We start from the raw sequence: 50,365 nt of genomic DNA on the forward strand, positions 1-50,365 counted from the left end.
GAAAGAACATTGTCGGGCCTCGTTTCCGTATTGGCGACCCCCGGCACGGTCAGGCGCGCCTATACGCGCGATCTCATCCAGTCTTTTGCCTCCCGGTGCCATGTTCGTCTCGTCGGCGCCGATCAGCTTGCGGCGGTTGCGGAAGCCCATATTCGCGGCGAGATGATCGATGAGGCGCTGGTGGTCGAACAGATTGCGCCCTGTTTCATCGAGCAGGATGGCAGCCGTACCGACATTGTGGTTCTGGCTTGCACACATTATCCATTTCTCGCCAATGTGTTTCGCCGTCTGGCGCCCTGGCCGGTCGACTGGCTCGACCCGGCGGAGGCGATTGCCCGGCGCACCGTTTCCCTTTTGAAACCGCGTCGAACCGATGAAGAACTGCATCACCATGACGATCTGGCGGTCGTGACATCCCGGAAGCCGGACTATGCCATTCGTCGGCTCATGCAGGGTTTTGGCCTGCATTTTGCCTGAGCCTTCGGGCCAGGCTGTTCTTATTTTCGAGAGATATGCTTCGATTTCCGAGCGCTGTTGCGGGAAGGCTGGCTTTTCATTCCGGTTTTTCGGGCGGGGTGGTTGCGTCTTGCGCTTCGAGATGCTTCAAAATCACCTTCAGCTTGTCGAGGGGCAGGTGTTCCGCGCCGATGGTTTCGCTCTTGCTCGTCGAGACGATGCTCAGAATTTCATCGAGCTTTGCCTGCGTGGCGCTGGCTTCGCGGTTCTGTGCGTTCTGGATCAGAAACACCATCAGAAAGGTGATGATGGTGGTCGATGTATTGATGACCAGTTGCCATGTGTCCGAAAAGTCGAAGACCGGCCCGCTGATGCCCCACAGGATGATGAACAAGGCCGCCAGTACGAATGCCAGATAATGGCCGGCAAGTTCGGCAGCTTTTTCGCTGAGCTTTGTAAAGAACGATGACATCGCAACCTCCAAACGACAGGCTTGAAACGTCCGATGGCGGCGCGGGGTTCCCTCATTGCATTTAAATGCGGAACTTTCAGGCGTCCGCGGCCGTTTGTCTGGCATGGAAACCGCGGAGGTGAAGCGATGGAGATTGTCGAGACCCGCATCAGTTCGGTGGGGGGCTTCAAACTATATATGGTGGAGTTCGTCACCGAGGGCGAGGAGAAGGTCACTGTCAAGGTGGAGAACGAGACGGAAGCGGAGCTGGCGCGCGATGAAGTCATACGCCGCGCCGCGATCAAGCTTGGCGATGCGCTGGGCGTGGCTTGCGCGGAATGCGGCATCGAGCCCAAAAGCCTGCTGACGCGCCCAAGTGCGCGCCGGGCGGGCGACCGGGCAGAGCTGGAGCGTCAATTGGAAGAAGGGCTGGAAGATACGTTTCCGGCGAGCGACCCTGTTTCCGTCACCAGTTCCACAATTGCCGGTTTTGCCGGGCCGAAAAACTGAACGATGGTTGCAAACAGGAAGCCGGGCAGTTCGCCCGGCTTCTGAACCTGTTCATAAAGTGAATCCTGAACCCAATATATCTATTTGATATTGTTCAAAGATTGCGGCGTTTGCCTTCCATCAGGTCGAGCACGGCGCGGGCGCAATCGAGCACATTCGTGCCGGGGCCGAACACTGCCGCGATGCCGTGGTCATACAGGTACTGGTAATCCTGACGCGGCACCACGCCGCCGCAGACCACGATGATGTTTTCCGCGCCCTTCCTGCGCAGCGTTTCCACAAGCTGGGGCAGGAGCGTCTTGTGACCGGCCGCAAGCGATGACACGCCGAGAACATGCACCTTGGCCTTGATGGCCATATCGGCGGCTTCGTCCGGCGTCTGGAACAAGGGCCCTGCCAGCACTTCGAAGCCGATATCGCCGAAAGCCGAAGCGATGATCTTCGCGCCCCGGTCATGCCCATCCTGGCCAAGCTTCGCGACCATCACTTTCGGCTTTTCACCGGCCTGTTTCGCAAAGTCACCGAGGCGGTCAACAAGGGTCTGGTATTCCGGCTCGTCCTTATAGGCCGCGCCGTAGACCTTGTTTACGACCTTCGGCACAGCGGCATGATCGCCGAAGGCGCGGCGCATGGCATCGGAAATTTCGCCCACCGTGGCGCGTGCGCGCGAGGCTTCCACCGCTGCGGCCAGAAGATTGCCTTCGCCGGTACGGGCGACCTTTTCCAGTTCGGCGAGCGCGGCTTCGACCTTTTGTTTGTTGCGGATTTCCTTGATGCGGTTGAGACGCGCAATCTGCGACTGGCGGACAGCCGAATTATCGATTTCGAGAATGTCGATTTCGTCTTCCTGTTCGAGCCGGAACTTGTTGACGCCGACGATCACTTCCTCGCCCTTGTCGATTGCCGCCTGCCGCTTGGTGGCGGCTTCTTCGATCAGGCGCTTCGGCAGGCCGCTTTCGACGGCCTTGGTCATGCCGCCGAGCTTTTCGACTTCCTCGATCAGCGCCCATGCCTTTTGGGCCAGTTCGTTGGTCAGGCTTTCGATGTAATAGGAGCCCGCCAGCGGATCGACCACTTTGGTCACGCCGGTTTCGTTTTGCAGGATGAGCTGCGTGTTGCGGGCAATGCGTGCGGAAAATTCCGTAGGCAGGGCAATGGCTTCGTCGAAAGAGTTGGTGTGAAGCGATTGCGTGCCGCCCAGCGCCGCCGACATGGCCTCGAAGGCCGTGCGGACGATATTGTTGTACGGGTCCTGTTCCTGCAGGGAGACGCCGGATGTCTGGCAATGGGTGCGCAGCATCAGCGAGCCCGGCTTCTTCGGATCGAATTCCTGCATGATGCGCGACCAGAGCAGGCGCGCCGCGCGCAGCTTGGCGATTTCCATGAAGAAATTCATGCCGATGGCGAAGAAGAACGACAGGCGCCCCGCAAATTCATCGACATTGAGGCCCTTGTTGAGCGCGGCGCGCACATATTCGCGCCCGTCCGCGAGCGTGAAGGCCAGTTCCTGCACCAGCGTCGCGCCCGCCTCCTGCATGTGATAGCCGGAGATGGAAATGGAGTTGAACTTCGGCATTTCCTGCGCCGTATAGGCGATGATGTCCGCAATGATCCGCATGGAGGGTTCCGGCGGGTAGATATAGGTGTTGCGGACCATGAACTCCTTGAGAATGTCGTTCTGGATGGTGCCGGAAAGCTGCGCGCGGGGCACGCCCTGTTCCTCGCCCGCCACGATGAAATTGGCAAGGATCGGGATAACCGCGCCGTTCATGGTCATGGAGACGGAGATCTTTTCCAGCGGAATGCCGTCGAAAAGGATTTTCATGTCCTCGACGGAATCGATCGCCACGCCCGCCTTGCCGACATCGCCTTCCACGCGCGGATGATCGCTGTCATAGCCGCGATGGGTGGCAAGGTCGAAGGCGACCGAAACGCCCTGCTGGCCGGCGGCGAGCGCCTTGCGGTAGAAGGCGTTCGATTCTTCCGCCGTGGAAAAGCCCGCATATTGCCGGATGGTCCATGGACGGCCCGCATACATGGTGGCGCGCGGCCCGCGCAGGAACGGCTCGAAGCCGGGCAGGGTGCCCAGATGGCCGATGCCTTCCAGATCGTCTTCAGTATAAAGCGGCTTGACGTCGATGCCTTCCGGCGTGTGCCAGACCAGGCTGTCGGCAGGCCGCTTCAGTTCCTTTTCGGCCAACGTTTCCCAATCAACGCGGGTTTTCTTCGTCATTGGCTCATCTCCATCCCATAAACGCGCAGCTTGAACCGGCGCAATGCACCGCCTTCAGGGGTTACTCAAATTCCATTATCAGTTCGTCAACGGCCAGGCTGGAGCCCGCTTCGGCGGCGATGCGCCTGACGGTAGCACGGCGCTCGGCGCGCAGCACGTTTTCCATCTTCATGGCTTCCACGGTAGCGAGCGGCTGGCCTGCTTCCACCGTCTCGCCATCCTTCACGAGAATGGAGGTGATGACGCCGGGCATCGGGCAGAGCAGCATCTTCGACGTGTCCGGCAGCAGCTTCACCGGCATGAGCTTGGCAAGTTCCGCCACGCGCGGTTTGCGCACGTGGGCCACCACGTCCATGCCGCGCCAGCGCAGACGCCAGCCGGTGCCGGACCGCGAAACCTTGACCGCAATCGGCTTGCCCGCGACGGTGAACGAGCCGAGCTGGCTGCCCGGATGCCAGTCGCTGGCGATGGGCAGGCTGCCGCCGTCGGTGAAGTTGATCGTCGTGCCGCCTTCGCCCTCAGCGATGCGCACCGGCAGGGAATAGCCGTCGAGCGTCACCACCCAGTCATTGGCGATGGAATGTTCCTGCGGCGAAAGCCTGCCGGAAATCTGCGTGTCGCGGCGCTGCGCCACGAGATTGATCTCAGCCGCCACGGCTGTCAGCGTGCGCGCGTCATCTTCCGAGCATTTCACACCCGAAAAGCCGTCCGGATATTCCTCGGCGATGAAGGCCGTGGTGAGCGCGCCTTCGCGGAAGCGGGGATGGTCCATCACGGCGGAGAGGAAGGGCAGGTTGTGGCCGATGCCTTCCACCTCGAACGCGTCGAGCGCGTGGCCCATGGCGTCGATGGCGCTGATGCGGTCCGGCCCCCATGTGCAAAGCTTTGCGATCATCGGGTCGTAATACATTGAAATCTCGCCGCCCTCGAACACGCCGGTATCGTTGCGGATCACGGTGCCGTCCGGGTTGCGGCCTTCGACCGGCGGGCGATAGCGCGTCAGCCTGCCGATGGAGGGCAGGAAGTTGCGATAAGGGTCCTCCGCATAGAGGCGGCTTTCGATGGCCCAGCCGTTCAGTTTCACATCGGCCTGAGCGAAACGCAGCTTTTCGCCGGATGCGACGCGGATCATTTCTTCCACGAGATCAATGCCGGTGATGAGCTCCGTCACCGGATGCTCCACCTGTAAACGCGTATTCATTTCAAGGAAATAGAAGTTGCGATTACCATCGACGATGAATTCCACCGTACCGGCGGAATAGTAGCCGACCGCCTTGGCAAGAGCCACGGCCTGCTCGCCCATGGCCTTGCGCGTCGCTTCATCGAGGAAGGGTGACGGCGCTTCCTCGATGACCTTCTGGTTGCGGCGCTGGATGGAGCATTCGCGCTCGCCCAGATAGACGACATTGCCATGGCTGTCGCCCAGAACCTGAATTTCGATATGGCGCGGCTGGGTGACGAATTTTTCGATGAAGATGCGGTCGTCGCCGAAGGAGGACTTTGCCTCATTGCGCGAGAGCTGGAAGCCCTCGCGGGCCTCGTCGTCGTTCCACGCGATGCGCATGCCCTTGCCGCCGCCGCCGGCGGAAGCCTTGATCATCACCGGATAGCCGATGCTGCCCGCGATCCTGACCGCCTCGTCGGCATCCTCGATCAAGCCCATATGGCCGGGCACGGTGGAAACACCGGCTTCGGCTGCAAGCTTCTTGGAGGTAATCTTGTCGCCCATCGCGTCGATGGCGTTCACCGGCGGACCGATGAAGGTGACATTGGCGGCCTTCAGGGCTTCGGCAAAGCGCGGATTTTCCGACAGGAAGCCATAGCCCGGATGAACGGCATCCGCGCCGGTCTGGCTGATGGCGGCCAGAATCTTGTCGATGACGATATAGGACTGGTTGGACGGGGCAGGGCCGATATGCACGGCCTCGTCGGCCATCTTGACATGCAGCGCATTGCGGTCGGCGTCGGAATAGACCGCCACCGTGGCAATGCCCATTTTCCGGGCCGACTTGATGACCCGGCACGCGATTTCGCCGCGATTGGCAATCAGGATTTTCTTGATCATGTGCGTTTACTCAGATGAACCGGATCATTGCCATGGCATGATCCCGAAAAGGGGCCGGTTTCGGATAAGACCATGCGAGATTAAAGCGGGATGGTGTCGTGCTTCTTCCATGGCGCGCTCTGCTGCTTGTTGCGCAGGCTTGCAAAAGCCCGGGCAATGCGGCGGCGCGAGGAATGCGGCATGATGACCTCATCGATGAATCCGCGCTCGGCGGCGACGAACGGATTGGCGAAGCGCTCCTCATATTCCTTCGTGCGGGCGGCGATCTTTTCCGGGTCGCCAAGTTCCGAACGATAGAGAATTTCCGTTGCGCCCTTGGCGCCCATCACCGCGATTTCCGCTGTCGGCCAGGCATAATTGATGTCGGCGCCGATATGTTTCGAGGCCATCACGTCATAGGCGCCGCCATAAGCCTTGCGCGTGATGAGCGTGACCATGGGAACCGTTGCCTGGGCATAGGCGAAGAGAAGCTTGGCGCCGTGCTTGATGACGCCGCCATATTCCTGCGCCGTGCCGGGCAGGAAGCCCGGAACGTCCACGAGGGTCAGGATCGGTATATTGAAGGCATCGCAGAAGCGCACGAAGCGCGCCGCCTTGCGCGAGGCATCGATGTCGAGGCAGCCTGCCAGAACCATCGGCTGGTTGGCGACCACGCCGATTGTCTGGCCATCCATGCGGATGAAGCCGGTGATGATGTTTTTCGCGAAGGCTTCCTGAATCTCGAAGAAATCGCCTTCGTCGGCGAGCGCGAGAATCAGTTCCTTCATGTCGTAGGGCTTGGTGGCGCTGTCCGGCACGAGTGTGTCGAGGCGCATTTCAAGACGCGCCGGATCATCGAAGACCGGGCGAACAGGCGGCTTCTCGCGATTGTTGAGCGGCAGGAAGTCGAACAGGATGCGCACCTGTTCCAGTGCTTCGATGTCGTTCTCATAGGCGCCGTCGGCCACCGAGGATTTTTTGGTGTGGGTGGATGCGCCGCCCAGTTCCTCGGCCGTCACGATTTCATTGGTGACGGTTTTGACCACGTCGGGGCCTGTCACGAACATGTAGGATGAATCGCGTACCATGAAGATGAAGTCGGTCATGGCCGGGGAATAGACCGCGCCGCCGGCGCAAGGCCCCATGATGACGGAAATCTGCGGCACGACACCCGAAGCATCCACATTGCGTTTGAAAACATCGGCATAGCCCGCAAGCGAGGCAACACCTTCCTGAATGCGCGCGCCGCCGGAATCGTTGAGGCCGATGACCGGCGCGCCGTTCTTCACGGCCATGTCCATGATCTTGCAGATTTTCTGCGCATGGGTTTCCGAAAGCGAGCCGCCCAGAACCGTGAAGTCCTGGCTGAACACATAGACCTGACGGCCATTGATCGTGCCCCAGCCCGTCACCACGCCGTCGCCCGCGACCTTCTGCTGCGCCATGCCGAAATCGGTGCAGCGATGCGTGACATACATGTCGAACTCCTCGAACGATCCTTCGTCGAGAAGCACTTCGATCCTTTCGCGCGCGGTGAGCTTGCCCTTGCCGTGCTGGGCATCGATACGGCGCTGTCCGCCGCCAAGGCGAGCCTCGGCGCGACGTGCTTCGAGTTGTTCAAGAAGTTCCTGCATTCTGTGACCTTCGGAAACCAGGGTAGGAAATGGAAAAACATAGTCTTTTCCCGTCCCTTACTTAAAATCGCGAAGGGCTGCGGAAAAGCTTGAAAAGGTGCTATTGTGTAAGATATAAATTTGCAAATAGCGAAATGCGAATTTGCAAATGGCACCTCGAAAACTCTATATCGGCCGGAAAATCCGCGAAATCCGCGAACAGCACCGCGCCACACAATCCGGTTTTGCCGAGCGGCTGGGGATTTCCACCAGCTATCTCAACCAGATCGAGAACAATCAGCGGCCTGTTTCCGCCGCCGTCCTGCTTGCGCTGGCGGAAAACTACCAGATCGATATCGGCGCGATTTCTCTTGGCGACGATGACCGGCTGCTTTCGGCGGTTTCGGAAGCCCTGGCCGATCCGGTGTTCGACAATTACAAGCCGAGCCTGCAGGAAATGAAACTGATTACGCAGAATGCGCCGGGGCTCGCCCATGCCCTGATCGCCTGCCATCAGGCCTACCGGCGCAACAGCGAGCAGCTTGCAAGCCTCGATAACCAGTTGGGCCGCGCCCCATCCACGGCGGAGCCCGCGCCTTACGAGGAAGTGCGCGATTTTTTCCATTTTATCGACAATTATGTCCACGAGCTTGATATTGCAGCCGAAAAACTGGCCGCTGATCTGGATATTCCGGGCCGGGACATCGGTGTGGCGCTGCCGCAATATATGGAGGACCGCCATCGCGTGCGCATCGCCCGCGCAGGCGCGGATGAAGCCGTTTTGCGCCGTTTCGATGCGCAGGCGCGTGTCCTTTATCTCAATCCCTATTCGCCTGCCTCCACGCGCAATTTCCAGATCGCCTTCCAGATCGCCGAACTGGAAATGGAAGAGCTTGTGGCCGCGATTGCCACGCGCGCGGATTTCCGCTCCGCCGAGGCGGTGGAGATTTGCAAGATCGGCCTGCGAAACTATTTCGCTGGTGCGCTGGTGCTTCCCTACCAGACTTTCCTCGCGGCCGCGAAGGAGCTGCGCCATGATTTGGAACTGCTCGCCTCGCGTTTCGGCGCAAGCCTGGAGCAGGTGGCGCATCGCCTCAGCACCTTGCAGCGTTCCGGCCTGCGCGGCATTCCGGTCTTCTTCGCACGGGTGGACAGGGCCGGGAACATCACCAAACGCCACAGCGCGGCCAAGCTGCAATTTGCCCGTTACGGTGCGGCCTGTCCCTTGTGGAACGTGCATCAGGCCTTCGAGACGCCGGGGCGGATCATCCGTCAGCTGGCCGAAACGCCCGATGGGGCGCGCTATCTCTGTATCGCGACGGAACTCACGAAAAGCGAGGGCGGCTTCAATGCGCCGCAGCGGCGCTATGCGATCGCGCTTGGTTGTGAAATCGCCTATGCTCAGGATTTCGTTTATGCGGACGGGCTGGATATCACCATGCGGTCCGCCTTCGATCCAATCGGCGTTTCCTGCCGCATCTGCGAGCGCGCCGAATGCGTGCAGCGCGCCGTTCCGCCGCTAAAAAGCAGGCTGGCGGTCGATCACGACCGCCGGGGCATTCTGCCTTATCGGCTGCTCTGAAGATCAGAAGCCTGCATGTTCCTTGAGGAATTCGGCTTCCTCATGGGTCGTGTCGCGTCCCAGCACCTTGTTGCGATGGGGAAAACGCCCAAAACGCTCGATAATGTCATGGTGCTGGCGCGCGAAACCGAGCGAAAATTCATCGCCGAGCTTCTCATAAAGGTCAACGCAACGCTTCTGGTCGCTCAATTGCTCGCTGTGCATGAAGGGCAGATAGAAGAACTGCCGCTGATCCGGGGATAATTGCCGGTCGAAATCATGGTCGAGCGCTTGCGCTGCCACATCGCGCGCCAGCCCGTCGCTCTCAAAAGAACGGGGAGAGCCGCGGAACATATTGCGCGGAAACTGGTCGAACAGGATGGTGAGCGCAAGCGCGCTTTCCGGCTGCTGTTTCCACTGCTCCAGCTTGTCGGCGCGGGCATCCTCATAGGCCGCCATGAAGTTTTGACGAATTTCAGCGTCGATCTCGTCGCTTTTGCTGAACCAGTTTTCCCGCATTTTCGGCGAAAACCAGAAATCGAGGACGTCCTTCGGTTCGATAGCCATGGGTGGCCTCCTTTCCGGTTTTACTGTGCCTGCTTGTTCGTGTCTTCCGGCGGGCAGGGCGGTTCCCCCTTGAAATTGCGCGACATGCAGGCGAACCGATCAAAGCTTTTGCCTGTGTCCATGGCGGCCTTGCCGGCTCCCCCGCATCCGGCAAGAACAGCCAGAAAAATGAGAATAGCGACGTTTTTCATGGGGGTCCTTTCAGGCGCCATGTCGTATCATTTTATAATAGGTGCCGCGATCTCCGGCGGCAACCGCCACCCCTCGGCGGATTAGCCCCGTCCACGATAGTTTGGCACAGCCTGTTCGGGTATCCAGACATTTTGCGGGGGCGTTCCCGTCTGGAAGAAAACATCGATCGGAATGCCGCCGCGCGGATACCAGTAGCCGCCGATCCTGAGCCATTCAGGCTCAAGCAGCTCCACCAGCCGCTTGCCGATGGTCACTGTGCAATCTTCATGGAACGCGCCATGATTGCGGAAGGAAAACAGGAACAGTTTCAAGGATTTGCTTTCCACGAGCCATTGGCCGGGAACATAGTCGATCACCAGATGCGCGAAATCGGGCTGGCCGGTCATCGGGCAGAGCGAGGTAAATTCCGGCGCGGTGAAGCGAATGCAGTAAGGCGTTCCGGCCTGCGGATTTGCGACCCTTTCGAGGACGGCGTCTTCCGGATTTTGCGGTATGGAAGCGTTTGAGCCGAGCTGTTTCAGATCGGAATATATCGTCTTTCCAGACATTTGCGTGCCTTTGTTTCAAGCCACGTCGCAGGCGTGCCGCGCAGAGCGCATGTCCTTGTTTTGACCGGGTAGGCTGCGACCGGTGGCGGATTGCCAATATTGGTGGAGCTAGCAGACCACGGCTTGCGCGTAAAGAGCGCAGACAAAAGCCCGCGCATCGAGCGCGGGCTTGAACATCAATCTGTTCCTGCTGTTCAGCGACGGTCGGAAATGGCGCATCCGATGGCAACGCCAATGAGAATGCCGATAATCCCGGCCGTTCCGAAAAGCGTCGTGGCCGTGCCCGGATTTTCGCGAACCGTTTCGGCAACCACCTGACCACGCTCACGCACGGTTTGCGCGGCATGGCGCAGACGGCCGGAAGCGTCATCCATGGCGTCTTCCGCGCGTTCCCGCAGCTCACCGGAATGTGACGCAAGCGATCTTGAAAGACGTTTCAGTTCGCTGCGCATATCGGCGATCTGCTTTTCGAGCGCCTGCTGGATGTCGTTCGTGATCTTTTCGTCGGCCATTTGAAGTCTCCGTTGAATTGATGACGATAAAACGAGCGAAATCGCGTTCGGTTCCATGCTGCGACAATGCGGTTAACAAATATGGTAAACCGCTCGTAAACCATTTCAATTTACTCTTTTCGAATACAAGAACGATCTGGAGCGGGGCCAGAATGTATATCGAAAAAGATGCACCTGTTGGTGGTTGCGAGCCGGTGGCCGCGCGCATTGTCCGTGCCGCCCGGCTGGCTCGTCGCTGTATCGACCAGCTTCAGCCGGATCAGGTCCGCACCCAGGCGGAAGCCGCCTTGACGCTTCTGCTTGACGATCCTTCCCCGAAAGTCCGCATGGCAATGGCCGATGTGCTTTCGACCAGCGTGCATTCGCCCGTCCATATTGTGACGGCGCTGGCCGCCGACCAGCCGGAAGTGGCAGGCTATATCCTTGCGCGCTCGACGCTTCTCAGCGATGCGGAACTGATCGATCGTGTGGCCTATAGCGTGCCGTCGATGCAGGTCCTGATTGCAGCGCGCCCCCATGTTTCGTTCGCGCTTGCCGCTGCAATCGCGGAGGTTGGAAGTAACGACGCGGTTGCTGAAATGCTCTTCAACAGTTGCGCGCGCATCGCGCGGGTCTCCTTCCGGCGGATCAGCGAACGTTGCGGGCATGATGCGCGTGTGCGGGAAGCCCTGTTGTCCCACCCGCATCTTCCGGCGGAATGCCGTCATCTTCTGGCAGTGAAGGTCGGGGAGGTTCTGCAATCTCATCCGCTGGTGAAGCTGCTTCTCGGCGAGCGCCGTGCCTGCAAGGTCGTGGGCGATGCGACGGCCCGCGCATCCATGAAGCTGGCGGAAAACTGTTCACAGGAAGAATTGCCGGCGCTGGTCGAGCATTTGCGTCTTCGCGGGGAAATAACGACCGGTTTTGTCATTCGCGCCATTGCCGGTGGCCGTGTGGATTTCTTTGCCGGTCTTTTGGCCGCGCTTTCCGATCTCGACGATGGGCGCATCTGCGCCATCATTTCCGGCGGACGCCCGGTAGCGCTTGCGGCATTGCTGCGCTCAGCCGGATTGAGCGATGCCACGCATGCGCCCCTGATTGTCGCCATCGAAGCCTGGCGGGCGGTGGCGACCGGCCGCAAGCGGATGAGTGCTGCAGAAATATCGGCCCTGATGTGCGATGCTGCCGGAAGCAGCCGATTTGCCGCCGCCAATGACGATCTGGCCGCATTGCTGCGCTCGATCCATCTGGAGTTCATGCGCGAAACGGCGCGCGACAGGTTGCAGGCTATTCCTGCTGCCTGAACGGGCGGATGAGGCTGAGACCATAGCCGACCGCGATGCCGGCTGCGGCTCCGGCCGCCTTGAAAACAAAGTCGATGAACTCGCCATGCCTTCCGGGCGCAAGACGCTGCATCAGCTCGAAAAGTGCCGCACAGCCCACCGTCAGCAGAAGCACGCCCATCCAGTGGCGGGGATAGGCGAGGGCGAAGAGGGCTCCGACCAGAAAGAAAGCAACAAAGCGTTCCAGATCAGCCGGTTCACCCGTTATGGGGCGGAATTTTATCGGGCTGACCGTAACCGCCAGGATGGCCAGCAATATCGTCCAGGCGCCAATGCGCAAAAATCGCTTCATGAAGAGCGCCTTTATTCGTCCGTGTTGTCGCCCGGTGGCGCGTCTTGCTTGGGATCGCCGCAGCGCTGGTACATCCGGTCGGTTATCGATGTTTTCAGTTCATTGCCGAATGGCAACTCATAATGGGAAATGACATCGACGCCCATACACCATTTCACATCGTGCGGCGACAGGCCATAATTGGTTTCCAGAAAGCCAAGCGCATAATTCATGCCTTCGTCGCATTGGTCCGTCTGGCAGAAATTGCCGTCCCGGGCGAGCTGGCGAATCGAAGCTTCACCGATCTTGACCACGACAGGCTCGATGGCGAAAGGCGCAGCACCGATAACTGCGATAATTCCCAGTCCGATCAAAGTAAATTTTATGGAGCGCCGCATGAATCGCCGTCTGTCACTGATTTTCGGAAGTTCATAACGCATGAGCGGCAACAGAATGGCAAGTTGAAATCCACTGGAAACAAAAGCGCCTTCTGTTGGGATGAAGCCGTTAAAACCGCTCTATCCATTTGTTTTCATGTATATCTTTATGCCGAAACCGGTTCCCGCCTGCGAGACATATGTTCTACAGGAAGCACAGGCTTTCCCGATGTGGCGGCCCGGCTGGCCACTTTCATCCGTCAGACTGCAAAAAGCCGCGATTTGCGTTGATTTTAGCCCTTATTATAGCCCGGTATATTTTAGTTTGTATCGGTTTAATGTTGACTTTTACGTAAAGGCAGTAGCACAACATTCATCCGCTTGACAGACGGCAGGAATATTGCGGTGCGTGAATATTATACGATTACAGAACTGACGCGGGAATTTGGCATCTCGACCAGAACCTTGCGTTTCTACGAAGATGAGGGGCTGATTGCTCCCGTCAGACGAGGCCGCACGCGGCTTTTTCGTCCCTCCGACCGTCATCTTCTGAAACAGATCCTGCGCGGCAAGCGGCTCGGTTTTTCCATCGCGGAAATCCACGAGATCATCCAGATGTATCGCGAGCCGCCCGGCGAAACCGGGCAGCTGAAGCTGCTCATGAAGCGGGTCGAAGAAAAACGCGCCGATCTGCGTCAGAAGCGGCGCGATATTGATGAAACGCTGGGCGAACTCGACCAGATCGAGGAATCCTGCATCGAGCGTCTTGCCGAGCTTGGCGTCAACACCTGATGCTATTCGGCATCGGGCACGGGCGAGCACATTTGTGCGATATCCTGCACCGTGCTGTTGTTTTCCTGATTGATCTTGCCGCTGAAAACATCATCGAACAGTTTGGCCTTGTCCAGTTCGGTGACGACGCAGCCGCAGAACCGTTGACATAGTTCTTCACTGCCATTTTGCATGCATGCAGCCACACAGGATTGTGTGAAAGCTTCTCGCGGCGCTGGCTGCGCGGGCGGCACGATCTGCGAAAAGACGTAGACCAGAGCGATCAGGACCGGTTGGTGGATGAGGTAGAAGGCGAGGCTGTGCCTGCCGATGAATGTCAGCGGCTTTTCTAGGAACTTTGGTCTTATGCCGCCTGCCAGGAGCGGAAGCCAGCCAAGGCGCTCGAAGATGCGCGCAGCCGCAATGCCGACAAGAACCGCCCCGAACCATGGAAACAGCGGCACATAATCATTCGAACGCGGCGTCACGGTGGAAAGACCGACCCAGCTCAATGCGGGATGGTTGAAAATATCGGCGCGTGCATAGAATGGGGCGCTGATGACGAAAATTGCAACGGCCAATGTTGCGATTGCCGGCAGACGCAGAAAAAGAAGGCCGAGCACGCTTGCCAGCGCAATCTGGTGCAGAATGCCGAAAAAGATGAAGCTGTCCGGCGATATATACCATGTGACGGCTGAAATCGCCCCCGCAGCGACCACGATCTGCGCCAGCCGCTTGGCCATCGGCTTCCAGCGAATGCCGTTGCCATGCGCCAGAACAAGGCTGAAACCGACCAGAAACAGGAAGCTCGACGCGATACAGCGGGCGAATAGTTTCCAGCCCCCATGCGCGGTCGTGGCCGGCGCCATATAGCCGAAAAATTCGAGATCCCATCCGAAATGGTAGATCGCCATGGCGATCAGCGCGATCCCGCGCGCAATATCGATGCGCCCGAGGCGAAGGCGAGAGGAAGGCGCGGTATCCTGGGTCGTGATGTTAGACATGGTTCCTTCCGGCTGGCTATGACGCCCGGCTTTTTCGATTCCCGGCAAATCTCTAACACAGGCTTTTGCAACACTATAGTATGCGATCGCGCACGGATTCGTGCAGGCAAGATGCGTCAGGTTGGAGAGCGTGGTTGTTCTATAGTCTTTCAAAGATTTTCTGGCTGTTTTTTCAACCTGTTACGATCATCTTCGTTCTCATCGTCATCGCTTTTCCGGCGCTGTGGCGCGGCATGCGCCGTTTTAGCCTGAGCATGCTTGGCTTATCGATCGCCATTGTGTTTCTTGCGGCCTTCACGACACTCGGCGCCGTTCTGCTCGCCCCGTTGGAAGATCGTTTCGCAAAGCCGGATGAACTGCCGCCGCATGTGGACGGTATCGTTGTTCTCGGCGGCTATATGAACGGTGAGATCAATGCAGGACGCAAAGGTTTTGAATTGAACAGTGCCGCTGACCGTATTTTTGAGGCAATGCGGCTGGCGAAGCTATATCCGAACGCCAGGGTTATTGTTTCGGGAGGCGAAGGCGCCTTTTTCGAGAAATCCGCCAGGGAGGCGGACAGCACACGGCAGATGCTGGACGATCTCGGCTTTTCCGGCGAGCGCTACATTTATGAGAACAAATCCCGCAACACCGTGGAAAATGCGGTTTTCTCCCGCCAACTGGCCCGGCCGAAGCCCGGCGAAACCTGGCTTCTGGTCACATCCGCCTATCATATGCCGCGGTCCATCGGCTGTTTTCGCAAGGCGGATTTCGATGTCGTTGCATGGCCCGTGGATTATAAAACACGCGCCAGCGAGCGTTTTGCCCTCTATCTCGAATCTCCGAATGAAGCGCTGTCGCGGTTCAGTGTGGCCATGCGTGAATGGGTCGGGCTTGCCGCTTATTGGCTGGCGGGCAAGACAGATATGCTGCTGCCGCAACCCTGATGCCGCATTTTCGCCGTCACTTTAAAGCTTTTATTAACGCTATCTATTGTTAACATTTTGATAAATAATGCTTTTATAAAGCGCGTCTTCGGGGGCGAAAGTCGCTCGCCGCAATTCGGCCGCTTTTCGCCGTTGCGTTCCGATAATCACGAAGCTATAAGATCGGTAACAGCGTTGTGAAGGATGCTGTGTAAAAGAGTTGCACAACAAGGTTGCCAAAATCTCCATGGACGAAACCGTTCAAAAATCTTGCTGGGGCGTTACGCTCTGGGCAGTCGTTGGTCTCGCTACTGTCATCCTCATGGCTTATCTGTTCTCTGTCTAGAAGCCGGGCAGAGTTACGTATTCCGGAAATTTGATGCCGCATTTCGGCATTCCGTTTGCGTTGAACCTTTCCTACACTATCTGATAAGGATGCGCGGTCTTCGCGCGTTCGCGACTGTTTGCCGAATTTTGTCTGGAGCTGTTCCGGTTAAAACGGAATTGCCGGAACCGCTCTAACCGTTTGTTTCATCGCATTTGCCTCAAGCAAAACCGCTTCGCACTTTTGCTGGAAATGCTTTAAAATCGACGATCAGGCAAATCGCGGGCGACGCTGCGATCAGGATCAATCAGTCCCATGACGGGCTGTAGAAGGTGTGGAATGTTTCTGTCGGTTTTCGATCTTTACAAGATTGGCATTGGGCCTTCCAGTTCGCATACAATGGGGCCGATGACGGCTGCGCACATGTTTCTCGACGAAATCATCGGGGGAAACTGGCCGCGTCCCGCGCATTCGAAAATCCATCGTCTGAAAGCGAGCCTGCATGGTTCGCTGGCTTATACCGGTGTCGGACATGCGACGGATCGGGCCGTTATTCTGGGGCTCTGCGGTTATCTGCCCGATACGATCGATCCCGACATCATGGATGCCGAAGTCGAGAAGGTGTTCGCCGACAAGAAGGTGAAACCGGAAGGACATCCGGCCTATCGTTTCGATCCGAAGGTCGATCTCGTGCTGGATCGCAAGACCCCCTTGCCGGGACATGCCAATGGCATGGCTTTTTCCGCATTCGACGTCGATGACAATCTCCTGCTCCGTCGCGCCTATTTTTCCATCGGTGGCGGCTTCGTCGTGACCGAAGAGGAACTGAGCCGTGTTCAGCGCAGCGGTGCGAAGCAGGACGACAAGGCTGACGTGCCGTTTCCATTCCGCAGCGCCGCCGAAATGCTTGAGATGGCCCATGACAGCGGCTTGTCGATTGCCGAAATGAAGCGCGCCAATGAAGAAAAACACATGGCCCGCGATGATCTCGACAGTGGGCTCGATCGGATTTGGGGGGCCATGCGCGGCTGTATCGAGCGCGGATTGAGCCGTGACGGTGTCATGCCCGGCGGCCTGAACGTGCGCCGCCGTGCGCGGCAGCTTCACGATAAGCTTCAGGACGATTGGCGCAACAATCGCAGCAACCCGCTTCTCGCGAATGACTGGCTGTCGGTCTATGCCATGGCCGTCAACGAGGAAAATGCCTCCGGTGGCCGGGTGGTGACAGCGCCGACAAACGGTGCTGCGGGCGTCGTACCGGCGGTCCTGCGTTATTACCTGCATTTCCATGATGATGCCGATCAGAAAGGTATCCGGGATTTCCTTTTGACGTCTGCTGCGATCGGCGGGGTCATCAAGCACAATGCATCGATCTCCGGTGCGGAAGTCGGGTGTCAGGGCGAGGTGGGATCCGCGTCGGCCATGGCTGCGGCAGGGCTTGCCGCTGTGCTTGGCGGTTCGCCCGAACAGATTGAAAACGCCGCTGAAATTGCGCTCGAACACCATCTGGGCATGACCTGTGACCCGGTTGCCGGGCTTGTTCAGGTGCCCTGTATCGAGCGTAATGCGCTTGGTGCGGTGAAGGCTGTGACTGCCGCATCGCTCGCCGTGAAGGGCGATGGCAAGCATTTCGTGCCGCTCGACGCCTGTATCGAGACGATGCGCCAGACGGGTCACGATATGAGCGAGCGTTACAAGGAAACAAGCCAGGGCGGTCTTGCCGTGAATGTGGTCGCCTGTTGATTCGCAACCTGGGGAATGCGGCGCTTGAGGCTTGAAGCGCGCATTCGACTTGGCTAAATCAACGGCATGGCTCTCAATCTCGTCAAACTTTGTGTCGGCTGCGATAGTATCGAAGATCTCGCGGCCTGGATCGATTTCCGTCTGGCGGAACAGCGCGCTGCCGGCCTGGTGCCGGAACAGTTTCATACAACGAGAATGGTGCCCAAGCGGATTGACGAATTGCTGGAAGGTGGCTCGCTCTACTGGGTCATCAAGGGCAATGTGCAATGTCGTCAGCGTTTGCTGGATATCCGCCCGTTTACAGACGGCGAAGGTGTCAATCGCTGCCATCTTGTGCTTGAGCCGAAGGTTATTCCCACCGAATGGCAGCCGCGTCGCGCCTTTCAGGGCTGGCGCTATCTGGCTGAAAATGAAGTCCCGCGCGATGAGGCCGCCGGTAAAGCGGGCAGGGCCGCCTTGCCTGCGGAATTGCGTCAGGAACTGGCAGCGCTCGGCCTGCTTTGAAGAACAGGTTTTCATGAAAAACGCCCGCCGAAGATCGGCAGGCGTTCTTCAATTCATCTCTTGGTTGGCTTAATTTTCTATCGTCAGGCGTACTGAAACCCGGTCAAAATTCACGGGAAGCGTCATGCGCATGGATGCGCGTGGTTGAACCAGTCGCTTGTTGCGCGCTGCGTGGCAGATGAGCAGCCCCACCAGATCGCGGGTCTGAAAGCGGCTGCCGCGCCGCACATCTGCAATGCGCAGGGCGGCCTGTTTAAGCCCCTGGACGGAGAACAGCGCACCGAAGGCTGAAGTTTTCGCTTCATCCTGCGTCCAGTCAACGGTTTTGAACGGCGGCTGGCCGAAAGTTTCTCTCATATTTGACATCTCGAAACCCTCTACGCACTACAAATTCGGGTTTGAAGGTGGCAACGAGGGGCGAGGCCCCTCGCAATCGGTTAGTTCGCGACTGCGTAGCAGCCGAAATTTTTCTTCTTCAGCGAAGCGCAAGCATCCCAGGCAGCCTGCTTGGAAGAGAAGCCGACAAAGCGTGCGCGGTAGAACGTTGCGCTGCCCTTGCTGAACGTCTCGGTATGGGGAGAGGCTGCGCGCAAGGTTCCGCCTGCGGTGGCAGAAGCCTTGGCCAGCATGTCACGCGCCTGGCCTTCGCTGGGCAGGGAGCCGATCTGGATCGCCCAGCCGCTGGCAGCAGGTGCGGATGCGGTCGTGACCGGATCGACATCCTGGGCCTGTGCGGACGGAACCGCGGCCTTTGGCGTCGGGCGAATGGCGGCCTGCGCGGCCAAGGCGGCGGGACGCGCCGTCGGTGCCGCAAGCGCCAGAACCTGGGGCTGGTCGCTGTCGCCTTCACCGCTCTCGCTGTTGATGAGATCTTCGACGGCGGTGGCCTGACGGGCCATCGGCACGGGCGCATTCCGCGCCTTTGGAAGATCAACCGAAGCAACCACCTGCGGCGCGTCGTTGCGCATGGCGACCAGAGGCGCGGCGTTGCGGCTGCGCGTTGTCATCGGAAGATATTTGCGGATGAGCTGGGCCATATGGGCATCGCGGCTTGCGCCGGTATTGCCGCCCATGACGACGGCCACGAGCCTGCGGCCATCCAGGCTGACCGAGGAGGCCAGATTGTAGCCGGAGGCATTCGTGTAACCGGTCTTGATGCCGTCGACGCCTTCGACGCGGCCGAGCAGGCGATTGTGGCCCCTGATGGTCTGTCCGCGGAAAACGAAGCTGCGGCGCGAGAAATAGGAAAATTCATTCGGGAAATGCTGGCGCAGCGCGATGCTGAGGATCGCCATGTCGCGCGCAGACGAGTGCTGCGCCATGTTGGGCAGGCCTGAAGCATTCCGGAATGTCGTGTTGCGCATGCCAAGGCGGCGGGCTTTCGCCGTCATCATCTGGGCGAAGCGCTCTTCCGAGCCGCCGAGATATTCGCCGACGGCCGTTGCCACGTCGTTGGCCGACTTCGTGATCATGGCAAGTGCCGCGTCTTCAGCGCGGATGCTCTGACCCGGACGAAAACCGATCTTCGTGGGTGGGCGGGCAGCGGCATAGGCGGATACGGGGATACGCGTATCCTTGTTCATGCGGCCAGCCTGTATGGCTTCAAACAGCATATACAGGGTCATCATTTTCGTAAGCGAGGCGGGATAACGCTTCGCATCCGCATTCGCAGCAAATAATGTCTTGCCGGTGTTCGCATCGATGACGATGGCTGCATATCTGTCGCTGGCCGCTATCGCCGGTATCGTTGTCGAAGCTGTTGAACACCCCGTCACAACTGCGAGAAGAAGGGTGGCTTGTGCCGCTCTTTTCATGGCATATGCAACTTTACGAAATGCGGTACGCACGATGATGACCTGCCTGTATCCCGGATTTTTTAAACTGCGGCACAAAAGGCACACAGCGTCTAATTCGGTGATCCTACTGCCATCAGCGTTACCAATCCGTTTATGGTAACTGCTTTGTTCATAAATTTCGGAAAAATTTTGGGAGAGCAGGCAGTGCCGGCCTCGGGTTAAAATGCGCCCGTTTCTGCCGCTCACGCAGATGTGTCATTGGCGCGGGGAGAACATCATCATGGAGAAAAGGGCAGGCCGAAAACAAAAAAACCCGCTTTCGCGAGTTTAATTTACTGCTGCCTTATCTGAGTGGAAGAGGGAGAGGCAGCTTTTTTTAAATAAGTGCGTTTTGAAAAGTCGCTTTCTAATATTATCTGAAATGTGTTTATTATCTTTTTGATTATGTGTGTAAATTAGTATTTTTTTTTCGAATTGCGAAACGGCAATTATTATTCCGCTTTCTGTAGGGTCAAGTTTCTTAGGCCCAATTATGGGCACTTATATTCAATAATCCTGCATTACATCCGATATTATATGGAGAGCGTCTGGCCGGAGGGCTGTCGTTCGGAGGATGCTATATAACTGTGTCAAGCCTCGTTATTGCAATAAGTCCCGGTTGCAAGTGCCAATGAAGGGCTTAAAATCACCACATGACGACCTACATAATAGGGCAGGTTGGGTCAGGCAGATAGGCATCCGGGTAACAGGTTTCATGAGGCATCTCAATATAGTCATGCAGAGCAAGACCGACGGCGGAAATGGTCCGGAAAGCGGCACCGTTGTGGTCACGCGTACACAGCCGAAAACCAAGAAGCCCAGTCTCTATCGTGTCCTGCTCCTCAACGACGACTACACACCCATGGAGTTCGTCGTTCATGTCCTGCAGCGGTTTTTCCAGAAGAATCGGGATGATGCCACACGCATCATGCTGCATGTGCACAATCACGGGGTCGGCGAGTGCGGTGTATTTACATACGAGGTCGCCGAAACCAAAGTCAGCCAGGTCATGGATTTCGCCCGCCAGAACCAGCATCCGCTGCAATGCGTGATGGAGAAAAAGTGAGGTCATATGCCATCGTTCTCCCCCAGCCTTGAAAGGGCCCTGCATCAAGCCCTCACAATAGCAAACGAGCGGCATCACGAATATGCGACGCTCGAACATCTTCTGCTTGCCTTGATCGACGATCAGGATGCGGGCGCGGTGATGCGTGCCTGCAGCGTCGACCTTGAGCATCTCAAACGTGTCGTCACCGATTATATCGACCGCGAACTTGATAATCTCGTCACGGGTTATGACGAGGATTCCAAGCCGACAGCCGCTTTCCAGCGTGTCATCCAGCGCGCGGTCATTCATGTCCAGTCCTCCAACCGCGAGGAAGTAACCGGCGCCAATGTGCTGGTTGCCATCTTTGCGGAACGGGAAAGCCATGCTGCCTATTTCCTCCAGGAGCAGCAGATGACCCGTTACGATGCCGTGAACTATATTTCGCACGGCATCTCGAAGCGCCCGCAAAGCACCGAAACCCGTCCACCGCGCGGTGCGGAAAGCGCAAGCGAGGAGCGGACAAGCACCGAGCAGGAAGAAAGCACCAAGAAAAAGCAGGATGCGCTGTCCGCCTACTGCATCAATCTGAATGACAAGGCCAAGGCCGGGCGCATCGATCCGCTGATCGGGCGCGACAGCGAAATCAGCCGCACCATTCAGGTGCTTTGCCGCCGTTCGAAGAACAACCCGCTTTATGTGGGTGATCCCGGCGTCGGCAAGACGGCCATTGCCGAAGGCCTTGCCAAGCGGATCGTCGAGGGACAGGTCCCGGAAGCGCTTGCGGATGCGACGATCTTTTCGCTCGACATGGGCACGCTTCTGGCAGGCACCCGCTATCGCGGCGACTTTGAGGAGCGTCTGAAACAGGTCGTCAAGGAACTCGAGGAATATCCGGGTGCGGTCCTGTTCATCGATGAAATTCACACAGTCATCGGCGCTGGCGCCACTTCGGGCGGGGCGATGGATGCATCGAACCTGTTGAAGCCCGCGCTGTCATCCGGTGCCATCCGCTGCATCGGGTCGACCACTTATAAGGAATATCGGCAGTTCTTCGAGAAGGACCGCGCCTTGGTGCGCCGTTTCCAGAAGATCGATGTCAATGAGCCTTCGATCCCGGATGCGATTGAGATCATGAAGGGGCTGAAGCCCTATTTCGAGGATTTCCACAAGGTCAAGTACACGGTCGATGCCATCAAGACGGCGGTGGAATTGTCTGCGCGGTATATTTCGGATCGCAAATTGCCGGACAAAGCAATCGATGTGATCGATGAAACCGGCGCCAGCCAGATGCTGCTGCCGGAGAACAAGCGCAAGAAGACCATCGGCGTGAAGGAAATCGAGGCGACAATCGCCACGATGGCCCGTATCCCGCCGAAGTCCGTATCGAAGGATGACGAACAGGTGCTGTCGCATCTGGATGCGGAACTGAAGCGCGTCGTCTATGGCCAGGATCTGGCCATCGAAGCGCTGTCGGCCTCGATCAAGCTCGCCCGTGCGGGATTGCGCGAACCGGACAAGCCGATCGGTTCCTATCTGTTCTCCGGTCCAACGGGCGTCGGCAAGACGGAAGTCGCCAAACAGCTGGCAAGCTCGCTTGGCGTGGAGCTCCTGCGTTTCGACATGTCGGAATATATGGAGCGTCACACCGTTTCGCGGCTTATCGGCGCGCCTCCCGGCTATGTCGGTTTCGATCAGGGCGGTCTCCTGACCGATGGTGTCGACCAGCATCCGCATTGCGTGCTGCTGCTCGATGAAATCGAGAAGGCGCATCCGGATTTGTTCAACATCCTGTTGCAGGTCATGGATCATGGTTCACTGACCGATCATAACGGCAAGAAGATCGATTTCCGCAATGTGATCCTGATCATGACCACCAATGCCGGTGCGTCGGATATGGCCAAGGCAGCAATCGGTTTCGGGTCCACGCGCCGCGAAGGCGACGACATGGAAGCGATCAACCGTTTGTTCACGCCGGAATTCCGCAACCGGCTGGATGCGATCATTCCGTTTGGTCCGCTGCCGGTTCCGGTCATTCATCAGGTCGTGCAGAAGTTCGTGCTTCAGCTTGAGGCGCAGCTTGCTGAACGTGGCGTGACATTCGAACTGACCGAAGGCGCCATCGCCTGGCTTGCCGACAAGGGGTATGACGAGCGCATGGGCGCGCGTCCGCTGGCCCGCGTTATCCAGGAGCACATCAAGAAGCCATTGGCTGATGAAGTGCTGTTTGGAAAACTCAAGCATGGCGGCACGGTTCGTGTGGATGTCGTCACCAAGCCGGACGGGAAAACCGATCTGTCGCTGGAGAGTGTGGCCGACAAGCCGGTCAGTCCGAAGAAGGACATTCCGGCTGAAAAGAAGCTGCCGCCACGCAGGAAGGCGGCGCCCAAGAAAGCCGAGAAGGAAAAGGTACTGGCCGGCAAGGCTGAATCTTCGCCGAAATCTTCTTCGAAGGCCGCAGCGACCAAATCTTCGGTGCCCAAGGTGCCGTGCAAGAAATAACAAGCCAGAAACGGCCCTCCAGGAGGGCCGTTTCCATGGGCGTGCGTTTGATGTGGATCAAACAGAAGTTTTCCGCTGCGAGCGGCAGAAACCGGGTGCAACTCGCCCGGACCTTGCTTTAGAGCGGTTCCGGTTTAAGCGGAATCGTCCGAACCGCTCTATCTATTTGCTTTCACGCATTATCCGACGCATCGAAGCGGGATCAGAAATCAGTCCAGTGGACTGATTTCCCCGCGTAGGCGCTTCGCACTTTTGCTGGAAATGCTCTAACGTGGCCCTATGCCACTGATTCATTCCGACTATCCTGAGCAAAATTCAGAAGATCATCATCTGCGATGGTTCTTGCGCGGCTGCACGCGGATTTGCAGTATCCCGGCTGTTTTGCTGATGAGTTCGTTCATCGGTTTTGCGGGACTGGCAATCGAAAGCGGAATTACCGTTGTTCAGGCCGTTTTCATGACACTGACCATCTGGGCACTTCCGGCGAAAGTCGTTCTGATCGGTGCTATCAGCTCTGGCGTGGCTTTGCCTGCCGCGGCGCTCGCCGTTGGTTTGTCTTCCGTGCGCCTGATGCCCATGGTGGTTGCGCTGCTGCCAGAGTTGCAAGGACCAAAAACGCGGAAACTGACGCTGGCGGCTTTGTGTCATTTCGTTGCCGTCACCGCCTGGGTCATGGCCATGGAAGAGTTGCGCGGGATTCCGCGTGATATGCGCACCAGCTATTTTGCGGGGGTCGGCATGGTTCTGGTGGGAACCAATGCGCTCATCGTCGCCATTGTCTATTCATTGTCGGCATCATTCCCACCCATCGTTTTTGCCGCACTTTTCATGCTGACGCCGATGTATTTTCTGACTTCGCTCTGGCGTTCGGCACGCGAGCGCGCGGGGCAGGTCGCCATGATTGCCGGGATCGTGCTGTTCCCGATTTTCCACCATCTGGCGCCCGGATACGACCTGCTGATCACGGGTATTCTCGGCGGATTGATTGCGTTCGGTTTTCACCGGATGCGCCGCCCGCCGGCAGGAGCAGTTGAATGAACTGGGATAGTTTTTCGACCTGGTGGTGGCCGTTTCTGTTTATTTTGCTGGCGGGGGCGCTTCCAACCTATCTGCTCCGCGTGATGGGCGTGTTTATCGGCGGACGGGTGCGAGAGGATTCGGAGGTGCTCGTTCTCGTGCGCTGCGTCGCAACGGCGCTGGTTGCAGGCGTGATCGCGCAGCTTATTCTCTATCCAAATGGGGAACTGGCCAATTCACCCGTCTGGTTGCGCGCCGGTTCGGCCATCGCAGGATTTGCCGCCTTTCTGCTCACCGGCAAGCGGCTGCTCGTCGGCGTACTGGTGGCGGAAATCCTGCTGGTGATCGGCCTGCTTACACTTTGAAAGCGTGAGTCCTATCAGAGGGCTGCGCGAATTTTTTCAGCATTTGCTGAAAGAACTGCCGCATCTTCCATCTGTCCGGTATGGGCCTTGAGCGCCACGCCTTCAAAGCGCGGGATCACATGAAAATGCAGGTGATAGACGGTCTGGCCCGAGGCTGGCTCGTTGAACTGCATGACGGTTACGCCATCGGCATTGAAAGCCTTCTTTACGGCCTGCGCGATCTTCTGCACGACCTGAATGACGTTTGCGAGCGTTTCCGGCCTGGCATCGAGCAGATTGCGGGACGGCGCTTTCGGCACAACCAGCGTATGGCCCGTGCCTTGCGGCATCACATCCATGAATGCAACGACGTCATCCGTTTCATAAACGCGGGTGGACGGAATTTCACCGCGCAGGATCTTGGCGAAGATATTGTTGTCGTCATAGGTGGCGGACATGCGATTCTCCAATGCGAAATGTTCAACAGGATCAGACCGTATCAAGTCGCGTTAGGCAAGGTGGACAGGTTTAAGCGTCCCTGAACGGCGAGTGTTCTTCCAGAGCGCTTTGAATTTGCTCGACTTCACGGCGTTCATGATCGAGATAGTCGCGCACGGCGTTTCTAAAGCCTTCATGGACAATGTAATGGGCCGAATGGGTCGTGACCGGGACATAACCGCGTGCAATCTTGTGCTCGCCCTGGGCGCCAGCTTCCACAATAGGAAGCTTTCGATGAATCGCAAAATCGATTGCCTGATGATAGCAAACCTCGAAATGCAGATATGGGTGATCTTCGATACAGCCCCAGTGACGACCGAAAAGCGTATCGCCGCCAATGAAATTGATCGCGCCGGCAATATAATGTCCGCTGCGTTTGGCCATCACGAGCAGGATATCGTCTGCCATGCTTTCGCCGATCAGCGAAAAGAATTGCCTGTTCAGATAGGGACGTCCCCATTTGCGGCTGCCTGTATCCATATAGAATGTAAAGAAATCATCCCAGACCGCTTCGGTGAGATCGCTGCCGGTCAGCCAGTCGATTTCTATGCCGCCTGACAGTGCCTCGCGCCGCTCCTTCTTCAACGCCTTGCGCTTTCGCGAGACGAGCTCATTCAAAAAATCATCATAGCTTTTAAAGCTATTGTTTTTAAAGTGAAACTGTTGATCTGTGCGGTGAAGAAACCCGGCGCGTTCCAGCGCGGTGATCTCGTCCGGCAGCGCGAATGTGACATGTGCGGACGAGACGCCGCTTTGATCCGCCAGCTCCCGCAGCCCGCCAGCCAGCGCCAGTCGAACGGTTTCGCTTTCATAGGCTATGTGGTTGAGGAGGCGGGGACCGGTGGCCGGTGTAAAAGGCACAGCCGCCTGAAATTTGGGATAGTACTGCCCACCGGCGCGCTCGAAAGCGTCGGCCCATCCGTGATCGAAGACATATTCACCTTGACTATGCCCCTTGAGATAGTTTGGCACGGCTCCGATGAGACGCCCCTGGTCATCTTCGAGGCGCAAGTGACGCGGAAGCCAGCCTGCTTTTCGTGAAACCGAGCCTGATTCTTCCAGAGCCAGCAGGAAGTTGCGGGTGATGAAGGGATTGTAATGCGCGTCCTGTCGGGTTGCCCCGACAAGACTGTTCCATTCGTCTGCCGTGAATTCGCTGATATTCTCAACGACACGGAGAACGAAGCTTTGCTCATTCTGCGGATCTTCGTCGTTCACCGCTATTCCTTTGCCGTTACCGCATATATTTTGCGGCGCTCGGCGCGTTCTCGTCAAGCCACGAGGGCGCGCGGATCAAAGCCTTCGAACGTGATCTGATCGACATTGAGATCGCTATGCTTCTGCATGTCGCGATCCCGTACCGTCCAGCTGATCACGGGCATCTGCAACTTCTCCCGAACGAATGTGACGAACGGGTTGGGCAGGTGATGCACGTTATAGGAGACGAAGGAGATGCCATGCGCCAACATGGAGAAATGGCGCTCAAAGTCTGCCATGCGCGTGCCCTCGGCGGTGAGGCCGCCGGGAATGCCCGGCGCATCGGTCGAAAACCGGCGGACGAGGTGATGATCGAAAGACATGATCGCGGCTTCGCCCTTGTAGGACGCCAACTCCCTGGCAACGGCGGCGACCAGACCGTCGTCCTTGCCCTCGATGCCCTTCAGCTCAATGACGAGGGGAACGCGCCCGTCGACCAGTTCAAGCATCTGGCGAAGGGTCGGCACGTGATCGGCGGTGCCGCCGATCTTGAGCGCGGTCGCTTCGGCAAGCGTCAAATCGCTGATATAGCCTTCGCGACCGGCAAGCCGCTTCAGGTCGTCATCGTGAAAAACGACCACACCGCCGTCACGGGTGAGGTGAACGTCGCACTCGATCGCGAACCCCGCTTTGGCTGCGGCCTCAAAGGCTGAAAGCGTGTTTTCCCAGCGCTCCTTGTTGAGGTCGTGCAATCCGCGATGCGCAACGGGGCGCTTCTTGATCCAGTCGATGGAAGTCATGTCAGGCCGCCTCGATGATCGCTTCTATTTCGACAGGCGCATTGAGCGGCAGGCTGGCGACACCAACCGCCGAGCGTGCATGTTTGCCCGCGTCGCCCAGAACCGCAACCAGAAGGTCGGATGCGCCATTGGCGACGAGATGCTGCTCGACGAAATCGGGCGTGGAAGCCACGAAGACGGTAATCTTTACAATCCGCTTGATGCGCTCGAGGCTGCCGAGCGCTGCCTTTGCCTGGGCAAGGATGTTGATGGCGCAGGCGCGCGCCGCAGCCTGTCCATGCGCGACTGTCAGTTCATCCCCGATCCGGCCCGTATGCACAAGCTTGCCGCCGTCCAGCGGCAGTTGACCGGATGTGAGAAGCAGAGAGCCGCTTTGGGCAAAGGGAACATAATTGGCTGCGGGCGCCGCGGCCTCCGGGATGGATATACCCAGGTTTTTGAGGCGGCTGTCGATCGTGTCGGTCATTGTATTAATCCTTGCTTGCAAAGGTACTTCGCGATCTACTTATAAGCAGATTATAAGCAGAATCGATGAAGCTTTCAGGAAGGGTGCTTTTTTTGCCTCGCTTCCGCCACGAGTTTTTTTATCATGCTCGTCAACTCATCGGGAGATTCATGCATGCGTTTTTTCAAGAGTGCGGTTGTGGCGGGCGGAACGGCTGCTTGTGTATGGGCCGGATTTGCCGGCGTTGCCGATGCGGCCTCGACGGTAACATTGGTTCCACACCGCGCGGTCTATGATCTGACCCTGGATCGTGCCGATGAAAAATCAGGGATCAGCGGACTGACCGGACGCATGGTCTATGAGTTCAACGGATCGGCGTGTGAAGGCTATACCACCAATTTCCGTTTCGTAACGCGGATCGACATGGAAGAGCAGCCGCAGCGCGTGACCGATCAGCAGACGACGACATTCGAGGGGGCGGACGGAAAGAACTTTCGCTTCGTCAACAAGACCTTCGTGGACAAGGAACTGGTCAAGGAAGTGCGCGGCGACGCGAAGCTTGAGGGCGGCAAGACAGTTGTTGAGCTGAGCAAGCCGAAGGAAAACAAGCTGGATCTCAAGGGGACACAGTTCCCGACCGGGCATATGGAAGAGCTGATCGGCAAGGCGGAAGCCGGGCAGAAATTCTACCAGACGTCGCTTTTCGATGCGTCCGAAGACGCCGACCGGGTGGTTGCCACCACCGTCGTCGTCGGCAAGGAGCAGGATCTGCCGGACGACGAGACCAAGGTGATGGGCAAGTTTTCCAAGGATCGGGTCTGGCCTGTAACGATTGCCTATTTCGATGACAAGGAAAAGCAGGATGGCCTGCCGATCTACCGCATCAATTTCAAGCTTTATCGCAATGGAATTACCCGCGACCTCACCATGGATTATGGAGATTTTTCCATGCATGGGAAGCTTGTGAAGCTTGATGTCTACGATACTGCAAAGGATAAAGTGATCTGCGATAAATAACTTTTGGGTTAACCATCGTTTTGTTCTGTGCTTTATGTTCTGATGGGCTGGGATTATTGTTGATGTAAGGAGGAATGAATGTTAAATAATTTAATTATTCAACGGTGTTTTTTATGAAAAACTATATTTCCCTTATTCTCGTTTCCGCTGCGCTTTTTACAGCGCCGCTGATTTCCTTGACAACCGCCGAGGCCAAAGCGGATCGCGTCAGCATGTCTGCCGCCCCGGCGCATTGCCATGTCCCGACCAAGGCGAAAGTGGCCGCGCTGTTTGACCGCTGGAACAATTCGCTGCGGACGGGCGATCCGGCGAAGGTGGTGGCGAACTACGCGGAAGATGCAGTCCTGCTGCCGACGCTTTCCAAGGAAGTGCGCCATACGCAAAAACAGCGTGAGGCTTATTTCCGTGACTTTTTGAAGAAAAAGCCAGTCGGCCATATCGATAGCCGCACCATTCGCACTGGCTGTAACAAGGCCATCGATACAGGCACCTATACGTTTACCTTCGGTGACGGCAGCAAGGCGGATGCGCGCTATACATTCACCTATGTCTGGACCGGCAAGGACTGGCTGATTTCTTCCCATCACTCTTCCGCAATGCCGCATTAAAACGCGTTTCGATCTGATCGAAGCAGGATCGGAAATCAGTCCGGTGGGCTGATTTCCCCGCGCAGGCGCTCCGCACTTTCCGGAATGGGCTTCAAGCGCTATTCTATGTGTGCAAATCCGCGCGGCGGGGCGGGCTAAAGCCCTTGCCTGCCGTATTTCCCGCGGTTTCGGGGTTGCATTTTGCGGCGCGATCGGTTAACAGCGCGCCTATTCCACACACGGGATTGGGCTTTTGTCGGGAGAAATCCGGCAAAGACCTCCGGTGGCGAGCGATCGCCTCAGCCCGTGGAGGTTAAACCGGAAAAGGAAAATAAAGATGGCATTGCCTGATTTCAGCATGCGCCAGCTTCTGGAAGCTGGTGTTCACTTCGGCCACCAGACCCACCGCTGGAACCCGAAAATGGCGCCATACATCTATGGTGATCGTAACAACATCCACATTCTCGACCTGTCCCAGACCGTTCCCCTGCTGCACAATGCGCTGAAGGTCGTTTCGGACACGGTTGCCCGCGGCGGTCGCGTTCTGTTCGTCGGCACGAAGCGTCAGGCTTCGGACATCATTGCCGATGCCGCCAACCGTTCGGCACAGTATTATGTCAATGCGCGCTGGCTCGGCGGCATGATGACCAACTGGAAGACGATCTCCAACTCGATCCAGCGTCTGCGCAAGCTCGACGAACTGCTGGCCGGCGAAGCCCAGGGCTTCACCAAGAAGGAACGTCTCAACCTTGAGCGTGAGCGCGAAAAGCTCGACCGTGCGCTCGGCGGTATCAAGGACATGGGTTCGGTTCCGGACCTGATGTTCATCATCGACACCAACAAGGAAGCGATTGCCATTCAGGAAGCCAAGCGTCTTGGTATTCCGGTTGTCGCCGTGATCGACTCCAACTGCGATCCCGACCAGATCGATTACCCGATCCCGGGCAACGATGACGCCGCACGCGCTATCGCCCTCTACTGCGATCTGATCGCTCGCGCTGCTCTGGACGGTATTGCCCGTCAGCAGGGCGCGATGGGCATCGACGTCGGTGCGCAGGCCGAGGCTCCGATTGAGCCTGCCCTCGAAGCTCCGGCTGAAGGCGCTTGATCAGCGTATGATTTCATCCATCCGTCATATCTGTGATAGGGCGGGTGGATAATCTCGTTTCATCCCGGTGCGGGATTGTGATTCCCGGCGTGCAATGCGCAGGCCAATCGCAATCCAAAAACCAAGCGCCGGTTAAAAGTTGGCACACCCATCCGGTGTGCCTTCGCTTTCATGAAAGGCGATATCATGAGCATTTCCGCATCTCTCGTCAAAGAACTCCGCGACCTCACCGGCGCCGGCATGATGGACTGCAAGGCTGCACTTGCCGAAACCAATGGCGACATCGAAGCTGCCGTTGACTGGCTGCGCGCCAAGGGCATTGCAAAGGCCGACAAGAAGGCCGGCCGCACGGCTGCCGAAGGTCTGGTCGGCGTTGCAGCTTCCGGCAACAAGGCTGTTGTCGTCGAAGTCAACTCCGAAACCGACTTCGTTGCCCGCAACGATGCTTTCCAGGATCTCGTCCGCAAGATCGCTCAGGCTGCCTTGTCGACCGACGGTTCGACCGAAGCTGTGGCCAACGCCAATGTTGACGGCAAGACCGTTACCGAAACGGCGAAGGACGCTGTTGCCACCATCGGTGAAAACATTGGTTTCCGCCGCTCGGCTGCGCTGACCGTCCCGCAGGGCGTTGTCGCGACCTATATCCACAATGGCGTTGCTGACGGCCTTGGCAAGCTCGGCGTTCTCGTTGCAATCGAAACCGCAGGTGACGTGGAAGCTGCAAACGCATTCGGTCGCCAGGTTGCCATGCATGTTGCTGCAATCAACCCGCTGGCCCTGACCGCCGAAGACGTAGACCCGGCTGCCGCCGAGCGCGAAAAGGCGATCTTCATCGAGCAGGCCCGTGAATCCGGCAAGCCGGACAACATCATCGAAAAGATGATCGAAGGCCGCATGCGCAAGTTCTACGAAGAAGTCGTTCTTCTTTCGCAGGCTTTCGTCATCAATCCCGATCTGACGGTTGCAGCTGCCCTCAAGGAAGCTGAAAAGACCATCGGTGCACCGGCCAAGATCACCGGCTTTGTCCGCGTCGCTCTCGGTGAAGGCATCGAAAAGGAAGAAACCGATTTCGCTGCTGAAGTGGCGGCTGCTGCCAAGGGCTAACGGCTCTGCTTTTCAGCGCGTCTTGTCCTGAAAGGCGGTTTTCGCTTTTCGCAATGCGCTGAATGCCTGAAAAGGCTTTTGATTATGAAGGGCATCGCGTGACAACGCGGTGCCCTTCGTGTATCGGAACCCGAACACAACCACTCGATCACAGTTTTGCGGAGAGCATCCAATGCCAGGTCAACCCGCCTATAAGCGCGTCCTCTTGAAAGCCTCGGGCGAGGCCTTGATGGGCAGTCAGGGCTTTGGCATCGATGTTTCGGTTGCGGACCGTATTGCAAACGATATCAAGCAGGCGCGGGCCTTGGGCGTTGAGGTCGGCGTGGTGATCGGCGGGGGAAATATTTTCCGCGGCGTCGCGGTCGCCTCCAAGGGCGGAGATCGTGTGACCGGCGATCACATGGGAATGCTGGCTACCGTCATCAACTCGCTGGCGCTGCGCACGTCCCTTCACAAGATCGGTGTTGATTCTGTCGTACTTTCCGCCATCGCCATGCCCGAAATCTGTGAGAGCTTTTCGCAGAGACAGGCGACAGCCTATATGGATGAGGGCAAGGTTGTGATCTTTGCCGGCGGTACCGGAAATCCATTCTTCACGACGGATTCGGCGGCAGCCCTTCGTGCGGCGGAAATCGAAGCGGATGCGCTCCTGAAGGGAACGCAGGTCGACGGAATTTATTCCGCCGACCCGAAGAAGGACCCGAATGCAACGCGTTTCGACCGCCTGACCCACAAGGAAGTACTCGATCGCGGGCTTGCGGTGATGGATACGGCAGCGGTTGCCCTTGCGCGGGAGAACAACATTCCGATAATAGTCTATTCCATCCATGAAAACGGCGGCTTGGCCGAAATTCTGCAAGGCAAGGGGCGCTGCACGATCGTTTCCGATAATTGATCGACCCTTGCTTCGTATCGAAGGAGAAAATGCATGAGTGATGCTTTTGACATCAACGACCTGAAACGCCGCATGGAAGGCGCTATCAACTCTTTGAAGCACGACCTTAACGGTCTGCGTACGGGCCGCGCCTCGGCAAGCCTGCTGGAGCCGATCGTGATCGAGGCCTATGGCTCGACAATGCCGATCAATCAGGTCGCCAATATCACGGTTCCCGAATCGCGCATGCTTTCGGTGTCTGTCTGGGACAAGAGCATGGTGGGGGCCGTGGAACGCGCAATTCGCGATTCCGGCCTCGGTCTCAATCCGATCACGGATGGCACGACGCTGCGCATCCCGCTGCCGGAATTGAACGAACAGCGCCGCAAGGAACTGGTCAAGATCGCGCACCAATATGCCGAGCAGGGCCGCATTGCCGCCCGCCATGTTCGCCGCGACGGTATGGACACGCTGAAAAAGCTGGAGAAGGACAGCCTGATCAGTCAGGATGATGGCCGCGTTCTGTCTGAAAAAGTGCAGAAGCTGACCGACGAAACCATCGCCGAGATGGATAAGGTCGTTGCCGTGAAAGAAGGGGAGATCATGCAGGTCTAGGACTTGCATGATTTTCATTGAAGGAGAGCTTCGCCATGTCCGATCCGCGCCACATCGCCATTATCATGGATGGCAATGGCCGTTGGGCAAAGGCGCGCAATTTGCCGCGCAGTGCCGGGCATCGGGCCGGCGTCGAAGCTCTTCGTGAGACGGTAAGGGCAGCCGGTGATCGCGGTCTCGGCTACCTGACCCTGTTTGCATTCTCGTCGGAAAACTGGTCCCGCCCGAGCGGTGAGGTGAACGATCTTCTGGGTTTGCTGAAGATTTTCATTCGTCGTGATCTTGCGGAACTGCACCGCAATAATGTGCGGGTCAGCATTATCGGCGAACGCGACGGGCTTGCGGCGGATATTCGTGCATTGCTGATCGAAGCCGAAACGCTTACGCACCGCAATACGGGTCTCAACCTCATTATAGCTTTCAACTACGGGGCCCGCGACGAGATCGTCCGTGCCGTGCGAAGCCTGGCGCGCGATGTCGCTGCCGGGCGGCTTGATCCGGCTTCTATTTCCAGCGAGCTGGTTTCGGCAAATCTCGACACGGCGGGGATACCCGATCCGGATCTCATCATCCGCACCAGCGGGGAAATGCGCCTGTCGAATTTTCTGCTCTGGCAGGCAGCCTATTCCGAGTTTCTGTTCCTGCCCATTCATTGGCCGGATTTCCGTTCATCGGACCTCGATGCGGCCTATGAGGCCTTTCGCCAGCGCGAACGTCGTTTCGGGGGCGTGGAAGTGCGCGCCGGGATGGATGGGCGTGAAGAAGAAATCGCATGCCCTTCGACCAAGGGGGCGGCTGTCTAAGGTGGTTCCAGAGAGGTGGAACGACTGAAAATGCTTTAATATGGCGCAAGCCGGTCCGTCGAAAGGTCTCAATGTCCAATCTGCAAACCCGTATCATCACTGCCATTGTTCTCGGTGCGGCCGCTCTGTGGCTGACATGGGTGGGCGGTCTGGGTTTTACGCTGTTTTCGATTGCGATCGGATTGGCGATGTTCCACGAATGGACAAGCCTCACCGCACCGAAACAAACCTTGTTTTCACGTCTGTTCGGCTGGGGATGGATGGTGCTTACCGGCATTCTGCTCGTTGTGGACCGGAGCGCATTGTTGACAATCGGTGTGCTGCTCGCAGGCACACTCATTCTTTTGCTCACGCAGTGGCGGGCAGGGCGGGGCTGGCCGGCGGCGGGGCTTTTCTATGCGGGCTTCTCGGCGGTTTCGCTTTCACTGCTGCGCGGCGATGAGCCGTTCGGATTTACCGCGATTGTTTTCCTCTTCGCCGTCGTGTGGTCGACCGATATTGCCGCCTACTTCAATGGCAGGGCGCTGGGCGGGCCGAAACTCGCCCCGCGCTTTTCCCCAAACAAGACATGGTCCGGCGCCATTGGCGGCGCTGCTGCCGCAGTCGCCGGCGGTATTCTGGTTGCATCTCTGGTTGCTGCTCCCGGCAGTTGGGTTGTCCCGCTGCTTGCCTTGCTGCTGTCGATTGTTTCGCAGATCGGCGATCTTGCGGAATCATGGGTGAAGCGCCAGTTCGGTGCGAAGGATTCCGGCCGTCTTCTGCCCGGCCATGGCGGTGTTCTGGATCGCGTTGACGGACTTGTAGCGGCTGCCGCACTTTTGTACCTGTTTGGTGCAATCTTCGCCGAGCCCGACGTACCGTCCGCGATTTTTTTTGGTTTCTAACAGCCCAACGAATGAGTTTATGAATTGCTCAAGATCCTTTCAGCTCCTCGTTGGCTCGATAATGTTTCGTAAGGAGTAGTGATTTGCAGGAGGCGTTGGCCTTTTTTCTGGGTGGCGAAAGCCTGCTTGTCGGGACCATCATTCCATTTCTCTTTGTTCTGACCGTTGTGGTTTTTGTCCATGAGATGGGCCATTATCTGGTCGCGCGCTGGTGCGGCATTGGCTCACAGGCTTTTTCGATCGGTTTTGGCCCCGAATTGATCGGCTTTACGGATCGTCACGGAACACGATGGAAAATTTCCGCCATTCCACTTGGCGGTTATGTCAAGTTCATCGGCGATGAAAGTGCCACGAGTTCTCCGGTCGATGTCAATAATGCAAGTTTGAGCGAAGACGAGCAGCGCAGGGCATTTCATACGCAGCCGGTGTGGAAGCGCGCGGCGACTGTCTTTGCCGGCCCTGCTTTCAATATCATTTTGACGATCGTGATCTTCAGCGTCTTCTTCGCGCTTTACGGGCGCCAGATTTCCGATCCGCTCATCGCCGGTGTCCAGCCCGGCAGTCCGGCGGCGGAAGCCGGTTTCAAGGCGGGAGATCGCTTTGTCAGCGTCGATGGTGAGAAGATCGCAACTTTCTCGGATGTGCAGCGGATTGTGTCCGGCCGGGCTGGCGATAAGCTGAATTTCACCGTGGAACGTGACGGCAAGATGGTGGATATTCAGGCCGTGCCGGCAATTGTCGAGCGGACGGATCCGCTTGGAAACAAGATCAAGCTTGGCGCCATCGGCGTGGAGACCACCGAAGCGGTCGGCAATTTCCGCCGGATTGAATACGGTCCCCTCGAATCAGTGGGGCAGGCTGTCCTGGAAACAGGCTATATTATCAGCCGGACCGGAGAGTTTTTCCAACGCTTCGCGGTCGGGCGTGAGGATAAATGCCAGCTGGGCGGTCCGGTCAAGATCGCCAATATGGCCGGCAAGGCGGCAAGTCAGGGTTTTGACTGGCTCGTTCAACTGATGGCAATGTTGTCCGTCGGCATCGGGCTTTTGAATCTGTTTCCGCTGCCGCCGCTGGATGGCGGACATCTTGTTTTCTACGCAGTGGAGGCCATAAAGGGTAGCCCGGTTTCCGCTGCTGCTCAGGAAATTTTCTACCGTGCAGGGTTCCTCCTTGTTATGGGATTCATGGGTTTCGTACTTTTCAATGACCTGTTTGCCTGCTAGAGGACTCTCCGGCTGGCTCAGGTGGTGATCTTGGGATGGGGCAGGCTGGAGGGTTCCAGCCCGCTAACCGCCATGATGCATATCTTTTCCGATGAGGATCGGGAAAGGTGTTAAACAGAAGTGAAAATTGGGAGTGACTGCTGGAAAAGCTAAGCAATTTGTTTACCATAACGCTTAAATCGCGTGGCGCGGATGCCACGCTGGTTGCTTAAGTAAACAGAATTTAACTGTGACGCTTGCTTGTATGGAAAAACCGGGTATGACGGTTGTATCTGTACGTGCTTTTCTGGGTTAATCGCCCCGGGGACAGAAAGAAACGAAGGTTCGGAAAGCCTATGACGGCAAGTTCTAAATTCTTTGGCGCCGCTTCTGCGCTCGCCATGTCAGTGGCTCTTGTGGCTTCGGGTACTGCTGCGCTCTCGCTGGCTTCGGTCAATGTAGCTGAGGCTGCTGTCGTCAGCCGTATCGAGGTGCGTGGCAATACGCGCGTCGACGCACAGACCATCCGTGACAATATCGATATTCGTCCGGGGAAGGCCTTCACCAGCGCCGATATCGATGCCGCGGTGAAGCGTCTGTTCGCGATGGGGCTGTTCTCGGATGTTCGTATCAACCAGTCCGGCAATACGCTTGTTGTGAATGTTTCAGAGCGTTCTGTCGTCAACAACGTGCTCTTCCAGGGCAACAAGAAGATCAAGGATCCTGATCTTGCCCGCGCCGTTCAGCTCAAGCCGCGTTCGCCTTACGATGCTGCGACGATGGAATCGGACGTCGAGGCCATCAAAGGGGCCTATGCTCATATCGGGCGCAGCGATGCGACCGTGAATGCGCGTACCGTCGATCTCGGCCAGGGACGTGTGAACGTCGTCTATGAAATCAATGAAGGCTCGCGCACGAAGATCGCGAATGTCGATTTCGTCGGCAATCAGGCATTCAGTGCCCGCCGTCTGCGTGATGTGATCTCGACGAAGCGCTCGAATCCGCTTTCGTGGCTGACGCGCAATGACGTCTATGATGAAGGTCGCCTTCAGGCTGACGAAGAAACGCTCCGTCGTTTCTACTACAACCGCGGTTACGCCGATTTCCGCGTCGTGTCGTCGAATGCCGTTCTCGACCCTTCCACGAACGAATACACCATCACCATCACTGTTGATGAAGGCCAGCGTTACACGTTTGGCGATGTGAGCGTGGAAAGCAATGTTGAGGGCGTTGACGGACAGGCTCTGGACCATTTGGTCAAGACCCGTTCGGGCAAGCCTTACAGCGCCAAGGAAATTGAAGACTCCGTTCTTGCCGTTACCGAGAATGTCGCCGGCAGCGGCTATGCCTTTGCAAAGGTTGAACCGCGTGGCGATCGTGACTTCGAAAACCACACCATTTCCGTCGTTTATAGCGTTGACCAGGGGCCGCGCGCTTATATCCAGCGCATTGAAATCCGTGGCAATGACAAGACCCGCGACTTCGTGATTCGTCGCGAGTTCGACATGAATGAGGGTGATGCCTTCAATCAGGTCATGGTGCAGCGTGCGAAGCGCCGTCTCGAAGCCCTTGATTTCTTCCAGACGGTCAATATCTCGACCGCGCCGGGTTCCGAGCCGGATCAGGTCATTCTGGTTGTTGATGTTGTTGAAAAATCGACGGGTGAGTTCTCGATCGGCGGCGGTTATACGACCGGTGGCGAATCGCCGGGTGCGCAGGTCGAAGCTGCCATCACCGAGCGTAACTTCCTCGGACGTGGTCAGTATGTTCGCATCAGCGCCGGTGCCGGTCAGGACGATATGCGCAATTATGGCCTGTCGTTTACCGAGCCGTATTTCCTCGGCTATCGCCTTTCGGCTGGCTTCGACGTCTTCCGCCGCACATATCGTGTGAACGACGATTATGATGTCGAGCAGACGGGTGGTACGATCCGTTTCGGTCTGCCGATCACGGATAATTTCTCGGCAGGCATCGCGTATAACCTCGTTCAGGAAAAGTATGACCTGTTCCGTTCGGATGCACAGGACTATTATGCTCCTGCCTTGCTTGAGGCGGCTGAAAACAGCCCATGGCTCCGGTCTTCGATCAGCTATTCGCTGACCTACAACTCCATCGATGACATGAAGAATCCGCATGACGGTCTTTATGGCAAGTTCACGCAGGAGTTTGCCGGTCTCGGTGGTGACGCGAAGTACATCAAGACGACCGCCAAGGCGAACTACTACAAGACGCTTTCGCAGGAAGCCGATATCGTCGGTATGCTGGGTGTTGGTGGTGGTTATATCCACGAATTCGGCAATGATGGTGTCCGCATCTTCGACCTGTTCAAGAACAATTCGGATATCATTCGCGGCTTCAAGTTCAACGGTATCGGTCCTTACCAGGATGCGGCGAACGGCAGGCGTTACTGGCTGGGCGGGACGACCTACTTCAACGGTACGGCTGAAGTTCAGTTCCCCATGCCGCTCATTCCTGAGAGCCTCGGTGTCCGTGGCGCATTGTTTGCGGATGCAGCAACGCTTTACGGCAATAATACCCCGGATGCTCTCGGCGACGACAAGAAGCTTCGCGCTTCGGTCGGTCTTAGCCTGATGTGGGCTTCGCCATTTGGTCCGTTGCGTTTTGACTATGCATTCCCGGTTGTAAAGGCTGATACCGATAAGGTTCAGAATTTCAACTTTGGTGTTTCGACCAGCTTCTAATAGATTTGCCTTTTCCCGGGGTGTAAAAGCCCCGGGGAAGAAAGTGTTTTGATGGCAGATCCTGTTTTTTTCGCGCCTTCGCGTGAGATCACGATTGGCGATATAGCAGATTTTACCGGTGCAAGTCTTCGTGACCCGAAGCTTGCGCTGCGTTCTGTTGTGCGTCTTTCTTCTTTGAAAGATGCTGCTGACGGTTCTCTCGTCTTTGTCGAAGGCAAAAAGAATGCCGACGGTCTTTCCTCGCTCAATGCTGCAGCCGTTCTTTGCACGGAAGCTCTGGCCGATAGTGTGCCGTCGCATATAGCTGCTCTGATTACCCGCAATCCGCAGCGGGATTTCGCGTCTGTTGGTCGGATGTTGTTTCCGTCCTCCGTCAGGCCGGTCAGCTGGTTTGGAGAAACAGGTGTTTCTTCAGCGGCGATTATACACCCAACGGCACAGATAGAGGATGGGGCAACCATCGAGGCCGGAGCGGTGATCGGAAAGGATGTGACCGTTGGCTCCGGTACGCTTGTCGCGTCAACGGCGGTGATTGGAGAGGGAAGCCAGATCGGCCGAAACAGCTATATTGCGCCGGGGGTTACAGTCCAGTGCGCTTTTATCGGCAATCAGGTTTCGCTTCATCCCGGCGTTCGTATCGGGCAAGACGGATTTGGCTATGTTCCAGGCCCGGCTGGTTTGGAAAAGGTGCCACAACTCGGTCGTGTCATTATTCAGGACAATGTCGAGATCGGCGCCAATACGACGGTTGACCGCGGCTCGTTGAACGACACTATCATCGGTGAAGGTACGAAGATCGATAATCTTGTCCAGATAGCACATAATGTGCGGATCGGTCGGTTCTGTATCGTTGCGGCACATTGCGGCATTTCCGGCAGCTGCGTTATCGGCGATCAGACGATGCTGGGCGGGCGCGTTGGGCTTGCCGATCATTTGATTATCGGCTCGCGCGTTCAGGTGGCAGCGGCGAGCGGCGTGATGAATGACATACCCGATGGGGAACGTTGGGGTGGTATTCCCGCGCGGCCTATCAAGCAGTGGTTCCGCGATATTGCGAACATCCGCAGCATCGGGCAATCGAGAAAGGAGCAATCCTCTGATGAGTGATGCAAATCAGACCAAGCTGGAAGCAGCAGATATCCAGGACCTTCTGGCCGTGTTGCCGCATCGCTATCCGTTTTTGCTGATCGACCGGATCGTCGACATCGATGGCGATGTCTCTGCGACCGGCATCAAGAATGTAACGATAAACGAGCCGCATTTCACGGGACATTTTCCGGAAAAGCCGATCATGCCTGGCGTGTTGATTATTGAAGCCATGGCACAGACAGCGGGTGCTATCTCGCTGCTTCAGCGCAAGACCGGACGTCCCGGCGTGGTCTATTTCATGACCATAGACAATGCGAAATTCCGACGCCCGGTTATACCGGGAGATCAGCTTCTCCTTCATGTCAAGAAGATCAAACAGCGTGCAAATATCTCGAAATATGAATGCATTGCCGAAGTTGACGGTGTAAAGGTTGCGGAAGCTGAAGTCGCTGCCATGATCAGCACAGCTGAAGAAAGCCAGTGAGCATATCAATGAAAGAAACATTCATTCACCCCACCGCCCTCGTAGAGCCGGGTGTGGAACTGGGGCAGGGTGTGTCTGTCGGCCCCTTTTGTCATATTCAGTCTGGCGCTGTCATCGGCGACAATTCGGAGTTGATGAGCCATGTCGTCGTGACCGGGGCGACAACGCTGGGCACGGGCGGTAAGGTCTATCCGCATGCGATTCTGGGGTGCGATCCGCAGAACAATAAGCACAAGGGCGGTCCGACCAAGCTCAACATTGGTACAAACTGCCTGATCCGCGAAGGCGTGACCATGCACAAAGGGTCCGACAGTGCGCGCGGTTACACGTCGGTCGGCGATAATTGTTCGTTTCTGGCCTATGCCCATGTGGCCCATGATTGCGATATCGGCGATCATGTTACATTTTCCAACAATGTGATGATCGGCGGTCATACGACTATCGGTCATCACGCCATCCTGGGCGGGGGGGCTGCGATCCATCAGTTTGTGCGCATCGGCCATCATGCCTTCGTTGGCGGCATGGCTGCGGTTGTAAGCGATCTGATCCCTTATGGCATGGCAATCGGCGTGCACGCCCATCTTGGCGGGTTGAACATCATCGGCATGAAGCGCTCCGGTATGGAACGCAAGGAGATTCATAATCTTCGTCATGCTGTTCGGATGCTTTTTGACCGCACAAAGCCAATCCGGGACCGTGCGAGGGATGTTCTGGTTGCGATCCCGGATTCTCCGGCTGTCATTGACATGATTGATTTCATCAATGTCGATACCAAGCGTGCCTATTGTACGCCTCCGCTCGATGCGGTCCATGGTGGGGCCGGGCATGACAGCGACGAAGATTGAGAAACAATCGCGTCTCGCGGATAATGCGGGACGCGTTGCGATCATCGCCGGCAACGGGCTGTTGCCGATCAATGTAGCGGGAGCTCTTGAAACTGCGGGAAAAGCGCCTTTCCTCGTGCCGTTGCGCGGGGAGGCCGACCCGGTCCTTTACAAATATGAGCATCAGGAAATTTCGATCGTAGAGTTTGCAAAACTCGTGCGGTCCATGAAAGCCGCCGGTGTCGAGCGGGTGGTTCTCGCCGGGGGCGTGACAAGCAGGCCCCATGTCGGCGACCTGAAATTTGACTGGCCGACCCTGCGTGCGGTGCCTTATGTCTTACGTGCATTGGGTCAGGGCGACGATGCTCTTCTGCGTGCATTCATAGGCCTGTTGGAATCTTTCGGTTTCAAAGTCGTCGGAGCCCATGCGGTCGTCCCTAATCTGCTTTCCCCGTCTCCGGCCCAAATCCTGACCCGGAATGCACCGGATGCCCGCGAGCGCCATAATCTTGAACTTGCGATGGAATCTGCGCTTCGCCTGGGTGATCTCGATGTCGGGCAGGGCGCTGTGGCTGTTGGCGGTCGTGTGGTGGCGCTCGAAGGGGCGGAAGGCACAGACCAGATGATCGAGCGTGTGCGCGAATTGCGTGCAGCCGGTCGCATACCGCGGCGCGGCGGTGTTCTCGTCAAGATGGCGAAGCCGCGGCAGGACGAAAGGGCTGATCTTCCGACCATTGGAATCTCGACCGTGAACAACGCCGCGCAAGCCGGTTTGTCAGGAATAGCGGTTGAGGCGGGCAGGACATTCATTCTAGGCTTTGGCGAAACCATCGCTGCGGCAAATGACAAGGGCCTTTTCATCGAGACGGTCAGCCGCGAGAAAAAGGACAGCAAGACGTGAGCACCACCAGCCGGCCATTGAAAATTGCAATCGTGGCCGGTGAGGAATCCGGTGATCTTCTTGGGGCCGATCTGATTGACGCGCTGCGGATGCAGACGGACCGTCTGGTGGATATTGTGGGGGTCGGTGGGGATCATCTTGCAGCCCGGGGACTGAAATCTTTTTTCGATCCACACGAGATTGCCCTTATGGGGCTCGGCGCAATTCTCAAGAATTTACCGGGTCTGATGCTGCGTATCCGGCAGACGGCGCAACGCATTGTTGCGGAGAAGCCGGATTGCGTCCTCTTGATCGACAGCCCCGAATTTACGCACCGCGTCGCCAGAAAGATCAGGGCCGCAAATCCTTCAATCCCGATCGTGAAATATATAGCGCCGAGTGTGTGGGCGTGGCGGCCGCAACGTGCACGGGCGATGAAGGCCTATTTCGACCACGTGCTGACGATCCTTCCGTTTGAAGTCGAGGTCATGCAGCGTTTGAGCGGGCCGGATGCCACTTATGTGGGACACCGTCTATCGAGCTATGCGCCGATAGTGCAGGCACGCGCCGAGCAAAAAGCCCTTGAGACGCAACGAACGGACGAATCCCGGAAAACGCTGCTGGTTCTGCCGGGTTCTCGCCGCACGGAAATCCAGATGCTCATGGAGCCGTTCGGACAGGCGGTCGGCGAACTTGCCGCGCGGATTGAAAAGCTCGATGTCATTCTGCCGACATTGCCCCGCATTGAGGAAATGGTGCGGGATCTTTCGAAAAGCTGGGCCGTCAAACCGCTCATTGTGCTGGGCGATGCGGAAAAGTGGAAAGCGTTTTCGAAAGCCGATGCAGCACTTGCCGCCTCCGGGACGGTCTCGCTGGAACTGGCTCTGGCGCGCATTCCAAGCGTGCTTTCCTATAAGGCGGATTGGTTTGCACGCAAGTTTCTGATGCCGAAGATCACCATCTGGAGTGCGGCGCTGCCCAATATCATCGCCGATGAACCGGTGGTGCCTGAATATTTCAACGAGTTCGTTCGTCCCGGAATGCTCGCCCGCAACCTGGAGCGGTTGATGCGGCCCGGATCGGCGCGCCAGGCGCAGCTGGATGGGTTTGACAGGGTGGCTTCGATCATGGCGACGGAGCAGCCGTCGGGTGAGATTGGAGCGCAGGTTATTCTGGAACTGGCAGGCGTTTCCGTGCGTTGATTTATCGGGGCGATGAGGACATTAAAAAACCCCGGTTGCCAAAGGCAACCGGGGTTTTTTGTAGGTCTGATGCTTATTTACGCTTTGCGAGCGGTACGTAATCGCGTTCGGCAGCGCCGGTATAAAGCTGGCGCGGACGGCCGATCTTCTGCTGCGGATCTTCGATCATTTCCTTCCACTGCGCGACCCAGCCGACGGTACGGGCGAGCGCAAACAGAACCGTGAACATTTCGGTCGGGAAGCCGAGAGCCTTCAGGGTGATGCCGGAATAGAAGTCGATGTTCGGGTAGAGCTTCTTCTCGATGAAATATTCATCCGTCAGGGCGATCTTTTCGAGTTCCATCGCCACGTCGAGCAACGGATCGTCCTTGATTCCGAGTTCGCCCAGAACTTCATGGCAGGTCTTCTGCATGATCTTGGCGCGCGGATCGTAGTTCTTGTAAACGCGGTGGCCGAAGCCCATCAGGCGGAACGGATCATTCTTGTCCTTTGCACGCGCAATGAATTCGGGAATGCGATCGACAGAACCGATCTCGGCCAGCATGTTGAGCGCGGCTTCATTTGCGCCGCCATGGGCCGGACCCCAGAGGCAGGCAACGCCGGCAGCGATACATGCAAATGGATTGGCGCCCGATGAGCCGGCAAGACGCACGGTCGAGGTCGAGGCGTTCTGCTCATGATCCGCGTGCAGGATGAAGATGCGGTCCATTGCGCGCGCCAGAACCGGATTGACCTTGTAGTCCTCGCATGGAACGCCGAAGCACATATGCAGGAAGTTCGATGCGAAATCGAGGTCGTTCTTCGGGTACATGAACGGCTGGCCGATATGGTACTTGTAGGCCATGGCGGCAAGCGTCGGAACCTTGGCGATCAGACGAATCGAGGCGACCATGCGCTGATGCGGGTCGGTGATATCGGTCGAGTCATGATAGAAGGCCGACATCGCGCCGACACAGCCGACCATCACAGCCATGGGATGAGCGTCCCGACGGAAGCCGGTAAAGAACTTCGTCATCTGCTCATGGATCATGGTGTGGCGCGTCACACGATAGTCGAAGTCGGACTTCTGCGTGGCGGTCGGCAATTCGCCGTAGAGAAGCAGATAGCAGGTTTCGAGGAAATCACCGTGTTCGGCGAGCTGGTCGATCGGATAACCGCGATAGAGCAGGGTGCCCTCGTCGCCATCGATATAAGTGATCTTGGATTCGCACGATGCCGTGGAGGTGAAGCCCGGATCGTAGGTGAACATCTGGGAGTTCTTGTAGAGTGGGCCGATATCAACGACGTCTGGTCCGACAGTGCCTTGTCGCACAGGCAGATCGAATGTTTTGCCTTCTAGTGTAAAGCTGGCTGTCTTGTCTGACATCGTGTTTCCTTTCATGTCCACTTTACCGCCCGCACGACGGCAGAATTGTAATCGCTCTTATAATCGTCTTTTATCTCTTGGAATGGCCCCCGCCCCAGTGGGAACAATCAGTGGAGACCATCAGCGTTTAACGCATTATCCTAACGATTTTGCCCGTCAAACTATCCCAAACCGTTCGCGATGCAATGCGTAATTTGAACTATTTACGCCGGTTTTGTCACGTCAGCGTGAATGATCCCATCTTAAACGATTTGATCGCGAATACGCCCGAGAGACTCCTCACGGCCAAGCACGAACAGCACGTCGAATACGCCCGGAGAGGTAGCACGTCCGGTCAGGGCTGCACGCAGGGGTTGCGCAATCTTGCCCAGTTTCAGCCCGGTTTTCTCCGCGTGAGTCCGCACGACGCCATCAAGGGACTCAACCGTCCATGTGCCAGCGGCTTCCAAGTCCGGGAGAACGGATTTGAGCACGGCGCGCCCTTCCTCATTCAGGAGAGACGCTGCTTTCTCGTCGAGATCGAGCGGGCGCGAGGCGAAGATGAACTTCGATCCGTCGGCCAGTTCCACCAGGGTTTTGGCGCGATCCTTCAAGCCGGGCATGGCGGCAAGCAATTGTGCGCTTCGCCTGTCGTCCAGGGCGTCGGCAATTTCCTTGCCGCCTTCGATCTCCGGCAGAACCGTGACGAGCGCATCGTAAAGCGCCTTGTCATCGCTGGCACGCATATAGACGCCATTGATCGCCTCAAGCTTCTGGAAATCGAAGCGGGCCGCACCCTTGTTGATGTCCTTCACATCGAACCATTCGATCATCTGTTCGGTCGACATGATTTCGTCGTCTCCATGGCTCCAGCCGAGACGCACGAGATAATTGCGCAGCGCTGCGGGCAAATAGCCCATGGCACGATAGGCATCAACGCCCAGAGCACCGTGACGCTTGGAGAGTTTTGCACCGTCCGCACCATGAATGAGCGGGATATGCGACATTTGCGGCACGTCCCAGCCCATGGCGTTGTAGATGACAGTCTGCCGCGCGGCATTGGTCAGATGATCGTCGCCGCGAATGATGTGCGTTACGCCCATATCGTGGTCATCGACAACAACCGCATGCATATAGGTAGGCGTTCCGTCGGAACGCAGAATGATGAAATCATCGAGATCCTTGTTGGGGAAACGCACGTCGCCCTGCACGGCATCCTGCACGAGCGTTTCGCCTTCCTGCGGTGCCTTGATGCGGATGACAGGTTTCACGCCTGCCGGTGCCTCGGACGGATCGCGGTCGCGCCAGCGACCGTCATAACGCGGCGGACGGCCTTCGGCGCGTGCCTTCTCGCGCATTTCTTCCAGTTCTTCCGGCGTCGCATAGCAATAATAGGCCTTGCCGAGGGCAATCAGTTCTTCCGCCACTTCGCGATGGCGAGGTGCGCGCTCGAATTGCGATATCGCCTCACCGTCCCAATCCAGCCCCAGCCAGGTCAACCCATCGAGGATGGCAGCCGTGGCAGCGTCGGTGGAACGTTCGCGGTCGGTATCTTCGATGCGCAGCAGCATCTTGCCGCCATTGTGCTTGGCATAGAGCCAGTTGAACAGGGCGGTGCGCGCACCGCCAATATGCAGATACCCCGTGGGCGAGGGGGCAAAACGGGTAACGACCGCTTTCGACATGACAGCTCCACTATGTCGTGCGCCTTTTTTTAAGCAGCGGCGAATGCCGGAGACACAGGCGCGAACTTGAATTCCAATGCCTGCACGAGAACGCCCGGCAGGTAATCGGGGTTCGTGATGAGAACCCTCTCGATTTCGGCTGCGGTTCATGTAGCATAGGCAGCATCTTGCGCAAGGGTTTCGCATCTCTTTCGCACCGATGTGCCGTTGTTCTTTCGGGGTATTCGACGGTCTGGGCTAACTTTTGCGGTCAGGCGGGGGCATGACAGGCATCAGGGAAGCGAGCGATATAAACGAACGGGCGCTTGTGAGGAACATGCCCGATGGTTTCGTGCGCACCCTGTTGCCCGAAGCGTGGCCCTCCAATGAAACAGGGTCTCCGGCACATTCGGCGCCGATCCAGCCGCCCGCACCCAAACTGCGTGAACGTCTCCTGTCCGTCCCCCTCATTGCTCGGGAACAGATCAGGACCACAATCGAAACTGAAGCCGGACGCGGCGTCTTCTTTCTTTTGCTGCCGGTTTTTGCCGGCATTGGCGCAATCATCTATTTTACGCTTTCGTTCGAGCCGGCATGGACACCGCTTCTGTCCATGCTCGGAATTGCCATTCTCTTGCGGATTGCGACGCGCAGGCATCATGTCGCCGCGCAGTGCATGACGTTGGCTCTTGCCTTGACCGCCGGTGTTGTGGTCGGCAAATGGGAAACGGAACGGCGTGCGACGCCGATGCTGGGCTCCGATGTCGCAACACGTATAACGGGCCGGGTGGTTGCGCTTGAATATCAGGATAATGGAAGCTGGCGGATAACGCTCGATGTCCTCCAGACCGAGCGCCCGAAGCTTCGTTATCCGCCAAAACGCATTCGCATCAATGCGCGGGATATTCCGGCCTCGACGTCGATCGGCAGCGGACTGACAGGCTTTGCGCGATTGCGCAATCCGTCAGGCCCGGTTCGTCCCGGCAATTATGATTTTTCGTTTCATGCTTATTTCAACGGCATCGGTGCCAATGGCTTCTTTCTCGGAACGCCCAAAGTGGCGGTGGTTCCCCCGCCGAACGAACTGACTGCCGAGGTTTCACAGTGGATCGCCATGTTGCGTGTTCGGGTTTCGGAGCGAATAGAAGAAGTAATCGGCGGCGAGGACGGAAGCGTTGCATCGGCCCTTGTGGCGGGCACGCGTGCGGGGATCAGCGAAAAGACCAATGAGGATCTGCGCAAGGCCGGCCTTGCGCATATTCTGTCGATCTCCGGCCTGCATATGGCGCTTGCCGCCGGTGTCGTCATGCTGACGCTGCGGTCGCTCTTCGCGTTATTTCCGGCTTTCAGCATGCATCATCCGGTGAAGAAATATGCGGCCTTTCTCTCCCTCTTGAGCTGTACCTTCTATCTTGCCATGTCGGGTGCAGATGTTGCAGCGCAGCGAAGCTATGTGATGATTGCAGTCATGCTCGGGGCGTTGCTGGTGGATCGCGCGGCGATAAGCATGCGCAATCTGGCGATTGCGGCTGTTGCGATGATTGCGATTTCACCGCATGAAATACTGGGGCCTAGTTTTCAGATGTCTTTCTCCGCCACTGCCGCTCTGATCGCGGGCTATGGTTGGTGGAGCGAGCGCAATGCGACCAGGCATGCAGGCAAGGAAAAGCGTGAAAAGCCCGCCCGCAGTTTCATGGGAAAGCTGTTGAAGCCTGTCACGGCGGCCGCCGGCACGTCGCTCATCGCAGGATTGGCGAGTGGAATTTTTGCTGCTTATCATTTCAATAATACAGCGCCGCTGGGCTTGGTGGGAAACATTCTCGCCGAGCCCGCAATCGCTCTTCTCGTCATGCCGTTCGCCGTCTTCGGTCTTGTGCTGATGCCGTTGCAGCTGGACTGGGTGCCATTGCAGATCATGGGATGGGGCATTTTTGCAGTGAGGCACATTGCTGCTTTTGTGGCGGCATGGTCGCCCGATGGCAATCCGGGCGCAATGCCTGCTCTCACGCTTGTTCTCTGGGCGATTGCGCTTGTTCTGGCCGTTGTGTTGTCCACCAGACTGAAAGCGCTGGCACTCCCTTTCATCGTTCTTGGCCTTGCGGTTTTTGTCAGGGAGCCTTTTCCCGATATCGTGGTTACGGAAGATGCCAGACTGGTGGGCGTCCGATTGGCGGATGGGAGATTTGCAGTTAACCGAGATCGGCCGTCACAGTTCATGATCGACAACTGGAGAGCTGCTTATCTGGTAAAAGAGTTCATTGCGCCATCGTCGGGCAAAACCAAAAAACAGACTGATCCTGACGGCTTTGAATGCGAAGACGGACTATGCACAATCGTTTTGCATGACGGCCGCACACTTGCCTACACTGCGGATGTGACAATGCAGGAGATCGCCTGCAATGTCGGCGATGTGGTCATTCTCGCTGTTCCGGGCAAAAACCCTTCGTGCCCTCGTTCCACAGCCCCTCGTTCCACAGCCCCTCGTTCCACAGCTTTGAGCATCAGCAAACGCGATCTGGCCCTGAAAGGAGCTGCGGAAATCAGGCTTGGAAAAGCAGGGGGGAAACGGCAGCTTTCACAGGCTGCATTGGGGCCGTTACTTCAAACCCATAAATCCTCACAAGGCCAGCCAATACCCGATCTGCAATCGAACGACGAAATACGGTTTGCAGTCGATGTGCCAAGCCGTCCTTGGCATCTGCACCGTATCCATTCGCGTTCGGCTCGCGGCTTGGCCGAACATGCCTATAAACCCAAATCCCGTTTTATCGAAAATGCAAATAGCTGCACGGCAGAGGCGAACGATGAACCGCCAGTCTGCAATTGATTGATCGTTTGCCGCTGAAACGGGAGCGCGGGACCGTCTTTCACCTCGCTTAAGAACCCTACTTCAACAAGTCGCGCGCATTTTCGATACACAAATGCTTTAGTAACGTCGGATCAGGCCGACAAGCTTGCCTTGCACACGCACGCGGTCCGGTCCGAAGATCCGTGTTTCATAAGCCGGGTTGGCTGCTTCGAGAGCAATGGATGCGCCCTTGCGGCGGAAGCGTTTCAACGTCGCTTCTTCGTCATCGACGAGAGCCACGACGATCTCGCCGGGATTGGCTGTCTCGCCGCGCTTGATGATGACTGTATCCCCGTCGAAGATCCCCGCATCGATCATTGAATCGCCTTTGACCTCAAGCGCATAATGCTCTCCTGCGCCGATCATTTCCGGCGGAAGGCTGAGGGAATGTGTCTGGTTCTGAATTGCAGAAATAGGCACACCTGCCGCAATGCGTCCCATGACGGGGACGGACACGGTCGTCGATGTGTCGTCATTGGTGGCGGCTGGAGCAGGGCGCGTCGATGGCGGCGGCGCCTTGCCGAGACTGCCTTCGATAACACTGGGGGCGAACTTCTTCTGGGCGTTGAGGCCCGGAGCGATGGAGTCAGGCAGGCGCAAAACTTCAAGCGCACGGGCCCGGTTCGGCAGGCGGCGGATGAAGCTGCGCTCTTCCAAAGCGGTAATCAGACGATGGATACCCGATTTTGAAGCCAGATCGAGTGCTTCTTTCATTTCGTCGAAAGAAGGGGGGATACCCGTTTCTTTCAGACGTTCATGAATGAACAGCAGAAGCTCGTGCTGTTTACGGGTTAACATGCGCGACACCCTCCCGGTCTAGAATCGAGAAAACAAAACCGGAACGAACACTATATGTTCCAGTCTTGTTCTGCAATGGTTTTAAAATCATTAATGGGGGAAGCAGGTCAGTTACATGGAGGCATAAAATGCGGATGAGCGATAATAGAGGGTGCTTTTTCTTATTAAGTTGTTGAAAACAATATCTAATCTAACTGGGCTGGAAATGTGGCGATTTTGATATGACTGTCATTCCGTAAAGCCTATGACATGTTGAATTTATTGCTGTTTTTATGACCGTGGAAGCTAGCGGCACGGCCCACAAGCGGAAAGCTAGTTGATCGAATTTTCTTGGTTTCAAGGCGTCTGTCTCAACGGCGTTGCCGCACTATTGCCTCGCTGACGTTTTCGTTGCGGTGCGGGCGTGTTTCCAGAACTCCACTTTTGGCTGTGATAGCGAATCAAAAAACTGTGCTTGTTTCGTTTGGATCGGCTTCCTGCCTCTGTGTCTTTTTGACAACCGAAGACATTGCCAAGCAAACGCTTATTGATGCCAAGAGCACGCTTGTCTGATGATTTGATGAATACAAAAAATTTTAAGATGAGCATCGATCAAGCGATCTGAAACCGGGTCACTGTTGGCTTGGAGGTTTTGTTGCATTCAAAGGGAGGGGTATGCAGTAGAATATTGGGATAAAAATTTAAACTTGTAATTTATAATATATATAATTTATTATACTCTGATTTTTAATTTATTATAC

Annotated in this window: 48 protein-coding genes (1 of these 48 running past the window's edge); 28 read left to right on the plus strand and 20 right to left on the minus strand. The window is 57.1% G+C overall.

Annotation, left to right across the window (positions count from 1 at the left end; translation table 11 throughout):
• A protein-coding gene (gene murI / locus AVM02_RS04690) for a glutamate racemase (protein WP_411505832.1) crosses the window boundary here: on the plus strand, positions 1–477 show its 3' portion. 363 nt of this gene lie to the left of the window's left edge; only the last 477 of its 840 coding nucleotides appear in the window; its start codon lies beyond the left edge, outside the window; its stop codon occupies positions 475–477.
• Between the two features lie 76 nt (positions 478–553).
• Here the strand turns inward: murI and AVM02_RS04695 are convergent, their stop codons facing one another.
• A complete protein-coding gene (locus AVM02_RS04695) occupies positions 554–928 on the minus strand; it encodes a low affinity iron permease family protein (RefSeq protein WP_411505833.1) in 375 nt (124 codons plus the stop codon).
• Positions 929–1,054: 126 nt separating this feature from the next.
• On the opposite strand from AVM02_RS04695, the gene AVM02_RS04700 reads away from it, so the two are divergent.
• On the plus strand, positions 1,055–1,417 hold the full coding sequence (locus AVM02_RS04700; protein ID WP_411505834.1) for a hypothetical protein: 363 nt from the start codon (positions 1,055–1,057) through the stop codon (positions 1,415–1,417).
• Positions 1,418–1,511: 94 nt separating this feature from the next.
• On the opposite strand, the gene scpA is transcribed toward AVM02_RS04700, so the two are convergent.
• From scpA to AVM02_RS04715, 3 genes are all read right to left on the minus strand, one after another.
• On the minus strand, positions 1,512–3,650 hold the full coding sequence (gene scpA / locus AVM02_RS04705; protein ID WP_411505835.1) for a methylmalonyl-CoA mutase: 2,139 nt from the start codon (positions 3,648–3,650) through the stop codon (positions 1,512–1,514).
• A gap of 61 nt (positions 3,651–3,711) precedes the next feature.
• Positions 3,712–5,715 carry an acetyl-CoA carboxylase biotin carboxylase subunit gene (locus AVM02_RS04710; RefSeq protein WP_411505836.1) on the minus strand — a complete coding sequence of 668 codons (2,004 nt, stop codon included), beginning with the start codon at positions 5,713–5,715 and terminating at the stop codon, positions 3,712–3,714.
• Between the two features lie 80 nt (positions 5,716–5,795).
• Positions 5,796–7,328, minus strand: coding sequence for an acyl-CoA carboxylase subunit beta (locus tag AVM02_RS04715; protein ID WP_411505837.1), 1,533 nt, complete (start codon positions 7,326–7,328; stop codon positions 5,796–5,798).
• Between the two features lie 148 nt (positions 7,329–7,476).
• Here AVM02_RS04715 and AVM02_RS04720 point away from each other — a divergent pair, with 148 nt between their 5' ends.
• Positions 7,477–8,889, plus strand: a complete 1,413-nt coding sequence (locus AVM02_RS04720; protein ID WP_411505838.1) for a helix-turn-helix domain-containing protein — start codon at positions 7,477–7,479, stop codon at positions 8,887–8,889.
• A 3-nt stretch (positions 8,890–8,892) separates the two neighbouring features.
• Here AVM02_RS04720 and AVM02_RS04725 read toward each other — a convergent pair whose 3' ends face one another.
• The 4 genes from AVM02_RS04725 to AVM02_RS04740 all read right to left on the minus strand — a co-directional run bounded on the left by AVM02_RS04725 (position 8,893) and on the right by AVM02_RS04740 (position 10,687).
• Positions 8,893–9,435, minus strand: coding sequence for a DUF924 family protein (locus AVM02_RS04725; RefSeq protein ID WP_411505839.1), 543 nt, complete (start codon positions 9,433–9,435; stop codon positions 8,893–8,895).
• A 20-nt stretch (positions 9,436–9,455) separates the two neighbouring features.
• The gene (locus tag AVM02_RS04730) at positions 9,456–9,626 is read right to left on the minus strand and encodes a hypothetical protein (RefSeq protein WP_411505840.1); all 171 of its coding nucleotides are present in this window, start codon (positions 9,624–9,626) and stop codon (positions 9,456–9,458) included.
• Positions 9,627–9,707: 81 nt separating this feature from the next.
• Positions 9,708–10,175, minus strand: coding sequence for a preQ(1) synthase (queF, locus tag AVM02_RS04735; RefSeq protein ID WP_411505841.1), 468 nt, complete (start codon positions 10,173–10,175; stop codon positions 9,708–9,710).
• Positions 10,176–10,369: 194 nt separating this feature from the next.
• Entirely contained in the window at positions 10,370–10,687 is a 318-nt protein-coding gene (locus AVM02_RS04740; protein WP_411505842.1) for a YqjD family protein, read from the minus strand.
• A gap of 152 nt (positions 10,688–10,839) precedes the next feature.
• Between AVM02_RS04740 and AVM02_RS04745 the strand changes: the two genes are divergently transcribed.
• Entirely contained in the window at positions 10,840–11,970 is a 1,131-nt protein-coding gene (locus AVM02_RS04745; protein WP_411505843.1) for a DUF2336 domain-containing protein, read from the plus strand.
• Here the strand turns inward: AVM02_RS04745 and AVM02_RS04750 are convergent.
• Entirely contained in the window at positions 11,954–12,301 is a 348-nt protein-coding gene (locus tag AVM02_RS04750) for a VanZ family protein (protein ID WP_411505844.1), read from the minus strand. The two genes, AVM02_RS04745 and AVM02_RS04750, sit on opposite strands and share 17 nt — an antisense overlap.
• Before the next feature lie 11 nt (positions 12,302–12,312).
• Entirely contained in the window at positions 12,313–12,678 is a 366-nt protein-coding gene (locus tag AVM02_RS04755; RefSeq protein ID WP_411505845.1) for a hypothetical protein, read from the minus strand.
• 384 nt (positions 12,679–13,062) lie between these two features.
• On the opposite strand from AVM02_RS04755, the gene AVM02_RS04760 reads away from it, so the two are divergent.
• Positions 13,063–13,449 carry a MerR family transcriptional regulator gene (locus AVM02_RS04760; RefSeq protein ID WP_411505846.1) on the plus strand — a complete coding sequence of 129 codons (387 nt, stop codon included), beginning with the start codon at positions 13,063–13,065 and terminating at the stop codon, positions 13,447–13,449.
• A 2-nt stretch (positions 13,450–13,451) separates the two neighbouring features.
• Here the strand turns inward: AVM02_RS04760 and AVM02_RS04765 are convergent, their stop codons facing one another.
• Complete coding sequence (locus tag AVM02_RS04765) at positions 13,452–14,432, minus strand: heparan-alpha-glucosaminide N-acetyltransferase (RefSeq protein ID WP_411505847.1); 981 nt, start codon at positions 14,430–14,432, stop codon at positions 13,452–13,454.
• Positions 14,433–14,566: 134 nt separating this feature from the next.
• On the opposite strand from AVM02_RS04765, the gene AVM02_RS04770 reads away from it, so the two are divergent.
• The 3 genes from AVM02_RS04770 to AVM02_RS04780 all read left to right on the plus strand — a co-directional run bounded on the left by AVM02_RS04770 (position 14,567) and on the right by AVM02_RS04780 (position 17,912).
• A complete protein-coding gene (locus AVM02_RS04770; RefSeq protein ID WP_411505848.1) occupies positions 14,567–15,361 on the plus strand; it encodes a YdcF family protein in 795 nt (264 codons plus the stop codon).
• Positions 15,362–16,004: 643 nt separating this feature from the next.
• Positions 16,005–17,408, plus strand: a complete 1,404-nt coding sequence (locus AVM02_RS04775; protein ID WP_411505849.1) for an L-serine ammonia-lyase — start codon at positions 16,005–16,007, stop codon at positions 17,406–17,408.
• 66 nt (positions 17,409–17,474) lie between these two features.
• The gene (locus AVM02_RS04780; protein WP_411505850.1) at positions 17,475–17,912 is read left to right on the plus strand and encodes a DUF1489 family protein; all 438 of its coding nucleotides are present in this window, start codon (positions 17,475–17,477) and stop codon (positions 17,910–17,912) included.
• A 69-nt stretch (positions 17,913–17,981) separates the two neighbouring features.
• On the opposite strand, the gene AVM02_RS04785 is transcribed toward AVM02_RS04780, so the two are convergent.
• Positions 17,982–18,278 (minus strand): hypothetical protein, encoded by a 297-nt coding sequence (locus AVM02_RS04785; RefSeq protein WP_411505851.1) that lies wholly within the window; start codon positions 18,276–18,278, stop codon positions 17,982–17,984.
• A gap of 71 nt (positions 18,279–18,349) precedes the next feature.
• Positions 18,350–19,759 (minus strand): SPOR domain-containing protein, encoded by a 1,410-nt coding sequence (locus AVM02_RS04790; RefSeq protein ID WP_411505852.1) that lies wholly within the window; start codon positions 19,757–19,759, stop codon positions 18,350–18,352.
• 703 nt (positions 19,760–20,462) lie between these two features.
• Here AVM02_RS04790 and clpS point away from each other — a divergent pair.
• From clpS to AVM02_RS04810, 4 genes are all read left to right on the plus strand, one after another.
• On the plus strand, positions 20,463–20,813 hold the full coding sequence (clpS, locus tag AVM02_RS04795) for an ATP-dependent Clp protease adapter ClpS (RefSeq protein WP_411505853.1): 351 nt from the start codon (positions 20,463–20,465) through the stop codon (positions 20,811–20,813).
• 6 nt (positions 20,814–20,819) lie between these two features.
• Positions 20,820–23,294 (plus strand): ATP-dependent Clp protease ATP-binding subunit ClpA, encoded by a 2,475-nt coding sequence (gene clpA / locus AVM02_RS04800; protein WP_411505854.1) that lies wholly within the window; start codon positions 20,820–20,822, stop codon positions 23,292–23,294.
• A gap of 387 nt (positions 23,295–23,681) precedes the next feature.
• Positions 23,682–24,332 (plus strand): AzlC family ABC transporter permease, encoded by a 651-nt coding sequence (locus AVM02_RS04805; protein WP_411505855.1) that lies wholly within the window; start codon positions 23,682–23,684, stop codon positions 24,330–24,332.
• Positions 24,329–24,676: an AzlD domain-containing protein gene (locus tag AVM02_RS04810; protein ID WP_411505856.1), complete on the plus strand. Its 348-nt coding sequence runs from the start codon at positions 24,329–24,331 to the stop codon at positions 24,674–24,676. The genes AVM02_RS04805 and AVM02_RS04810 overlap by 4 nt, the downstream gene beginning before the upstream one ends.
• Positions 24,677–24,690: 14 nt before the next feature.
• On the opposite strand, the gene AVM02_RS04815 is transcribed toward AVM02_RS04810, so the two are convergent.
• The 4 genes from AVM02_RS04815 to AVM02_RS04830 form a co-directional block, all read right to left on the minus strand.
• Complete coding sequence (locus tag AVM02_RS04815; protein WP_411505857.1) at positions 24,691–25,113, minus strand: HIT family protein; 423 nt, start codon at positions 25,111–25,113, stop codon at positions 24,691–24,693.
• A 70-nt stretch (positions 25,114–25,183) separates the two neighbouring features.
• On the minus strand, positions 25,184–26,371 hold the full coding sequence (locus tag AVM02_RS04820) for a GNAT family N-acetyltransferase (protein WP_411505858.1): 1,188 nt from the start codon (positions 26,369–26,371) through the stop codon (positions 25,184–25,186).
• Between the two features lie 53 nt (positions 26,372–26,424).
• Positions 26,425–27,150: a glycerophosphodiester phosphodiesterase gene (locus AVM02_RS04825; protein ID WP_411505859.1), complete on the minus strand. Its 726-nt coding sequence runs from the start codon at positions 27,148–27,150 to the stop codon at positions 26,425–26,427.
• 1 nt (position 27,151) lies between these two features.
• The gene (locus AVM02_RS04830; protein ID WP_411505860.1) at positions 27,152–27,616 is read right to left on the minus strand and encodes a RidA family protein; all 465 of its coding nucleotides are present in this window, start codon (positions 27,614–27,616) and stop codon (positions 27,152–27,154) included.
• A 153-nt stretch (positions 27,617–27,769) separates the two neighbouring features.
• Between AVM02_RS04830 and eipB the strand changes: the two genes are divergently transcribed.
• From eipB to lpxB, 15 genes are all read left to right on the plus strand, one after another.
• Positions 27,770–28,612 (plus strand): cell envelope integrity protein EipB, encoded by an 843-nt coding sequence (eipB, locus tag AVM02_RS04835; protein ID WP_411505861.1) that lies wholly within the window; start codon positions 27,770–27,772, stop codon positions 28,610–28,612.
• A 113-nt stretch (positions 28,613–28,725) separates the two neighbouring features.
• Entirely contained in the window at positions 28,726–29,220 is a 495-nt protein-coding gene (locus AVM02_RS04840) for an SgcJ/EcaC family oxidoreductase (protein WP_411505862.1), read from the plus strand.
• A gap of 316 nt (positions 29,221–29,536) precedes the next feature.
• On the plus strand, positions 29,537–30,307 hold the full coding sequence (gene rpsB, locus AVM02_RS04845; protein ID WP_411505863.1) for a 30S ribosomal protein S2: 771 nt from the start codon (positions 29,537–29,539) through the stop codon (positions 30,305–30,307).
• Positions 30,308–30,493: 186 nt separating this feature from the next.
• Entirely contained in the window at positions 30,494–31,411 is a 918-nt protein-coding gene (gene tsf, locus AVM02_RS04850) for a translation elongation factor Ts (protein ID WP_411505864.1), read from the plus strand.
• A 172-nt stretch (positions 31,412–31,583) separates the two neighbouring features.
• Positions 31,584–32,306, plus strand: coding sequence for a UMP kinase (pyrH, locus tag AVM02_RS04855; protein ID WP_411505865.1), 723 nt, complete (start codon positions 31,584–31,586; stop codon positions 32,304–32,306).
• Positions 32,307–32,339: 33 nt separating this feature from the next.
• Positions 32,340–32,900: a ribosome recycling factor gene (frr, locus tag AVM02_RS04860; RefSeq protein ID WP_010659979.1), complete on the plus strand. Its 561-nt coding sequence runs from the start codon at positions 32,340–32,342 to the stop codon at positions 32,898–32,900.
• 35 nt (positions 32,901–32,935) lie between these two features.
• Positions 32,936–33,703, plus strand: coding sequence for an isoprenyl transferase (locus tag AVM02_RS04865; RefSeq protein ID WP_411505866.1), 768 nt, complete (start codon positions 32,936–32,938; stop codon positions 33,701–33,703).
• Positions 33,704–33,774: 71 nt separating this feature from the next.
• Positions 33,775–34,587, plus strand: coding sequence for a phosphatidate cytidylyltransferase (locus AVM02_RS04870; RefSeq protein WP_411505867.1), 813 nt, complete (start codon positions 33,775–33,777; stop codon positions 34,585–34,587).
• Positions 34,588–34,670: 83 nt separating this feature from the next.
• Complete coding sequence (gene rseP / locus AVM02_RS04875) at positions 34,671–35,810, plus strand: RIP metalloprotease RseP (protein ID WP_411505868.1); 1,140 nt, start codon at positions 34,671–34,673, stop codon at positions 35,808–35,810.
• Positions 35,811–36,145: 335 nt separating this feature from the next.
• Positions 36,146–38,491 carry an outer membrane protein assembly factor BamA gene (gene bamA / locus AVM02_RS04880; RefSeq protein ID WP_411505869.1) on the plus strand — a complete coding sequence of 782 codons (2,346 nt, stop codon included), beginning with the start codon at positions 36,146–36,148 and terminating at the stop codon, positions 38,489–38,491.
• A 51-nt stretch (positions 38,492–38,542) separates the two neighbouring features.
• A complete protein-coding gene (gene lpxD / locus AVM02_RS04885) occupies positions 38,543–39,598 on the plus strand; it encodes a UDP-3-O-(3-hydroxymyristoyl)glucosamine N-acyltransferase (RefSeq protein WP_411505870.1) in 1,056 nt (351 codons plus the stop codon).
• The gene (gene fabZ / locus AVM02_RS04890; RefSeq protein WP_411505871.1) at positions 39,591–40,064 is read left to right on the plus strand and encodes a 3-hydroxyacyl-ACP dehydratase FabZ; all 474 of its coding nucleotides are present in this window, start codon (positions 39,591–39,593) and stop codon (positions 40,062–40,064) included. Before lpxD ends, fabZ begins: the two co-directional genes overlap by 8 nt.
• An 8-nt stretch (positions 40,065–40,072) precedes the next feature.
• Positions 40,073–40,909, plus strand: coding sequence for an acyl-ACP--UDP-N-acetylglucosamine O-acyltransferase (lpxA, locus tag AVM02_RS04895; RefSeq protein WP_411505872.1), 837 nt, complete (start codon positions 40,073–40,075; stop codon positions 40,907–40,909).
• Positions 40,890–41,789: an LpxI family protein gene (locus AVM02_RS04900; protein WP_411505873.1), complete on the plus strand. Its 900-nt coding sequence runs from the start codon at positions 40,890–40,892 to the stop codon at positions 41,787–41,789. The genes lpxA and AVM02_RS04900 overlap by 20 nt, the downstream gene beginning before the upstream one ends.
• Complete coding sequence (gene lpxB / locus AVM02_RS04905) at positions 41,786–42,970, plus strand: lipid-A-disaccharide synthase (protein ID WP_411505874.1); 1,185 nt, start codon at positions 41,786–41,788, stop codon at positions 42,968–42,970. The genes AVM02_RS04900 and lpxB overlap by 4 nt, the downstream gene beginning before the upstream one ends.
• Positions 42,971–43,043: 73 nt before the next feature.
• Here the strand turns inward: lpxB and gltA are convergent, their stop codons facing one another.
• A complete protein-coding gene (gltA, locus tag AVM02_RS04910) occupies positions 43,044–44,336 on the minus strand; it encodes a citrate synthase (RefSeq protein WP_411505875.1) in 1,293 nt (430 codons plus the stop codon).
• A 242-nt stretch (positions 44,337–44,578) separates the two neighbouring features.
• Positions 44,579–46,000: a glutamate--tRNA ligase gene (gene gltX / locus AVM02_RS04915; RefSeq protein ID WP_411505876.1), complete on the minus strand. Its 1,422-nt coding sequence runs from the start codon at positions 45,998–46,000 to the stop codon at positions 44,579–44,581.
• A gap of 262 nt (positions 46,001–46,262) precedes the next feature.
• Between gltX and AVM02_RS04920 the strand changes: the two genes are divergently transcribed.
• Positions 46,263–48,806 (plus strand): ComEC/Rec2 family competence protein, encoded by a 2,544-nt coding sequence (locus tag AVM02_RS04920; RefSeq protein ID WP_411505877.1) that lies wholly within the window; start codon positions 46,263–46,265, stop codon positions 48,804–48,806.
• Between the two features lie 99 nt (positions 48,807–48,905).
• Here AVM02_RS04920 and lexA read toward each other — a convergent pair whose 3' ends face one another.
• Positions 48,906–49,625 (minus strand): transcriptional repressor LexA, encoded by a 720-nt coding sequence (gene lexA / locus AVM02_RS04925; protein WP_411505878.1) that lies wholly within the window; start codon positions 49,623–49,625, stop codon positions 48,906–48,908.
• Positions 49,626–50,365: the final 740 nt, after the last annotated feature.

It is taken from the genome of Brucella anthropi (genome assembly GCF_046630315.1).
Classification (GTDB): Bacteria; Pseudomonadota; Alphaproteobacteria; order Rhizobiales; family Rhizobiaceae; genus Brucella; species Brucella anthropi_A.

What these genes read in the sequence shown, in the direction of transcription:
- AVM02_RS04755 (WP_411505845.1), bottom strand. Translation starts at nt 12,678, where the DNA reads ATGCGGCGCTCCATAAAATTTACTTTGATCGGACTGGGAATTATCGCA.
- AVM02_RS04900 (WP_411505873.1), top strand. Translation starts at nt 40,890, where the DNA reads ATGACAGCGACGAAGATTGAGAAACAATCGCGTCTCGCGGATAATGCG.
- AVM02_RS04765 (WP_411505847.1), bottom strand. Translation starts at nt 14,432, where the DNA reads ATGTCTAACATCACGACCCAGGATACCGCGCCTTCCTCTCGCCTTCGC.
- clpS (WP_411505853.1), top strand. Translation starts at nt 20,463, where the DNA reads ATGAGGCATCTCAATATAGTCATGCAGAGCAAGACCGACGGCGGAAAT.
- AVM02_RS04805 (WP_411505855.1), top strand. Translation starts at nt 23,682, where the DNA reads ATGAGTTCGTTCATCGGTTTTGCGGGACTGGCAATCGAAAGCGGAATT.
- AVM02_RS04725 (WP_411505839.1), bottom strand. Translation starts at nt 9,435, where the DNA reads ATGGCTATCGAACCGAAGGACGTCCTCGATTTCTGGTTTTCGCCGAAA.
- AVM02_RS04785 (WP_411505851.1), bottom strand. Translation starts at nt 18,278, where the DNA reads ATGTCAAATATGAGAGAAACTTTCGGCCAGCCGCCGTTCAAAACCGTT.
- AVM02_RS04745 (WP_411505843.1), top strand. Translation starts at nt 10,840, where the DNA reads ATGTATATCGAAAAAGATGCACCTGTTGGTGGTTGCGAGCCGGTGGCC.
- queF (WP_411505841.1), bottom strand. Translation starts at nt 10,175, where the DNA reads ATGTCTGGAAAGACGATATATTCCGATCTGAAACAGCTCGGCTCAAAC.
- gltX (WP_411505876.1), bottom strand. Translation starts at nt 46,000, where the DNA reads ATGTCGAAAGCGGTCGTTACCCGTTTTGCCCCCTCGCCCACGGGGTAT.
- lpxD (WP_411505870.1), top strand. Translation starts at nt 38,543, where the DNA reads ATGGCAGATCCTGTTTTTTTCGCGCCTTCGCGTGAGATCACGATTGGC.
- AVM02_RS04715 (WP_411505837.1), bottom strand. Translation starts at nt 7,328, where the DNA reads ATGCAGGAACTTCTTGAACAACTCGAAGCACGTCGCGCCGAGGCTCGC.
- AVM02_RS04775 (WP_411505849.1), top strand. Translation starts at nt 16,005, where the DNA reads ATGTTTCTGTCGGTTTTCGATCTTTACAAGATTGGCATTGGGCCTTCC.
- tsf (WP_411505864.1), top strand. Translation starts at nt 30,494, where the DNA reads ATGAGCATTTCCGCATCTCTCGTCAAAGAACTCCGCGACCTCACCGGC.
- scpA (WP_411505835.1), bottom strand. Translation starts at nt 3,650, where the DNA reads ATGACGAAGAAAACCCGCGTTGATTGGGAAACGTTGGCCGAAAAGGAA.
- frr (WP_010659979.1), top strand. Translation starts at nt 32,340, where the DNA reads ATGAGTGATGCTTTTGACATCAACGACCTGAAACGCCGCATGGAAGGC.
- AVM02_RS04750 (WP_411505844.1), bottom strand. Translation starts at nt 12,301, where the DNA reads ATGAAGCGATTTTTGCGCATTGGCGCCTGGACGATATTGCTGGCCATC.
- gltA (WP_411505875.1), bottom strand. Translation starts at nt 44,336, where the DNA reads ATGTCAGACAAGACAGCCAGCTTTACACTAGAAGGCAAAACATTCGAT.
- AVM02_RS04810 (WP_411505856.1), top strand. Translation starts at nt 24,329, where the DNA reads ATGAACTGGGATAGTTTTTCGACCTGGTGGTGGCCGTTTCTGTTTATT.
- clpA (WP_411505854.1), top strand. Translation starts at nt 20,820, where the DNA reads ATGCCATCGTTCTCCCCCAGCCTTGAAAGGGCCCTGCATCAAGCCCTC.
- eipB (WP_411505861.1), top strand. Translation starts at nt 27,770, where the DNA reads ATGCGTTTTTTCAAGAGTGCGGTTGTGGCGGGCGGAACGGCTGCTTGT.
- AVM02_RS04870 (WP_411505867.1), top strand. Translation starts at nt 33,775, where the DNA reads ATGTCCAATCTGCAAACCCGTATCATCACTGCCATTGTTCTCGGTGCG.
- fabZ (WP_411505871.1), top strand. Translation starts at nt 39,591, where the DNA reads ATGAGTGATGCAAATCAGACCAAGCTGGAAGCAGCAGATATCCAGGAC.
- lexA (WP_411505878.1), bottom strand. Translation starts at nt 49,625, where the DNA reads ATGTTAACCCGTAAACAGCACGAGCTTCTGCTGTTCATTCATGAACGT.
- AVM02_RS04730 (WP_411505840.1), bottom strand. Translation starts at nt 9,626, where the DNA reads ATGAAAAACGTCGCTATTCTCATTTTTCTGGCTGTTCTTGCCGGATGC.
- pyrH (WP_411505865.1), top strand. Translation starts at nt 31,584, where the DNA reads ATGCCAGGTCAACCCGCCTATAAGCGCGTCCTCTTGAAAGCCTCGGGC.
- AVM02_RS04740 (WP_411505842.1), bottom strand. Translation starts at nt 10,687, where the DNA reads ATGGCCGACGAAAAGATCACGAACGACATCCAGCAGGCGCTCGAAAAG.
- AVM02_RS04840 (WP_411505862.1), top strand. Translation starts at nt 28,726, where the DNA reads ATGAAAAACTATATTTCCCTTATTCTCGTTTCCGCTGCGCTTTTTACA.
- AVM02_RS04700 (WP_411505834.1), top strand. Translation starts at nt 1,055, where the DNA reads ATGGAGATTGTCGAGACCCGCATCAGTTCGGTGGGGGGCTTCAAACTA.
- lpxA (WP_411505872.1), top strand. Translation starts at nt 40,073, where the DNA reads ATGAAAGAAACATTCATTCACCCCACCGCCCTCGTAGAGCCGGGTGTG.
- AVM02_RS04815 (WP_411505857.1), bottom strand. Translation starts at nt 25,113, where the DNA reads ATGTCCGCCACCTATGACGACAACAATATCTTCGCCAAGATCCTGCGC.
- AVM02_RS04865 (WP_411505866.1), top strand. Translation starts at nt 32,936, where the DNA reads ATGTCCGATCCGCGCCACATCGCCATTATCATGGATGGCAATGGCCGT.
- AVM02_RS04780 (WP_411505850.1), top strand. Translation starts at nt 17,475, where the DNA reads ATGGCTCTCAATCTCGTCAAACTTTGTGTCGGCTGCGATAGTATCGAA.
- AVM02_RS04825 (WP_411505859.1), bottom strand. Translation starts at nt 27,150, where the DNA reads ATGACTTCCATCGACTGGATCAAGAAGCGCCCCGTTGCGCATCGCGGA.
- AVM02_RS04830 (WP_411505860.1), bottom strand. Translation starts at nt 27,616, where the DNA reads ATGACCGACACGATCGACAGCCGCCTCAAAAACCTGGGTATATCCATC.
- AVM02_RS04920 (WP_411505877.1), top strand. Translation starts at nt 46,263, where the DNA reads ATGACAGGCATCAGGGAAGCGAGCGATATAAACGAACGGGCGCTTGTG.
- AVM02_RS04710 (WP_411505836.1), bottom strand. Translation starts at nt 5,715, where the DNA reads ATGATCAAGAAAATCCTGATTGCCAATCGCGGCGAAATCGCGTGCCGG.
- AVM02_RS04720 (WP_411505838.1), top strand. Translation starts at nt 7,477, where the DNA reads ATGGCACCTCGAAAACTCTATATCGGCCGGAAAATCCGCGAAATCCGC.
- bamA (WP_411505869.1), top strand. Translation starts at nt 36,146, where the DNA reads ATGACGGCAAGTTCTAAATTCTTTGGCGCCGCTTCTGCGCTCGCCATG.
- AVM02_RS04695 (WP_411505833.1), bottom strand. Translation starts at nt 928, where the DNA reads ATGTCATCGTTCTTTACAAAGCTCAGCGAAAAAGCTGCCGAACTTGCC.
- rpsB (WP_411505863.1), top strand. Translation starts at nt 29,537, where the DNA reads ATGGCATTGCCTGATTTCAGCATGCGCCAGCTTCTGGAAGCTGGTGTT.